The 53,777-nt window shown below is 41.7% G+C and carries 65 protein-coding genes and 2 other annotated features; all 65 genes read left to right on the top strand.

What is annotated here, in order from left to right; genetic code table 11:
- The first annotated feature begins 300 nt into the window (after positions 1-300).
- Entirely contained in the window at positions 301-1,002 is a 702-nt protein-coding gene (locus tag IEX94_RS14485; protein WP_156857297.1) for an MgtC/SapB family protein, read from the top strand.
- Positions 1,003-1,269: 267 nt separating this feature from the next.
- Positions 1,270-1,734, top strand: a complete 465-nt coding sequence (locus tag IEX94_RS14480) for a CtsR family transcriptional regulator (RefSeq protein WP_156857296.1) — start codon at positions 1,270-1,272, stop codon at positions 1,732-1,734.
- Between the two features lie 25 nt (positions 1,735-1,759).
- A complete protein-coding gene (mcsA, locus tag IEX94_RS14475) occupies positions 1,760-2,311 on the top strand; it encodes a protein-arginine kinase activator protein McsA (RefSeq protein ID WP_308425608.1) in 552 nt (183 codons plus the stop codon).
- Positions 2,308-3,369 (top strand): protein-arginine kinase McsB, encoded by a 1,062-nt coding sequence (gene mcsB / locus IEX94_RS14470; protein WP_188858480.1) that lies wholly within the window; start codon positions 2,308-2,310, stop codon positions 3,367-3,369. Before mcsA ends, mcsB begins: the two co-directional genes overlap by 4 nt.
- Before the next feature lie 12 nt (positions 3,370-3,381).
- Positions 3,382-5,811, top strand: coding sequence for an ATP-dependent protease ATP-binding subunit ClpC (gene clpC / locus IEX94_RS14465; protein WP_188858478.1), 2,430 nt, complete (start codon positions 3,382-3,384; stop codon positions 5,809-5,811).
- Between the two features lie 395 nt (positions 5,812-6,206).
- Positions 6,207-7,577 carry a DNA repair protein RadA gene (gene radA / locus IEX94_RS14460; RefSeq protein ID WP_156857300.1) on the top strand — a complete coding sequence of 457 codons (1,371 nt, stop codon included), beginning with the start codon at positions 6,207-6,209 and terminating at the stop codon, positions 7,575-7,577.
- 96 nt (positions 7,578-7,673) lie between these two features.
- Positions 7,674-8,771 carry a PIN/TRAM domain-containing protein gene (locus IEX94_RS14455; protein WP_156857292.1) on the top strand — a complete coding sequence of 366 codons (1,098 nt, stop codon included), beginning with the start codon at positions 7,674-7,676 and terminating at the stop codon, positions 8,769-8,771.
- Positions 8,772-9,026: 255 nt separating this feature from the next.
- A complete protein-coding gene (gltX, locus tag IEX94_RS14450) occupies positions 9,027-10,499 on the top strand; it encodes a glutamate--tRNA ligase (RefSeq protein WP_188858475.1) in 1,473 nt (490 codons plus the stop codon).
- A 55-nt stretch (positions 10,500-10,554) separates the two neighbouring features.
- Positions 10,555-10,770: a binding site (T-box leader), on the top strand.
- Between the two features lie 105 nt (positions 10,771-10,875).
- Positions 10,876-11,538, top strand: coding sequence for a serine O-acetyltransferase (gene cysE / locus IEX94_RS14445; RefSeq protein ID WP_188858473.1), 663 nt, complete (start codon positions 10,876-10,878; stop codon positions 11,536-11,538).
- Entirely contained in the window at positions 11,528-12,928 is a 1,401-nt protein-coding gene (cysS, locus tag IEX94_RS14440; protein WP_188858471.1) for a cysteine--tRNA ligase, read from the top strand. The genes cysE and cysS overlap by 11 nt, the downstream gene beginning before the upstream one ends.
- A gap of 2 nt (positions 12,929-12,930) precedes the next feature.
- Positions 12,931-13,350, top strand: a complete 420-nt coding sequence (locus IEX94_RS14435) for a Mini-ribonuclease 3 (protein WP_156857289.1) — start codon at positions 12,931-12,933, stop codon at positions 13,348-13,350.
- Positions 13,343-14,089, top strand: a complete 747-nt coding sequence (rlmB, locus tag IEX94_RS14430) for a 23S rRNA (guanosine(2251)-2'-O)-methyltransferase RlmB (RefSeq protein WP_188858469.1) — start codon at positions 13,343-13,345, stop codon at positions 14,087-14,089. Before IEX94_RS14435 ends, rlmB begins: the two co-directional genes overlap by 8 nt.
- On the top strand, positions 14,089-14,598 hold the full coding sequence (locus IEX94_RS14425) for an NYN domain-containing protein (protein ID WP_188858467.1): 510 nt from the start codon (positions 14,089-14,091) through the stop codon (positions 14,596-14,598). Before rlmB ends, IEX94_RS14425 begins: the two co-directional genes overlap by 1 nt.
- A 122-nt stretch (positions 14,599-14,720) precedes the next feature.
- Positions 14,721-15,371, top strand: coding sequence for an RNA polymerase sporulation sigma factor SigH (gene sigH, locus IEX94_RS14420; protein WP_156857298.1), 651 nt, complete (start codon positions 14,721-14,723; stop codon positions 15,369-15,371).
- A gap of 79 nt (positions 15,372-15,450) precedes the next feature.
- Positions 15,451-15,600 carry a 50S ribosomal protein L33 gene (gene rpmG, locus IEX94_RS14415; protein ID WP_156857286.1) on the top strand — a complete coding sequence of 50 codons (150 nt, stop codon included), beginning with the start codon at positions 15,451-15,453 and terminating at the stop codon, positions 15,598-15,600.
- A 31-nt stretch (positions 15,601-15,631) separates the two neighbouring features.
- A complete protein-coding gene (secE, locus tag IEX94_RS14410; protein WP_156857285.1) occupies positions 15,632-15,799 on the top strand; it encodes a preprotein translocase subunit SecE in 168 nt (55 codons plus the stop codon).
- Positions 15,800-15,946: 147 nt separating this feature from the next.
- Positions 15,947-16,480, top strand: a complete 534-nt coding sequence (gene nusG, locus IEX94_RS14405; protein ID WP_156857284.1) for a transcription termination/antitermination protein NusG — start codon at positions 15,947-15,949, stop codon at positions 16,478-16,480.
- A gap of 321 nt (positions 16,481-16,801) precedes the next feature.
- Positions 16,802-17,227, top strand: a complete 426-nt coding sequence (rplK, locus tag IEX94_RS14400; RefSeq protein WP_156857283.1) for a 50S ribosomal protein L11 — start codon at positions 16,802-16,804, stop codon at positions 17,225-17,227.
- 391 nt (positions 17,228-17,618) lie between these two features.
- The gene (gene rplA / locus IEX94_RS14395; RefSeq protein WP_156857282.1) at positions 17,619-18,311 is read left to right on the top strand and encodes a 50S ribosomal protein L1; all 693 of its coding nucleotides are present in this window, start codon (positions 17,619-17,621) and stop codon (positions 18,309-18,311) included.
- Between the two features lie 44 nt (positions 18,312-18,355).
- Positions 18,356-18,503, top strand: a sequence feature (ribosomal protein L10 leader region).
- 54 nt (positions 18,504-18,557) lie between these two features.
- Complete coding sequence (gene rplJ, locus IEX94_RS14390; protein ID WP_156857281.1) at positions 18,558-19,061, top strand: 50S ribosomal protein L10; 504 nt, start codon at positions 18,558-18,560, stop codon at positions 19,059-19,061.
- A 45-nt stretch (positions 19,062-19,106) separates the two neighbouring features.
- Positions 19,107-19,472, top strand: a complete 366-nt coding sequence (gene rplL, locus IEX94_RS14385) for a 50S ribosomal protein L7/L12 (protein ID WP_156857280.1) — start codon at positions 19,107-19,109, stop codon at positions 19,470-19,472.
- Positions 19,473-19,628: 156 nt separating this feature from the next.
- A complete protein-coding gene (locus tag IEX94_RS14380) occupies positions 19,629-20,231 on the top strand; it encodes a class I SAM-dependent methyltransferase (RefSeq protein WP_156857279.1) in 603 nt (200 codons plus the stop codon).
- Positions 20,232-20,741: 510 nt separating this feature from the next.
- Positions 20,742-24,278, top strand: coding sequence for a DNA-directed RNA polymerase subunit beta (rpoB, locus tag IEX94_RS14375; protein WP_156857278.1), 3,537 nt, complete (start codon positions 20,742-20,744; stop codon positions 24,276-24,278).
- A gap of 106 nt (positions 24,279-24,384) precedes the next feature.
- Positions 24,385-27,993, top strand: coding sequence for a DNA-directed RNA polymerase subunit beta' (rpoC, locus tag IEX94_RS14370; protein ID WP_188858465.1), 3,609 nt, complete (start codon positions 24,385-24,387; stop codon positions 27,991-27,993).
- Between the two features lie 319 nt (positions 27,994-28,312).
- Positions 28,313-28,729: a 30S ribosomal protein S12 gene (gene rpsL, locus IEX94_RS14365; protein ID WP_156857276.1), complete on the top strand. Its 417-nt coding sequence runs from the start codon at positions 28,313-28,315 to the stop codon at positions 28,727-28,729.
- Between the two features lie 40 nt (positions 28,730-28,769).
- The gene (rpsG, locus tag IEX94_RS14360) at positions 28,770-29,240 is read left to right on the top strand and encodes a 30S ribosomal protein S7 (RefSeq protein ID WP_156857275.1); all 471 of its coding nucleotides are present in this window, start codon (positions 28,770-28,772) and stop codon (positions 29,238-29,240) included.
- 42 nt (positions 29,241-29,282) lie between these two features.
- Positions 29,283-31,361, top strand: a complete 2,079-nt coding sequence (gene fusA / locus IEX94_RS14355; RefSeq protein ID WP_156857274.1) for an elongation factor G — start codon at positions 29,283-29,285, stop codon at positions 31,359-31,361.
- A gap of 124 nt (positions 31,362-31,485) precedes the next feature.
- Complete coding sequence (tuf, locus tag IEX94_RS14350; RefSeq protein WP_156857273.1) at positions 31,486-32,676, top strand: elongation factor Tu; 1,191 nt, start codon at positions 31,486-31,488, stop codon at positions 32,674-32,676.
- Positions 32,677-33,259: 583 nt separating this feature from the next.
- A complete protein-coding gene (rpsJ, locus tag IEX94_RS14345; protein ID WP_188858463.1) occupies positions 33,260-33,568 on the top strand; it encodes a 30S ribosomal protein S10 in 309 nt (102 codons plus the stop codon).
- 27 nt (positions 33,569-33,595) lie between these two features.
- Entirely contained in the window at positions 33,596-34,228 is a 633-nt protein-coding gene (rplC, locus tag IEX94_RS14340) for a 50S ribosomal protein L3 (protein WP_156857271.1), read from the top strand.
- A gap of 25 nt (positions 34,229-34,253) precedes the next feature.
- Positions 34,254-34,877, top strand: coding sequence for a 50S ribosomal protein L4 (gene rplD / locus IEX94_RS14335; protein ID WP_156857270.1), 624 nt, complete (start codon positions 34,254-34,256; stop codon positions 34,875-34,877).
- Positions 34,877-35,164 carry a 50S ribosomal protein L23 gene (rplW, locus tag IEX94_RS14330; RefSeq protein WP_156857269.1) on the top strand — a complete coding sequence of 96 codons (288 nt, stop codon included), beginning with the start codon at positions 34,877-34,879 and terminating at the stop codon, positions 35,162-35,164. Before rplD ends, rplW begins: the two co-directional genes overlap by 1 nt.
- Positions 35,165-35,193: 29 nt before the next feature.
- Complete coding sequence (gene rplB / locus IEX94_RS14325; protein WP_156857268.1) at positions 35,194-36,024, top strand: 50S ribosomal protein L2; 831 nt, start codon at positions 35,194-35,196, stop codon at positions 36,022-36,024.
- Positions 36,025-36,081: 57 nt separating this feature from the next.
- Entirely contained in the window at positions 36,082-36,360 is a 279-nt protein-coding gene (gene rpsS / locus IEX94_RS14320; protein WP_156857267.1) for a 30S ribosomal protein S19, read from the top strand.
- A gap of 21 nt (positions 36,361-36,381) precedes the next feature.
- Positions 36,382-36,723 carry a 50S ribosomal protein L22 gene (gene rplV, locus IEX94_RS14315; RefSeq protein ID WP_156857266.1) on the top strand — a complete coding sequence of 114 codons (342 nt, stop codon included), beginning with the start codon at positions 36,382-36,384 and terminating at the stop codon, positions 36,721-36,723.
- Between the two features lie 3 nt (positions 36,724-36,726).
- Positions 36,727-37,368: a 30S ribosomal protein S3 gene (gene rpsC / locus IEX94_RS14310; RefSeq protein ID WP_156857265.1), complete on the top strand. Its 642-nt coding sequence runs from the start codon at positions 36,727-36,729 to the stop codon at positions 37,366-37,368.
- Between the two features lie 17 nt (positions 37,369-37,385).
- The gene (gene rplP / locus IEX94_RS14305) at positions 37,386-37,820 is read left to right on the top strand and encodes a 50S ribosomal protein L16 (protein WP_156857264.1); all 435 of its coding nucleotides are present in this window, start codon (positions 37,386-37,388) and stop codon (positions 37,818-37,820) included.
- On the top strand, positions 37,810-38,010 hold the full coding sequence (gene rpmC, locus IEX94_RS14300) for a 50S ribosomal protein L29 (RefSeq protein WP_156857263.1): 201 nt from the start codon (positions 37,810-37,812) through the stop codon (positions 38,008-38,010). The genes rplP and rpmC overlap by 11 nt, the downstream gene beginning before the upstream one ends.
- A gap of 26 nt (positions 38,011-38,036) precedes the next feature.
- Positions 38,037-38,300 carry a 30S ribosomal protein S17 gene (gene rpsQ / locus IEX94_RS14295; RefSeq protein WP_156857262.1) on the top strand — a complete coding sequence of 88 codons (264 nt, stop codon included), beginning with the start codon at positions 38,037-38,039 and terminating at the stop codon, positions 38,298-38,300.
- A 43-nt stretch (positions 38,301-38,343) separates the two neighbouring features.
- Positions 38,344-38,712 (top strand): 50S ribosomal protein L14, encoded by a 369-nt coding sequence (rplN, locus tag IEX94_RS14290; protein WP_156857261.1) that lies wholly within the window; start codon positions 38,344-38,346, stop codon positions 38,710-38,712.
- Positions 38,713-38,746: 34 nt separating this feature from the next.
- A complete protein-coding gene (gene rplX / locus IEX94_RS14285; RefSeq protein WP_156857260.1) occupies positions 38,747-39,058 on the top strand; it encodes a 50S ribosomal protein L24 in 312 nt (103 codons plus the stop codon).
- 27 nt (positions 39,059-39,085) lie between these two features.
- The gene (rplE, locus tag IEX94_RS14280) at positions 39,086-39,625 is read left to right on the top strand and encodes a 50S ribosomal protein L5 (RefSeq protein ID WP_156857259.1); all 540 of its coding nucleotides are present in this window, start codon (positions 39,086-39,088) and stop codon (positions 39,623-39,625) included.
- A gap of 26 nt (positions 39,626-39,651) precedes the next feature.
- The gene (locus IEX94_RS14275; RefSeq protein WP_156857258.1) at positions 39,652-39,837 is read left to right on the top strand and encodes a type Z 30S ribosomal protein S14; all 186 of its coding nucleotides are present in this window, start codon (positions 39,652-39,654) and stop codon (positions 39,835-39,837) included.
- A 29-nt stretch (positions 39,838-39,866) separates the two neighbouring features.
- Complete coding sequence (rpsH, locus tag IEX94_RS14270) at positions 39,867-40,265, top strand: 30S ribosomal protein S8 (RefSeq protein ID WP_156857257.1); 399 nt, start codon at positions 39,867-39,869, stop codon at positions 40,263-40,265.
- A gap of 28 nt (positions 40,266-40,293) precedes the next feature.
- Positions 40,294-40,830: a 50S ribosomal protein L6 gene (gene rplF / locus IEX94_RS14265; protein WP_156857256.1), complete on the top strand. Its 537-nt coding sequence runs from the start codon at positions 40,294-40,296 to the stop codon at positions 40,828-40,830.
- Positions 40,831-40,860: 30 nt separating this feature from the next.
- Positions 40,861-41,223 carry a 50S ribosomal protein L18 gene (rplR, locus tag IEX94_RS14260; protein ID WP_156857255.1) on the top strand — a complete coding sequence of 121 codons (363 nt, stop codon included), beginning with the start codon at positions 40,861-40,863 and terminating at the stop codon, positions 41,221-41,223.
- A 24-nt stretch (positions 41,224-41,247) separates the two neighbouring features.
- On the top strand, positions 41,248-41,751 hold the full coding sequence (gene rpsE / locus IEX94_RS14255) for a 30S ribosomal protein S5 (RefSeq protein WP_156857254.1): 504 nt from the start codon (positions 41,248-41,250) through the stop codon (positions 41,749-41,751).
- A gap of 13 nt (positions 41,752-41,764) precedes the next feature.
- Entirely contained in the window at positions 41,765-41,947 is a 183-nt protein-coding gene (gene rpmD, locus IEX94_RS14250) for a 50S ribosomal protein L30 (protein ID WP_156857253.1), read from the top strand.
- Positions 41,948-41,975: 28 nt separating this feature from the next.
- On the top strand, positions 41,976-42,416 hold the full coding sequence (gene rplO, locus IEX94_RS14245) for a 50S ribosomal protein L15 (protein ID WP_156857252.1): 441 nt from the start codon (positions 41,976-41,978) through the stop codon (positions 42,414-42,416).
- Positions 42,416-43,711: a preprotein translocase subunit SecY gene (gene secY, locus IEX94_RS14240; RefSeq protein WP_188858462.1), complete on the top strand. Its 1,296-nt coding sequence runs from the start codon at positions 42,416-42,418 to the stop codon at positions 43,709-43,711. The genes rplO and secY overlap by 1 nt, the downstream gene beginning before the upstream one ends.
- Positions 43,712-43,746: 35 nt before the next feature.
- Positions 43,747-44,397 (top strand): adenylate kinase, encoded by a 651-nt coding sequence (locus IEX94_RS14235; RefSeq protein ID WP_156857250.1) that lies wholly within the window; start codon positions 43,747-43,749, stop codon positions 44,395-44,397.
- Positions 44,398-44,742: 345 nt separating this feature from the next.
- Positions 44,743-44,961, top strand: a complete 219-nt coding sequence (gene infA / locus IEX94_RS14230; protein WP_156857249.1) for a translation initiation factor IF-1 — start codon at positions 44,743-44,745, stop codon at positions 44,959-44,961.
- Between the two features lie 28 nt (positions 44,962-44,989).
- Positions 44,990-45,103, top strand: coding sequence for a 50S ribosomal protein L36 (gene rpmJ, locus IEX94_RS14225; RefSeq protein WP_010095733.1), 114 nt, complete (start codon positions 44,990-44,992; stop codon positions 45,101-45,103).
- A gap of 18 nt (positions 45,104-45,121) precedes the next feature.
- The gene (gene rpsM, locus IEX94_RS14220; RefSeq protein ID WP_156857248.1) at positions 45,122-45,487 is read left to right on the top strand and encodes a 30S ribosomal protein S13; all 366 of its coding nucleotides are present in this window, start codon (positions 45,122-45,124) and stop codon (positions 45,485-45,487) included.
- A gap of 24 nt (positions 45,488-45,511) precedes the next feature.
- Positions 45,512-45,901 carry a 30S ribosomal protein S11 gene (gene rpsK / locus IEX94_RS14215; RefSeq protein WP_156857247.1) on the top strand — a complete coding sequence of 130 codons (390 nt, stop codon included), beginning with the start codon at positions 45,512-45,514 and terminating at the stop codon, positions 45,899-45,901.
- Between the two features lie 250 nt (positions 45,902-46,151).
- Entirely contained in the window at positions 46,152-47,096 is a 945-nt protein-coding gene (locus IEX94_RS14210) for a DNA-directed RNA polymerase subunit alpha (RefSeq protein WP_156857246.1), read from the top strand.
- Between the two features lie 40 nt (positions 47,097-47,136).
- Positions 47,137-47,490, top strand: coding sequence for a 50S ribosomal protein L17 (gene rplQ / locus IEX94_RS14205; RefSeq protein ID WP_156857245.1), 354 nt, complete (start codon positions 47,137-47,139; stop codon positions 47,488-47,490).
- A 1,020-nt stretch (positions 47,491-48,510) separates the two neighbouring features.
- Positions 48,511-49,350 (top strand): energy-coupling factor ABC transporter ATP-binding protein, encoded by an 840-nt coding sequence (locus IEX94_RS14200; protein WP_188858460.1) that lies wholly within the window; start codon positions 48,511-48,513, stop codon positions 49,348-49,350.
- Positions 49,326-50,198, top strand: a complete 873-nt coding sequence (locus IEX94_RS14195) for an energy-coupling factor ABC transporter ATP-binding protein (protein WP_188858458.1) — start codon at positions 49,326-49,328, stop codon at positions 50,196-50,198. The genes IEX94_RS14200 and IEX94_RS14195 overlap by 25 nt, the downstream gene beginning before the upstream one ends.
- Entirely contained in the window at positions 50,191-50,994 is an 804-nt protein-coding gene (locus IEX94_RS14190) for an energy-coupling factor transporter transmembrane component T family protein (protein ID WP_188858456.1), read from the top strand. Before IEX94_RS14195 ends, IEX94_RS14190 begins: the two co-directional genes overlap by 8 nt.
- Positions 50,995-51,004: 10 nt before the next feature.
- Complete coding sequence (gene truA / locus IEX94_RS14185) at positions 51,005-51,748, top strand: tRNA pseudouridine(38-40) synthase TruA (protein ID WP_188858454.1); 744 nt, start codon at positions 51,005-51,007, stop codon at positions 51,746-51,748.
- A gap of 228 nt (positions 51,749-51,976) precedes the next feature.
- Complete coding sequence (gene rplM / locus IEX94_RS14180) at positions 51,977-52,414, top strand: 50S ribosomal protein L13 (protein WP_188858452.1); 438 nt, start codon at positions 51,977-51,979, stop codon at positions 52,412-52,414.
- An 18-nt stretch (positions 52,415-52,432) separates the two neighbouring features.
- Positions 52,433-52,825 carry a 30S ribosomal protein S9 gene (gene rpsI, locus IEX94_RS14175; protein WP_188858451.1) on the top strand — a complete coding sequence of 131 codons (393 nt, stop codon included), beginning with the start codon at positions 52,433-52,435 and terminating at the stop codon, positions 52,823-52,825.
- A 165-nt stretch (positions 52,826-52,990) separates the two neighbouring features.
- A complete protein-coding gene (locus tag IEX94_RS14170; RefSeq protein ID WP_188858450.1) occupies positions 52,991-53,329 on the top strand; it encodes a nucleotidyltransferase domain-containing protein in 339 nt (112 codons plus the stop codon).
- Entirely contained in the window at positions 53,298-53,705 is a 408-nt protein-coding gene (locus IEX94_RS14165; RefSeq protein WP_188858449.1) for a nucleotidyltransferase substrate binding protein, read from the top strand. The genes IEX94_RS14170 and IEX94_RS14165 overlap by 32 nt, the downstream gene beginning before the upstream one ends.
- The last annotated feature ends 72 nt before the right edge of the window (positions 53,706-53,777 follow it).

Here is a 53,777-nt window from a genome sequence, read left to right as displayed (position 1 = left end):
ATGGTAGTTGAGACTTTGTCTCTGCGAGAGTAGGACGTTGCCAGGCATACAAAAAGACAGATTATCATTTTATGATAATCTGTCTTTTTGTATTTTGTGCGCCCCAGCAAGCAATTAATTGCTAGTTGATGGGGGAACGGGTGGAGAAATTCTAAGGTTGAAGCCCTGTGACTGAGTGCGTGCGAGCAACCTAACAGGTCGTAATATAAATTATAACTAACGTTTAATTCTAGTTGTTATTTGGGAAAGGTGTTTCATATAATTGACTAAGGATAATATATAGAAAAGAGGATACGATAGATGGAAGTATTTTTACAGAATATAATAGGGGAGCATTTTTATGTTATCGTAACAAGGTTACTCGTTGCTTTAGTATTATCCGGAATAATTGGCTTTGAACGGGAGTGGAATAATCACTCTGCAGGATTTCGGACTCATATATTAGTGGGTGTCGGTGCAAGCCTGATGATGCTTTTATCAATATTTGGTTTTCTTGAATTTCTGGAGCACTATGATAATGTACGCTTTGATCCGGCCCGTATCCCTTCTTATGTGATTAGCGGGATAGGGTTTCTTGGAGCGGGGACGATTATAGTATATGGAGGAACGATTCGAGGGCTTACTACGGCGGCATCCATATGGGCTGTGGCAGGTATTGGGCTGGTTGTAGGCGCGGGAATGTATGGTCCAGCCATTGTTGCTACGCTGATCATTTTAATTAGTTTAGTTGTGTTGAATAACCTTGAAAGATTGCTTCCTTCCCAGCGGAAGTACACAAGAATTGAAATGGTTGTAGAGCGCAATATAAAAGTTCACCAGCTTGTTGAAGTAGCAGAAGCTTATGATGTGAATATTATTGCAGTGGAAGTGGAGAAAATGGAAAGGGATCTCCGAAAAATTTATTTTAAGATGAGAAATATGGAAGGTACCCAGTTACTTGCATTATTTGAAGAAATATCAGAATTAGAAGGAGTAAATAATATTAGACAATTGGAAAAGTGATGCCGTATAAGTTAAGCGGTAAAGTTAAACAAGGGAGAGACTTTTCCATTTTAACTGGCCCTTTATTATTTTAAACTCAAATTTCCTCTTCTCTCCGTTTATTTTCATGAAAAGTGTCTAGAATAGAATATTGGTTATTACTTTTCAACGGTTACATTTTGGCGTATAATTAATTTATAGTCAAAGATAGTCAAAGTCAATGTCATTCCTTTTGTTCCGGGCATAGCTAGAAATGAGTGATATGTAAGGAGAGGGGAATTCTTAGCAATGAGCAATATTTCAGATATTATTGAAGCATATCTAAAAAAAGTACTACATTCCACAGGAAAAAATGCAATTGAAATTAAGCGGAGTGAAATTGCGGATCAGTTTGAGTGTGTGCCTTCACAGATTAATTATGTGATTAACACAAGATTTACAACGGAAAAAGGGTATATTGTAGAGAGTAAGCGTGGTGGTGGGGGATATATACGGATTATTCGTGTAAAACATGAAGACAAGGCGGAATTGATTGATGGCATTATTAAAATGATTAATCCAAGTATTTCACAGCAGGCAGCAATTCATGTGCTGGAGCGTCTGCGGGAGGAAGAAATCATTACGAATCGAGAAGAAAAGCTGATCTATAGTGCGATTGAGCGGACGACTTTACCATTTCAACTACCGGAACGTGATCAAATTCGAGCACGTATTTTAACGGCGATGCTTAATACTCTAAAATACTATAATTAACTCTATTGTGTTGAGAAGGGGGAAGATGCGTGTGGAATGTCAAGAGTGCCAAAAGCGGCCAGCTACGGTTTACTTTAAACGAGTAATAAATGGGGAGAAAAAAGAAGTCCGTGTGTGCGAAGTTTGTGCTCAGGAAAAAGGTTATATGCAGTCTCAAGATCAAGGCTCTTCTCTCCATGATTTACTTACTGGATTATTTAACTTTGATTCGTATCCATTTGGAGCCCACGTGGCTGATACAAAGCAAACGAAAGAGCTGCAATGCCCGAATTGTAAACTGACCTTTTCCACTTTTAAGGAAATGGGCAAATTCGGTTGTGCAACCTGTTATGAAACTTTTTCGGAAAGCTTAAGCCCGATACTACGACGGGTCCATGCCGGAAATACAACACATGCTGGTAAAATACCAAAGCGAACAGGTGGAAATATACAAAAAAAACGTAAATTAGAGGAATACCGTAACCAGATGAAGAAGTTAATAGAGCAAGAGGCTTTTGAAGAAGCCGCAGTACTCCGAGATAAAATAAAAGCGTTGGAAACGGATGAAGCAGTTAAGAGGGGGGAGAGTGAAGGATGACATTGGAGCACTTTCTAAACGAAGCGATTAGTCCGTGGATGCGAGAGGAGGGTGCTGATAGTGATATCGTGCTGAGCAGCCGGATTCGTTTAGCTCGGAATTTCGCTAATGTTACCTATCCCATCCTAGGCAAAGAAGAGGAATTAAAGAAGGTTCATGATTTCATGAAACAGACATATAATGAATCTTCCTTCCAGGATTACACAGATTTTTACTTTTTATCAACAAAGGATTTATCGGAAATAGAGAACCAGATACTCATAGAGAAGCATCTTATTAGTCCTAGTCTAGCAAGATATCCGCAGTCAGCAGCACTTATTTCTAAAAATGAGCAGGTCTCCATCATGATCAATGAAGAAGATCATTTGAGGATTCAACTTTATTTACCCGGATATCAACTTACTGATGGTCTGAAACAAGCTTCAGAGCTAGATGATTGGATAGAAGAACGGATTGATTATGCGTTTGATGAGAATTTCGGGTATCTAACGAGTTGTCCAACGAACGTGGGTACAGGAATGCGGGCATCCGTGATGATGCACTTGCCGGCCCTTGTTATCACAAAGCAGATGAGCCGTATGATTCCCGCGATTAACCAGTTCGGTTTAGTCGTAAGGGGGATATACGGGGAAGGCAGTGAATCTCTAGGTAATATATTCCAAATATCTAATCAAATTACCCTTGGGAAATCAGAGAAGGACATTATCTTTGACCTGGCAAGTGTTGTCAAGCAACTGATTGAGCAAGAACGACTTGCCCGGAGCTATATTACCGAACAACTTGGAGTCAGTCTGGAAGACCGCATTTTCAGGTCTTACGGAACACTGAAGAACGCCCGAATCATCGAATCAAAGGAAGCTGCTAAATGCATTTCTAACGTGCGTTTAGGTATAGACTTGGGTATTATTGAAAATATATCTAAAAATATATTAAATGAATTAATGATTTTAACGCAGCCAGGATTCTTACAATATTATGCTAATAAACGCTTGACACCACGGGAGCGCGATGTATTTCGTGCTTCGCTCATCAGAGAAAGACTTGAATTAGAGAAATAGGAGGGATGCCAGATGATGTTTGGAAGATTTACAGAAAGGGCGCAAAAGGTACTTGCGCTATCACAGGAAGAGGCAGTTCGTCTCGGACATAATAACATTGGAACAGAGCATATTTTGCTCGGGCTTGTTCGCGAAGGCGAAGGGATTGCCGCTAAAGCGTTGCAATCATTAGGCGTACAAGTGGAAAAAATTCAAGAAGAAGTGGAGAAATTAATCGGAGTCGGTAAACAGCCGATGCAATCAATTCACTATACTCCCCGGGCAAAAAAGGTTGTGGAATTATCACAAGATGAAGCACGTAAGCTTGGTCATTCCTATGTAGGAACGGAACATATTTTACTCGGTCTTATCCGTGAAGGGGAAGGTGTGGCAGCACGTGTCCTCAACAATCTCGGTATAAGCTTAAATAAAGCTCGTCAGCAGGTTTTGAAGCTACTTGGTAGTAATGAGTCTCAAGCTGGCAGAAGAGGGCGTGCAGGGCAACAATCGAATGCAAGTACCCCAACACTAGATTCCCTTGCAAGAGATTTAACTGTAAGTGCAAGAGAAGGTAAAATTGATCCGGTTATTGGTCGTTCTAAGGAAATTGAGCGTGTCATTCAGGTGTTAAGCCGCCGGACGAAGAATAATCCTGTATTAATTGGAGAGCCGGGTGTCGGTAAAACAGCTGTTGCTGAAGGCCTTGCCCAGCAAATTATCGATAATGAAGTACCGGAAACGTTACGTGATAAGCGTGTTATGACGCTTGATATGGGAACGGTCGTTGCAGGGACGAAATACCGTGGGGAATTTGAAGATCGATTAAAAAAAGTGATGGAAGAAATTCGTCAAGCCGGAAATGTTATTCTTTTCATCGATGAATTGCATACATTAATTGGTGCGGGGGGAGCGGAAGGTGCAATTGACGCATCCAATATTTTAAAACCATCCCTTTCCCGTGGAGAAATTCAGTGTATTGGTGCAACGACGCTAGATGAATACCGAAAATACATTGAAAAAGATGCAGCACTTGAACGTCGTTTCCAGCCAATTCAAGTAGATGAGCCATCTGTTGAGGAAACGATTCTCATCTTAAAAGGTCTGCGTGACCGCTATGAGGCCCACCACCGCGTAACGATTACGGATGAAGCGATTGAAGCAAGTGCGAGCCTTTCTGATCGTTATATTACAGACCGCTTTTTACCGGATAAGGCGATTGACTTAATTGATGAGGCCGGTTCAAAAGTTCGTCTTCGTTCCTACACGATTCCACCGAACTTAAAGGAATTAGAACAAAAACTGGCTGACGTAAGGAAGGAAAAAGATGCAGCTGTCCAGAGCCAGGAATTTGAAAAAGCAGCATCTTTACGCGATACTGAACAGCGTTACCGGGAAGAACTCGAGAAGACGAAAAATGAATGGAAAGAGAAGCAAGGTCAAATGGATTCTGAGGTAACTGTTGAAGACATTGCGAGCGTCGTATCGATTTGGACTGGTGTTCCTGTAGCTAAGCTTACGAAGGATGAATCGAAACGTCTTCTTGATATGGAAGAAATACTCCATGAGCGTGTTATTGGTCAAGAAGAAGCGGTGAAAGCTATATCGACTGCAATACGCAGAGCTCGCTCAGGACTGAAAGATCCGAAGCGTCCAATCGGTTCATTCATCTTCTTGGGTCCTACTGGTGTCGGTAAAACAGAGCTGGCAAGAGCCCTTGCTGAAGTGATGTTTGCTGATGAGGATGCGATGATACGCGTGGATATGTCGGAGTATATGGAGAGGCATTCCACTGCTAGATTAGTCGGATCACCTCCGGGGTATGTCGGTTATGAAGAAGGCGGACAGCTAACGGAAAAAGTACGCAGAAAACCTTACTCCGTTGTTCTTTTAGATGAAGTGGAGAAAGCCCACCCGGAAGTGTTCAACATCCTGCTTCAAGTTCTGGAAGATGGACGCTTAACCGACTCCAAAGGAAGAACGGTTGATTTTCGTAACACGGTTATCATTATGACGTCAAATGTCGGTGCAAGTGAACTGCGCCGTAATAAATTTGTCGGCTTCAATATTGCGGATGAAAGCCAGCAGCATGCTGATATGAAGTCGAAGGTCATGGATGCGCTGAAGAAAGCCTTCCGTCCAGAGTTTTTAAACCGGATTGACGAGACAATTGTCTTCCATTCCTTAGAGAAGAAACATATGAAAGATATTGTTGTACTCATGCTGGAAGAGTTAAAAGAACGATTGCAACAACAAGAAATTGAACTATCAATGACAGATAAAGCAATCGAGAAAATTGCTAACGAAGGATTCGATCCGGAATACGGAGCAAGACCATTAAGACGCTCCATTCAGCAAAATATTGAAAATATGTTATCAGAAGAATTACTGAAAGGAACAGTCGAAAAAGGCAAGACCGTGAAAATCGGACTAAATAATAAGGGCGAATTCATCATACTAAAATAAAACAGCACGACTATCATAGAAAAGCTAGAAGAGCCACCTCTTCTAGCTTTTACTACACTCGAACCCGAGTTCCGCAGTTCAAAGCGCACTTAATTATATTTTTTTACAATATAAGAAACTACTAGGTAAATAAGTAGATACAAAATCAATTTTAAACGTACTTCCAGGAGATCCTCATTACACCGAAGACTCCTGCAGGAAGAGAGGCATATCAGCCGCTTGCGGGAAGCGAAGGTGTAAGGGGGCAGCATGAGCTCTGGACCTTCAAGGGAGTTAGTAACATGCATTTATCACCGAATGTGGCATAATTTAGGAAGATAGTTGTGAAATTGAAACTATTATGTAACCTATGAGAATCAATATTCGTATACAATAGAAGAAGGGACCGAATGAGTTTGGCTAAACGCAAGAATACGTTTGTCTGCCAAGACTGCGGCTATGAATCTCCGAAATGGATGGGGAAATGCCCGGGCTGTGGTAACTGGAATACGATGGTTGAAGAAGTCCAGGCTGGAGCTAGCGGCGGCAGGCATGTCACGACCGGTAAGCGGACGGTCAGTAAACCAGAACCGATTACACAACTTGAATCACAGAAAGAACCACGAATTACAACCGAAATGCGAGAATTCAACCGTGTACTAGGCGGTGGGATTGTTCCTGGTTCACTCGTATTGATCGGTGGGGATCCAGGGATTGGGAAATCGACATTGCTGTTGCAAATATCAGCCCAGATCGCTAAGAAAAAAATGCGTGTCCTCTATATATCAGGAGAAGAATCAACGAGACAAACGAAACTTCGAGCAGATCGTCTAGGTGTCCAAGAAGCGGAATTATACGTATTGAGTGAAACCAATTTATACGATATTGGTCAACAGATTGAAAAGCTGAAACCAGAACTTGTCATCGTTGATTCGATTCAAACGATCTACAGAGAAGAAGTAACGAGTGCACCAGGAAGCGTTTCCCAAGTACGGGAGAGCACTGGGGAACTTATGCGGATTGCTAAATCTAATCATATATCAGTTTTTATTGTGGGGCATGTTACGAAGGAAGGCGCTATTGCTGGGCCAAGATTGTTGGAACATATGGTAGATACAGTTTTGTATTTTGAAGGGGAACGACATCATACTTACCGGATTTTACGGAGTGTGAAAAACCGGTTCGGCAGTACACATGAGATGGGAATTTTTGAAATGCGTGAAGAAGGGTTACGTGAAGTCTTGAACGCTTCGGAAATTTTCTTGGAAGAGCGAAAGGCAGGAACAGCAGGTTCTACTGTCGTTGCATCGATGGAAGGGACGCGTCCTATTTTAGTAGAAATTCAAGCTTTAATATCACCTTCCAGCTTTGGAAATCCACGTAGAATGGCAACCGGGATCGATTCGAACCGTGTTCCGCTGCTCATGGCTGTATTGGAAAAAAGGGTCGGCTTCATGCTGCAGAACCAGGATGCTTATTTAAAAGTAGCCGGTGGAGTGAAGTTGGATGAGCCTGCAATTGATTTAGCGATTGCGATTAGTATAGCATCAAGCTTCCGAGACCAGCCGACAGAACCAAAGGATATTTTTATCGGCGAAGTTGGGCTGACTGGAGAAATTAGGAGGGTGTCCCGGATTGAACAACGTGTACAAGAAGCGGCTAAACTCGGCTTCGAGCGCGTTATTTGTCCACAACATAATTTGGATGGTTGGACGGTACCGAAGGATATTCAAGTAGTTGGTGTTTCCACCATTCAGGAAGCATTAGAAATTGGACTTGCAAGGTGATTTTATCGTTTTTAGTGAAGAAATGAGCTTATCTCTCCTATCCGTAGGGTTATAAATGAAAAATAAAGGTAATAATAAACTTAAGGAGGTGAGAAAATGTTGAAGAAGGTTGTTCGTATCTTTTTTATTGTTCTTGGGGGAACGATTGGTTTTCTATACATCCCCATGATTATTGATTTATTGAATATAGATATGAACTTGCTGAAAAACCCATATTTAGGCATGGCCTTAGGTGCAATTATTTTATTTTTACTCTCCTATGTTATTGTGGATCATGTAGTAAACTTTTTTAAATGGATAGAAGATACCCTGATTAAGCTGCCGGCAATGGATTTACTATTTGGTAGCTTAGGAATGATTGTCGGACTCGTCATATCTTATCTCGGTACGATGCCGCTCCAGGATATCAATATCCAAGTAGTCTCCCAGGTACTGCCGATTTTCATCACGATTATCCTTGGTTATTTAGGTTTCCGTGTCGGTTTTCGCCGGCGGGAGGAATTCTCCAGTTTATTGCGGACAGGGAAAAAGGATAAATTGAAAGAAACTACTGATGAAGGTGACGCGGAGCAAAAAGATGAGGTGCCGAAACCGAAAATACTCGATACAAGTGTTATAATAGATGGCAGGATTGCCGATATTTGCAGTACAGGGTTTCTGGAAGGGACATTAGTGATTCCTCAATTTGTATTAGGAGAGCTGCAGCATATTGCTGATTCGTCGGATGCATTGAAACGCAATCGAGGCCGGCGTGGACTCGATGTGCTGAATCGTATTCAAAAGGAATTACCGATTAAAGTAGAAATCTATGAAGGTGATTTTGAAGAGATAGCTGAAGTGGACAGTAAATTAATCAAACTTGCTAAAGTGACGGATGGAATTGTTGTAACGAATGATTTCAACTTGAATAAAGTGTGTGATCTGCAGCGTGTTCCTGTGCTCAATATTAATGATCTTGCAAATGCGGTAAAACCTGTCGTCCTTCCGGGAGAAGAACTGGTCGTCCAAGTAATCAAGGACGGGAAAGAACAGCGACAGGGGATTGCTTATTTGGATGATGGAACGATGATTGTTGTAGAAGAAGGCCGTGACTATATTGGGAAAACAATTGAAGTCATCATTACAAGTGTCCTGCAGACTTCCGCAGGTAGAATGATCTTTGCAAAACCAAAAACACTTGAAAAAGCACTGTAAAAACGGTATAACTTATTAAGGATAATACTTGAAAAGTGATAACATGTATATTGTTATCACTTTTCAAGCATTCACGGTCTGGAATCCCTCTAAACATGAGTATCTAATTAAGAGGAAGATAAGGGGGAAAGTCCGTAAATACGTGATTCTGTTCAACTATCTTTCAATGGGAGTGAAAGACGCCCCCATTTGAGTGAGGTTTACTATATCACTCATGTTACGGTACATATTTTTTAAAAAGAGAGGGGAAACATCATGACGAATGAGGTTCGGGTACGCTATGCACCAAGCCCTACAGGTCATTTGCATATTGGTAATGCAAGAACAGCATTGTTTAACTATCTGTTCACAAAACATTATAACGGGAAATTTATTATTCGAACGGAAGATACTGACGAGAAGCGAAATGTGGAAGGGGGCGAAGAGAGCCAGCTCCGCTATTTGAAATGGTTAGGTATCGAGTGGGATGAAGGACCGGATATTGGCGGAGAGTACGGCCCATACCGTCAGACCGAGCGTCTTGATTTATACGAAAAATATGTAGACGAGCTCTTGGAGCGTGGCCTTGCATATAAATGCTATATGACGGAAGAAGAGTTAGAACAAGAGCGGGAGGAGCAGAGAGCGAAAGGCCAGGTGCCGAAGTATTCTGGTGCTCATCGCAACCTGACGGACGAGCAAATTGCAGCATTTGAAGCGGAAGGCAGACTTCCGAGTATTCGTTTCCGTGTCCCTGAAAATGAAACTTATACATTCCATGATCTTGTACGTGGCAATATCACATTTGAATCTAGTGATTTTGGTGATTGGGTAATCGTGAAAAAGAACGGTATTCCAACCTATAACTTTGCCGTTGCGATAGATGATCATTTAATGAAAATCACTCATGTGCTCCGTGGAGAAGAGCATATTTCTAATACACCGAAGCAAATGATGATTTTTAATGCTTTCGGATGGACTGCTCCAACGTACGGTCATATGACGCTGATCTTAAATGAGAACCGGAAGAAGTTAAGTAAGCGGGATGAACATATACTACAGTTCATAGAGCAATATCATAATCTTGGTTATCTGCCGGAAGCGATGTTCAACTTTATTAGTTTGCTTGGATGGTCTCCTGTTGGCGAAGAAGAGATTTTCGATAAGGACACGTTAATTGATATCTTTGATCCGGATAGATTATCGACTTCTCCTGCAATTTTTGACCAGCAAAAGTTGAAGTGGATGAACGGAGAATACATTAAGAATGTCGATCTTGAAAAAGTAATCGACCTTGCCATGCCGCATTTAATTGCTGCTGGAAAATTACCGGAAAATATGGATGAAGAAAAGCGCAAGTGGGCGGAGAATGTGATTGCACTTTATCAGGAACAATTGGGTTATGGTGAGGAAATTGTCGAATTGACTGAGTTGTTCTTCACAGAGGAAATTAATTATAACGAAGATGCAATTAAAGTTCTTGAAGAAGAACAAGTCCCAGAAGTTCTTCAAAGCTTCAAAAATAAGTTGGACACACTGGAATCCTTTACGGCTGACGAGATTAAAGCCCAGACGAAGGTAACACAGAAAGAAACTGGTTATAAAGGGAAAAAATTATTCATGCCGATTCGTGTCGCAACGACTGGCCAAACCCATGGTCCAGAACTTCCACAAGCAATCGCACTACTTGGTAAAGAAGTTGTCATGATCCGTCTAGACAAAGTCCTCGAGGAAATAACAGCAAATTGATTGCAGAGCTTTCCGGTTCACAAAATTGGAAAACTGTAATATAGTAATAGTAAATATTGGAGCGTTGAAGAGGAAAAGTAGGAATTTCTTCGTTTATCCAGAGAGAATCACCTTGGCTGCGAGTGATTTTAAACGAAACTTCCGAAGTGCCCCTCTGAGTCTATTATGGAAATAAAGTACATAATAGCGGAACTCTACCGTTACCAAGAGCCTAAGTTGGAAGGAAGCAATTCCTTCAAACAGAGTGGAACCGCGCTTAAGCGTCTCTGTCTAATGCAGAGACGCTTTTTTTTATGTTGATTAATTCAATTCACTAACTAGGGTTTAAGCAAGTCATGTAAAATGCTCTTATTCTATAACGAAGGGTGGTTTGACGATGGGTATATTTCAGCGGATGAAAGAAGATATGGATGTTGTCTTTGACCAAGATCCCGCTGCACGAACTTATTTTGAAATTTTTTTAACCTATTCCGGACTCCATGCAATATGGTTACACCGGGTTGCCCATGCGTTTTATAATCGGCGACTGTTCTTCCTGGCCCGTGCCATTTCACAAATCAGCAGATTCCTGACTGGAATCGAAATTCATCCGGGGGCAAAGATTGGTAGACGCCTATTCATTGACCACGGAATGGGAGTAGTAATTGGCGAGACTTGTGAAATCGCTAATAACGTAACGATTTACCAAGGAGTTACTCTTGGGGGGACTGGTAAAGAAAAAGGAAAGCGCCATCCGACGGTAAAGGATAATGCCCTCATATCGACGGGGGCAAAGGTTCTTGGGGATATCACGATTGGAGAAAATGCAAAAATTGGTGGCGGTTCCGTCGTTTTAAAAGATGTTCCTGCCAACTCCACAGTAGTCGGAATTCCTGGTAAAGTGGTCATCCAAGACGGAGTACGCGTAAAAGACTTGGAACATCATAAATTGCCGGACCCGGTTGCTGATCGGATTGAACAGATGCAACAAGAAATCGATACACTACAAGCAGAGATTGAAAAGCTGAAGAAGGGGAGTCATTTCCAACATGTCGATTAAATTATTTAATACGTTAACTCGAGAGAAAGAAGACTTTAAACCAATAGAACCAGGGAAACTTAAGATGTATGTTTGTGGTCCAACCGTTTATAACTATATTCATATCGGGAATGCCCGCCCTGCGATTGTGTTTGATACGGTGCGACGCTATTTTGAATATAAAGGTTATGAAGTTGATTATGTACTAAATTTTACCGATGTCGATGATAAGATCATTCAAGCGGCTGAGGAGAGCGGCGAGGATGTTCGGACACTTGCCGACCGGTTTATCGATGCATATTTAGCCGACGTGCAGGCACTAGGAGTTAAAAAAGCGACACATCATCCGCGTGTAACAGAAACAATGGATGATATTATTGCCTTTATCGAAGGTTTGGTTGATAAAGGCTATGCTTACGAAGTGGAAGGCGATGTGTATTTCAAACCGCGTTCCTTTGAAGGATACGGAAAGCTTTCCCATCAGTCAATTGATGAGCTACGAGTAGGGGCAAGAATTCAAGTTGGGGAAAAGAAGGAAGATCCACTTGACTTCGCGCTTTGGAAACAAGCGAAGGATGGAGAAGTTGCATGGGACTCTCCTTGGGGAGTGGGAAGACCAGGCTGGCATATCGAATGCTCGGCTATGGCGAAGAAATATCTCGGTGAAACGATTGATATCCACGCAGGTGGTCAGGACTTAACTTTCCCGCATCATGAAAATGAAATTGCTCAATCGGAATCGATGAATGATAAACCTTTTGCGAATTACTGGATGCATAATGGTTATATCAATATCGATAATGAAAAGATGTCGAAGTCTCTCGGAAATTTTGTTTTGACGAAAGACTTAATTAAGAAACATGACCCTGAAGCGTTGCGCTTCTTTATGTTGAGTGTTCACTACCGCAACCCGATTAATTTCACGGAAGAATTATTGGGTAGTGCAAAAAACAGTTTAGAACGAATTAAAACGGCTTATCATAATTTGGAACATCGGAAGCAAACAAGCATGAATCTTGTCGATAACAAGGAAGAGTGGCTCAAGAAAATCAAGCAGTTCACCCTTGATTTTGAAAAGGAAATGGATGATGATTTCAATACAGCCAATGCGATTTCCGTATTGTTCGATCTTGCAAAAGAAGCGAATATTTATCTCGACCAAGAGCAGACTCACACGTCCGTACTCGAAGCTTTCCAGGAAACGATTGTCACCCTGCTTGGAATTCTCGGTATTGATCTGGAGGAGGAGCAGGAACTCTTGGACGAAGAGATTGAAACGCTGATTGAAGAGCGGAATGAAGCAAGGAAAAATAAAGATTACCAACGCGCAGATGAAATACGGGATCTACTAAAGAATAGATCAATTATTTTAGAAGATACCGCGCAAGGAGTCCGCTGGAAAAGAGGCTAAGCATGACACTTGAAGCAAAACAAATGAATAGTTTAGCACTTGCTTATATAGGTGATGCTGTTTATGAAGTGTATGTCAGGGAACATTTACTTAAAACGGGTCAGGTCAAGCCCCATCAATTACATCAGAAGGCTGTAAATTTCGTGTCAGCCAAGGGGCAGGCCGCCGTATTGTTTAATTGGTTGGAAACCGGAATGCTTTCTCCGGAAGAAGAGCGCATTGTCGCCAGAGGGAGAAATGCAAAGTCCGGCTCCATTCCTAAGAATAGCAGTGTTCAGACGTATCGCCATAGTACAGGTTTTGAAGCGTTGTTAGGCTATCATTATATCGACCAAAATGAAGACAGACTGTATGAATTGATGCAAGCTGCTGTAACATTCATTACAACAACAATAGAGGAGAGGAAGAACAACAATGAGTGATGAAATAATCATAGGTAAAAACCCCGTCCTCGAGGCACTTTCCTCGGGGCGTTCGGTAAATAAAGTGTTTGTTGCCGAGCATTTGAATCCCAATACCGTAAAGAAAATAAAGCAGCTTGCGAAAGAGGCTGGAACAATCGTTCAGCACGTTCCAAAAGCGAAACTCGATAGTATCTCTAATGGAAATCATCAAGGAATAGTTGCATATGTTGCTTCTTATGATTACGGAAACTTGGAAGACCTTTTCGTGCGAGCAGAACAAAGAGGAGAAGATCCCTTTTTTATTATCTTGGACGAGCTGGAAGACCCGCATAATTTAGGTTCTATTTTACGAACGGCGGACGCTACAGGTGTCCACGGTGTAATTATTCCGAAACGCCGCTCTGTTGGTTTAACAGCAACTGTTGCGAAGACGGCAGCAGGAGCAATCGAACATATTCCGGTCGTCCGGGTAACGAATATTGCGGATACAATCGATGAGCTGAAAGAGAGGCACGTTTGGGTCGTAGGCACAGAAGGGGAAGCAACCGAAGATTACCGCAGACTAGACGGAACCATGCCAATTGCAGTTGTTATTGGCAATGAAGGAAAAGGCATTTCACGACTCGTGCGAAAGAAATGTGATTGGACAGTGCGTATTCCGATGTCTGGTGAAGTTTCCTCCTTAAACGCTTCCGTTGCCTGCAGCTTATTATTATATGAGATTTACAGAAAGCGAACCCCACTAGGTGAGAGCTGATGAATATATTATTAGTAGACGGGTACAATATCATCGGGGATTGGGAGGAACTGCAACATCTACGCGATAAAGATATGGCGGCGGCACGGGACCTCCTTATAGAACGGATGGCTGAGTATCAGGCTTTTACCGGGATGAGGGTCATTGTTGTATTTGATGCCCACGAGGCCCCGGGGCGGGAGAGCAAGCTGAAGCAATTTAAAATAGAAGTTATTTACACAAAAGAAAATGAAACAGCGGACGAACGGATTGAACGTTTAATCAAGAAATTAAAAAATGTAAAAACACAAGTTTATGTAGCAACCAACGACTATACGGAACAACGAACGATTTTCGCTCAAGGAGCATTACGTATCTCGGCCCGTGAGCTAAAAGCTGACCTTCGCGATATGGAGAATGAAATCGATGAGCGCTTGAAGGAGCAAGAGAAGAAGCAGCCACAAACAAAGATTATCCTCGATCAAGAGATTCTGGAGCGTTTTGAAAAAATGAGAAGGGGAGAAAATTGAGAAAATAGATTCTTTTCTCCTTTTTATACTAAAAAAGCTCTTGCTATATTGACGAAACCATTACTCCTGTATATAATAACGTTTACAGCTAGCTTATCATATGTGAACGGGGGTAATTCTTGGTGGAAGTCAAGCAATTGGACATAGAGTATTCAGGCTTACACATGCTTGATGATGAAAAACTTATTCATTTAGTTCATCAAGAAGATAAACATGCGCTAGATTTTCTAATCAACAAATACCGCAACTTTGTCCAAGGTAAGGCACGGACATACTTCTTGATTGGAGCAGATCGTGAAGATATCGTTCAGGAAGGAATGATAGGTCTTTACAAAGCAATTCGTGACTATGATAAAGAGAAGCTTTCCTCTTTCAAGGCCTTTGCAGAGTTATGTATCACCAGGCAAATAATTACCGCAATCAAAACTGCCACAAGGCAAAAGCATACCCCGCTAAACTCCTACGTTTCATTGGACAAGCCTATTTTTGATGAAGAATCAGATCGAACACTAATCGATGTAATTGCAGGTTCTAGATCTGTGGATCCTGAAGAATTATTGGTGAATCAAGAGAAACTAGTAGACATGGAGTTAAAACTTTCAGAATTATTAAGCGGGTTTGAAAAGCAAGTCCTTCATCTCTATCTTGATGGGTGTTCCTATCAGGAGATATCTACGAGTTTAGGACGTCATCTCAAGTCGGTAGATAACGCCCTGCAACGAGTGAAAAAGAAGCTGGAGCAACTGATTAAACAAAACGAAATAAAGAGCTGATAGAAAGAGCCGTTGACAGAGAGATAGGAAACGTGCTACATTATTAGTTGAAAAAATACCCTGTTAGTGGGATGATAAGATGAGTAAGAAGATAACTTTAGCATGTGCTGTTTGTTCAAGTAGAAATTATTCAACAAACAAAAATGTATCCACAACATCTACCAGATTAGAAATGAAGAAGTTTTGCAAGCACTGTGGGGAACATACATTACATCAAGAGACAAAGTAGCGCATGAGGTGGAGCTTGGGGGGTACAAAGAATGTTTAAATTCTTAAAGAATGTTTCAAGGGAAATGAAAAAGGTAAGCTGGCCAACTGGCAAGGAACTAAGAAGTTATACCGTAATTGTATTAACGACTGTTATTTTGATCGCCATCTTCTTTTTCATTGTTGACTTCGGAATTTCACAGCTTTTAGAACTTCTTTGAATAATAATCCGTTAACTATGCTATAATGAAAGTAAATATACATTCAAAAGAAAACCCGCAACCAGTCGGGTTTTTCATGTTGGGATAAAACGGGCGTACCCCAATCATATTACCTAAGGGAGGGAAAGGGCAGACTGTCCTGATTAAATGGAGAAAAATTGGTATGTTGTGCATACGTACTCTGGTTATGAGAATAAAGTAAAGATCAACCTTGAAAAACGAGTGGAAACGATGGGGATGCAAGATAAAATATTCCGCGTCGTCGTACCTGAAGATGAAGAAACAGAAATCAAAAATGGAAAAAAGAAAGTAGTTAAAAAGAAATCATTCCCTGGTTATGTTCTCACGGAAATGGTGATGACGGACGACTCCTGGTATGTTGTACGGAATACACCAGGTGTAACCGGATTTGTCGGCTCGAGTGGTCACGGGACAAAACCAACCCCGCTACTGCCAGATGAAGTGGATGCCGTGCTGAAAAGAATGGGCGTCCAAGTATCTGAAGTACAGGTTGACTTTGCCTTGAAAGAGAATGTCAAGGTAAAAGAAGGGCCGTTCGCGGACTTTGAAGGGACAATTGAAAATATTGACCTGGATAAACAAAAACTAAAAGTTCTAGTCAATATGTTTGGTAGAGAAACACCAATCGAACTAGACTTCACACAGGTTGAGAAATTATAGAACAAAGGCGGAAATGCCTTTACAGTAAGTTTTGCGATTCATATCGCGACGGTTGGGGCTGCGGTTACTCGACCCACCACCGAAGGGCGTTTATACTAGAACGCCCAATTGTCGCAGCAACATACGAACTTTGCCTTCTAGGACGGTAGGTAGTTCGGTGTTTTAGGCTTTTTAAAAGAAAATAAAACTGTCCCTTGCAATTTTATAATATACATGGTAGAATTTCTATGTTATTTATGTACTTCAATGTTGAAGTGCTTGAGTAAGAGTGGGAGGGGAAAACCCTAATACCACATCACGGACTTTAAGGAGGTGTGTCTCGTGGCTAATAAAGTAATCAAATTAGTGAAATTACAAATCCCAGCTGGTAAAGCTACTCCAGCACCACCGGTTGGACCAGCACTTGGTCAAGCGGGTATTAATATCATGGGATTCTGTAAAGAGTTCAATGCACGTACACAAGAACAGGCAGGTTTAATTATCCCTGTAGAAATTACGGTGTTTGAAGACCGTTCATTTACATTTGTTACGAAAACTCCACCGGCAGCAGTTCTGCTTATGAAAGCGGCAGGAATTAACGCTGGATCTGGTGAGCCAAACAAAACAAAAGTGGCTACAGTTAAGCGTGATGAAGTAAAAGAAATCGCAGAAACAAAAATGCAAGACTTGAACGCAGCGGATGTTGAAGCTGCTATGCGTATGGTTGAAGGTACTGCCCGAAGCATGGGTATTACAATCGAAGACTAATTTCGGAACTTAGTTAGCTGTGGTCTCCCTGTGAAATCACAGCTATTTCACAAAAGTGTAAGCGGCTGTTTAGGGGCGTACAGGCTGCGCTCGCAGGAGAGTGAGTGGTTCGGCGTTGTCACATACGTGAGCGTGCGAACATCCCCTATCCGAATAAGATGAAGGAAACTTGGGCGACTAAGTCTCACAAAGACTGTTCGGCAAGTCTTCTTTATTGATTGAAGGAGTGTGCAGTCTATCAGTCCTTAGTCGCTGAAGCTAGACGGATCGAAACTTTGTGCGTGAAAGACAAAGTGAAGGACTTTGCTGACAGAAGGTCGGAAGGAAGTTCTCTATGGCTTTTATACGTGGGAGGTATAACCGCTAATACCACAATAGAGGAGGATATATAATGGCAAAAAGAGGTAAAAAGTATCAAGAAGCAGAAAAGCTAATTGATCGTTCAAAAACATACGAAATCAATGAAGCTATTTCCCTTGTTAAGCAAACTGCAAAAGCGAATTTTGACGAGACAGTGGAAGTGGCATTCCGTTTGGGAGTAGATCCAAAGAAAGCGGACCAACAAATCCGCGGAGCAATGGTTCTACCACATGGAACTGGTAAAACACAACGCGTTCTTGTTTTCGCAAAAGGTGAAAAAGCAAAAGAAGCAGAAGCTGCAGGAGCTGACTATGTAGGTGAAGCAGAATTCATCGAGAAAATCAACGGTGGTTGGTTTGATTTTGATGTAATTGTTGCGACTCCAGACATGATGGCTGAGGTAGGTAAACTTGGTAGAGTGCTTGGACCTCGTGGTCTAATGCCTAACCCGAAAACTGGAACAGTAACATTTGAAGTGGAAAAAGCAGTCAATGATATTAAAGCTGGTCAAGTGGAATATCGTGTTGATAAGCAGTCTAACGTTCATGTTCCGGTCGGTAAAGTTTCTTTCGAGGACAACAAGTTAGTTGAGAACTTGGAAGCAATCATTGACCAGATTGTTAAAGTGAAACCTCAATCTGCAAAAGGTGAATACATGAAGAACGTATCTGTTGCTTCAACAATGGGACCTGGCGTTAAAGTTGACGTTTCTCCATACAAATAAAAAAACATTGACTTGAATCAAGTCGTTTGATATACTGATTACGTTAAAAAGAATACGTTATACCGTAGACAGCAGGTGCGATTTATCGCTTAATTTCCCGCCGAGGTGTTTTATAAATATCGATCCAAGTACGTTTATTTGGGTAGTGATATAAAGCTCTCATGTCTAACTGAGAGCTTTTTTTATAGACTTGATACGGCAAATGCTAGAAGAACGGTATGGTATAAGTAATTAGGAGGTGGAACAATGTCTAACGTATTGGAACAAAAGAAACAGATTGTACAAGAAATTGCAGATAAGTTCAAAGAAAGTCAATCGTCTGTTGTAGTTGACTATCGCGGACTTGACGTTGCGCAAGTTACTGAATTACGTAAACAACTACGTGAAGAAGGTATAGAATTCCACGTTTATAAAAACACGATGACTCGTCGTGCGGTGGAAACTGCGGAATTAGATGGTCTAAATGATGTACTTACTGGACCGAACGCAATTGCATTCGGTAAAGATGATGTCGTAGCACCGGCTCGTATCCTTAACAACTTCGCTAAGGAGAATGAAGAGCTCGAAATCAAAGGTGGCGTTATCGAAGGGGAAGTAGTTACTTTAGAACAGATTAAAGAACTTGCTGACCTACCGAACTACGAAGGTATGGTTTCTATGTTACTCAGCGTGCTACAAGCACCAATCCGCAACCTTGCTTATGCAGTTAAGTCTGTTGCTGATAAAGAAGAGGAAGAACAAGGCGCATAATGCCAGAACGTATAAAAATTACAATTAATTAGGAGGATTTAAATCATGACTAAAGAAGAAATGATTAGTGCGATTAAAGAAATGTCCGTTTTAGAATTAAACGACTTAGTAAAAGCTATTGAGGAAGAGTTTGGCGTAACTGCTGCTGCTCCAGTTGCAGTTGCAGGCGGGGCTGCTGGTGGCGGAGCTGCTGAAGAGCAATCAGAATTTGATGTTGTTCTTACAGGAGCAGGCGCTTCTAAGATTAAAGTTGTTAAAGCAGTTCGTGAAATCACTGGTCTTGGACTTAAAGATGCGAAAGACCTTGTGGATAACGCTCCAAAAGCAATCAAAGAAGGCGTAGCGAAAGAAGAAGCTGAAGAAGTTAAAGGTAAGCTTGAAGAAGCTGGCGCTGAAGTAGAAGTTAAATAAGTTTATTCTAATAAAGAGCTCGTCGTTCATGTCGACGGGCTCTTGTTCATAACATTTTTTCTTCATATATCTATTCCATTACAATCACTTCTAAGGTGCTGGCCGAAAACCTTACCTTACGCACAATAATGATAATTTAGAAGCGTGGTGTTCCGAATGACTGAGCATTACTATTCAAAAAAGCCTCATACAGACAGTTCACCAAAAACCTGGAAAGCTGAATTACGCAATCAAATGTATACTTTCACAAGTGATACGAATGTTTTCTCTAAAAACGGAATTGATTTTGGTTCACGTTTGCTGATTGAGAGCTTTAACGAGCCATCTGTTCGAGGAGACTTATTAGATCTTGGTTGTGGTTATGGACCGATCGGAATTTCTTTAGCAGGAGCTTTTCCTGAAAGAAATATAGTACTCGCCGATGTGAATGAAAGAGCAATCCGGTTAGCGGCAGAAAATGCGGAAGAAAACAATTTAACGAATGTGGAAGTTGTAAACAGTGACCGTTTTTCGGGACTGAAAGAAAGAACATTTGCTGCGGTGATCACGAACCCGCCAATTCGCGCGGGCAAGGATGTCGTCCATGGAATGTTTGCGGGAGCTGAAAGAGCTTTAGTAAAAAACGGTGAATTATGGGTAGTCATCCAAAAGAAACAAGGTGCACCATCTGCACAGAAAAAAATCAACGAACTATTTGGAAACGTAGAAGTCGTTGATAGAAAAAAAGGTTATTATATTCTAAGGGCATTTAAAGTTTGACCTGCCGGCTTCATTATGGTAACATACTATAATGCTAAGATTGGCTCCATTTGTCAAGTCCGAACGTGGATTATATGACTGTAAACGTATATTTTATCTGTGGACGGAGACAATGGATGAAGTATTCTAGAGAGCTTGATTAATATTTCTTCATATAGTTTACCAAAATTTAAACGAGTTGTACAACTGTATTTTATTTTCTTAGAAAAATACAGTGCTAAATGTAGGTGTAAACATATAGAAGAAGTGCATATGCAATAAAACGAAATTGGTTTATGTTTCCATTCTCGTTTTATTTATTTCAAGGTGCGATCGTCCGTAACCCCTCGCTGCAAAGTGGGGAGATTATCAAATCTTTTTAAGCGGAGGATACGGTAGCTGACACCATGATTAATTCAACTAACATTCAGTGGAAGAAGAGCAAAAACTTCCACTGTAATGAAGTTTTATTTTATGAAAAATCCGTAGAAGATTATCTGCGAAAACATAAGATTTTAAGGGGTGAAGCAGTTGACAGGACAACTAGTTCAATATGGCAAGCATCGCCAGCGTAGAAGCTATGCACGTATCAGTGAAGTGTTAGAGCTGCCAAATTTAATCGAAATTCAAACCGCTTCTTATGAATGGTTCATGGAAGAAGGGTTGCGGGAAATGTTCAGAGATATTTCACCGATTGAAGATTTCACCGGAAACCTTTCATTGGAATTTGTAGATTATAGTCTAGGTGAGCCTAACTATCCTGTAGACGAATCAAAGGAAAGAGATGTGACCTATAATGCCCCGCTTCGAGTACGGGTTCGTTTATTAAACAATGAAACCGGAGAAGTGAAGGAACAAGAAGTGTTCATGGGCGACTTCCCATTGATGACTGAGACAGGAACGTTCATCATTAACGGAGCTGAGCGTGTTATCGTCTCACAGCTTGTACGTTCCCCAAGTGTGTATTTCAGTGACAAATTTGATAAGAATGGTAAACGCGGTGTGCAAGCCACTGTTATTCCGAACCGTGGTGCTTGGCTAGAGTTTGAGACAGATGCAAAAGACGTCGCTTTTGTCCGGATTGACCGGACTCGGAAATTACCGATTACAGTGTTATTACGTGCATTAGGATTTGGTACAGATCAGGAAATCCTTGAATTGCTCGGTGATAATGAGTACTTGAGAAACACCCTTGAAAAAGATAATACAGAAACAACTGAAAAAGCATTACTAGAAATTTACGAACGCCTTCGCCCAGGTGAGCCGCCAACAGTTGAAAACGCGAAAAACCTTTTAGTGACACGCTTTTTCGATCCAAAGCGTTATGACCTGGCACATGTAGGTCGTTATAAAATGAATAAAAAACTAAACATCAAAAACCGTCTGTTCAACCAAGTGTTGGCTGAAACAATTGCTGACCCGGAAACTGGAGAAGTTCTTGCGGAAAAAGGCGATCGTCTAGAGCGTAAATTATTAGACAAATTAATCCCGCTTCTTGAAAGAGAAGAAGATAAGCTGGGAGAGAAAACCTTCAGCCCGCATGACGGTGTGTTAGATGAAGATATTGTACTGCAATCGATTCGAATTATTGATCCGACAGACCCGGAAGGTGAACGGGAGTTAACAATCATTGGAAACGGCGGTGTAGATAGAGATATTAAAAACATTACACCAGCAGACATCCTAGCATCGATCAGTTACTTCTTTAACCAATTGCATAATGTAGGCGATGTAGATGACATCGACCATTTAGGGAATCGTCGTTTGCGCTCGGTTGGCGAACTCTTACAAAACCAGTTCCGAATTGGTTTATCTCGTATGGAGCGTGTAGTGCGTGAAAGAATGTCTATTCAAGATACGTCAAGTGTCACGCCGCAACAACTGATTAACATTCGTCCTGTCATTGCATCGATTAAAGAGTTCTTTGGTAGTTCACAGCTATCCCAGTTCATGGACCAAACGAACCCACTAGGGGAGCTAACGCATAAGCGCCGTCTATCTGCGCTTGGACCAGGTGGATTGACTCGTGAACGAGCAGGATTCGAAGTACGTGACGTACACTATTCTCACTACGGCCGTATGTGTCCAATCGAGACACCGGAGGGCCCGAACATTGGTCTAATCAACTCCTTGTCGAGTTATGCAAAAGTGAATAAATTTGGATTTATCGAATCCCCTTATCGTCGCGTTGACCCTGAAACCGGTCAAGTAACAGATCAAATCGATTATCTGACGGCTGATGAGCAGGATAACTATATTGTTGCACAAGCGAACGCTCCATTAGATGAGGATAATCGCTTTGTCAATGAAGAGGTAATTGCTCGTTTCCGTGAAGATAACATCGTCGTATCTCGCGAAAAGATCGATTATATGGATGTGTCGCCAAAGCAGGTTGTTTCTGCAGCGACGGCATGTATCCCATTCCTTGAGAATGATGACTCGAACCGTGCACTAATGGGAGCGAACATGCAGAAACAGGCTGTTCCATTACTTGTTCCGGAATCTCCAATTGTTGGTACGGGCATGGAGTATGTGAACGGTAAAGACTCTGGAGCTGCTGTCATTTGCCGCCATGGTGGAATTGTTGAACGTGTTGAAGCAAAAGAGGTTGTCGTTCGCCGCATTTCTGAAGTCGACGGCAAAGAAGTAGAAGGTGATACAGATACGTACAGAATGGAAAAGTTCCAGCGTACAAACCAAGGAACGTGTTATAACCAACGTCCAATCGTTACAGAGGGAGACCGCGTAACAAGAGGTGAAGTCCTTGCAGATGGACCATCCATGGAACTTGGAGAACTTGCACTTGGTCGTAACGTATTAGTAGGATTCATGACCTGGGAAGGTTATAACTATGAAGATGCGATCATCATGAGCGAGCGACTTGTAAAAGATGACGTATATACATCCATTCATATTGAAGAATTTGAACTAGAAGCTCGGGATACGAAGCTTGGTCCGGAAGAAATTACAAGAGATATTCCAAACGTCGGGGAAGAGGCACTGAAGAACCTTGATGAAGAAGGAATTATCCGAGTCGGGGCTGAAGTGAAAGACGGCGATATTCTGGTAGGTAAAGTAACCCCTAAAGGCGTTACCGAACTTTCTGCTGAAGAGCGTCTACTTCATGCTATCTTTGGAGAAAAGGCACGTGAAGTAAGAGATACATCCCTACGTGTACCACATGGAGGCGGAGGAATTATCCTTGACGTTCGAGTCTTTAACAGGGAAGACGGAGATGAGTTATCACCAGGTGTGAACCAGCTCGTTCGCGTCTACATCGTTCAGAAACGGAAGATCTCTGAAGGAGATAAAATGGCCGGTCGTCACGGTAACAAAGGTGTTATCTCGAAGATTTTACCGGAAGAAGATATGCCGTTCATGCCAGACGGAACACCGATTGATATTATGTTGAACCCGCTTGGAGTGCCATCAAGAATGAACATCGGACAAGTGTTTGAACTTCATCTTGGAATGGCTGCAAGACTACTTGGCCTTCATGTTGCATCACCAGTATTTGACGGGGCAACAGAAGAAGATGTTTACGCCACGATGGAAGAAGCTGGGATGGCACGAGATGCGAAGACCGTCCTTTATGACGGAAGAACAGGTGAACCATTTGATACCCGTGTATCTGTTGGAGTCATGTATATGCTAAAACTAGCACATATGGTCGACGACAAGCTACACGCCCGTTCAACTGGACCATATTCACTTGTTACCCAGCAGCCACTCGGAGGTAAAGCACAATTTGGTGGTCAGCGTTTCGGGGAGATGGAAGTTTGGGCTCTTGAAGCATATGGTGCTGCATACACCCTTCAAGAAATCCTAACCGTTAAATCCGACGACACGGTCGGCCGAGTGAAAACATATGAGTCGATTGTAAAAGGGCATAATGTCCCAGAACCAGGAGTTCCTGAATCATTCAAAGTATTGATAAAAGAACTTCAGAGTTTAGGACTTGATGTGAAAATGCTGAACAGCCAAGAAGATGAAATCGATATGCGTGAGTTGGAAGATGAAGAGGTTCAAGCAGCATCCAAACTCAATTTAGATATTGAAGAAAATTAAGATGTTATGACTATCTAAAATTAAAAAGGAGTGAGAATTGATAATGGGCTATCAATTCTCCTTCTCTTATATAAATACAGCACACTAAATAAGGGAGGATTGCCCCTTGCTAGATGTAAATACGTTTGAATATATGAAAATTGGTTTAGCTTCCCCTGAGAAAATCCGTTCGTGGTCTTTCGGTGAAGTGAAGAAACCAGAAACAATTAACTATCGAACGCTGAAACCGGAAAAAGATGGCCTGTTCTGTGAAAGAATTTTCGGTCCGCAAAAGGACTGGGAATGTCATTGCGGAAAATACAAGCGTGTTAGATACAAAGGTGTCGTATGTGATCGCTGTGGAGTAGAAGTGACAAAAGCAAAAGTACGACGTGAAAGAATGGGGCATATTGAACTTGCTGCACCGGTATCCCACATTTGGTATTTCAAAGGAATTCCAAGCCGGATGGGATTAGTACTTGATATGTCACCACGAGCTTTAGAAGAAGTCATTTACTTTGCTGCTTATATTGTTACAGATTCAGGCAACACACCACTTGAGAAAAAACAACTATTATCCGAGAAAGAATATCGGGCGTATTATGATAAATACGGAAAATCCTTTCGGGCTGAAATGGGTGCGGAAGCAATTCGTAAGCTTCTCCAGGATATTGATTTGGATAAAGAAGTAAAAGCATTGCGTGAAGAACTAAAAACTGCTCAAGGACAACGCAGAACGAGGGCAATCAAGCGTCTTGAAGTCATGGAAGCTTTTCGTCATTCCGGAAATGAACCGGATTGGATGGTTTTAGACGTCCTACCGGTTATTCCTCCAGAAATCCGCCCAATGGTACAACTTGATGGTGGCCGCTTTGCAACATCCGACTTGAACGACTTATACCGTCGTGTAATCAACAGAAACAACCGTCTGAAAAGATTACTAGACCTCGGAGCACCAGGTATTATTGTGCAAAACGAAAAAAGAATGCTTCAAGAAGCGGTGGATGCGCTAATTGATAACGGACGTAGAGGTCGACCGGTTACTGGTCCAGGAAACCGACCATTAAAATCTCTCTCTCATATGCTGAAAGGGAAGCAAGGTCGTTTCCGTCAAAACCTGCTCGGAAAACGTGTGGACTACTCCGGACGTTCGGTTATCGTAGTTGGTCCTAATTTAAAAATGTATCAATGTGGATTACCAAGAGAAATGGCGCTTGAACTATTCAAACCGTTCATTATGAAGGAATTGGTTGATCGAGGACTTGCGCACAACATTAAATCTGCAAAACGTAAAATTGAACGGGTTCATCCGGATGTATGGGATGTACTGGAAGAAGTGATTAAGGAACATCCAGTGCTTTTAAACCGTGCACCTACCCTGCACCGTTTAGGAATCCAGGCATTTGAGCCAACACTCGTAGATGGTCGCGCAATTCACTTGCATCCGCTCGTATGTACAGCTTATAATGCTGACTTTGACGGAGACCAGATGGCTGTTCACGTTCCATTATCCGCTGAAGCTCAGGCGGAAGCGCGCCTTCTCATGCTAGCGGCACAGAATATCCTTAACCCTAAGGATGGTAAGCCTGTCGTTACTCCTTCACAGGATATGGTTTTAGGTAACTATTACCTAACACTAGAACGTGAAGGTGCAATCGGTGAAGGAAGTATTTTCAAAGACACGAGTGAAGCGCTCATGTCTTACTATAATGGAAATGTCCACCTGCATACGAGAGTCGCTGTTCAAGCGGGAAGTTTAAATAACAAGACATTTACAGAAGAGCAGAACAACCAACTATTAATTACAACCGTTGGAAAACTGATCTTCAATGAAATACTACCAGACTCTTTCCCGTATATTAATGAACCAACACGGACAAATCTGGAGCAAAAAACACCAGATAAATTCTTTGTAAAAACGGGAGCAGATGTAACAGAATTAATTAAAAACAGTGAAATTGTTAAGCCGTTTAAGAAAGGTTTCCTTGGCGATATTATCGCTGAAGTCTTTAAACGCTTTAAGATTATTGAAACATCTAAAATGCTTGACCGCATGAAGGACTTAGGTTTCAAATACTCGACAAAAGCTGGTATGACAGTAGGTATCTCAGATATCGTCGTCTTGCCGGGTAAAGAGAAGATTCTGGATGAAGCACAGGAGAAAGTCGATAAGGTACTCAAGCAGTTCCGTCGCGGGCTTGTAACAGAAGAAGAACGCTATGATCGTGTTATTGCAATCTGGACACAGGCGAAGGATTACATTCAGGAGAAACTGATGGAGTCCCTCGATAACCAGAACCCGATTTACATGATGAGTGATTCTGGAGCGAGAGGTAACGCGTCCAACTTCACACAGCTTGCTGGTATGCGTGGACTCATGGCTGACCCGTCTGGTAAGATTATTGAACTTCCAATCAAGTCTAGCTTCCGTGAAGGATTAACAGTTCTTGAATACTTCATCTCGACACACGGTGCTCGTAAAGGACTGGCGGACACGGCGCTTAAGACGGCGGACTCCGGTTACTTGACGAGACGTCTCGTGGACGTTGCGCAAGATGTTATTATCCGTGAAGAAGACTGCGGAACAGACCGTGGACTTGTCGTGAAATCCCTGGAAGATGGATCGGAAGTAATTGAACCACTATTTGACCGTTTGGTAGGACGTACAGCATTCAACGATGTTGTTCATCCGGAAAATAAAACAGTCATTGTTGGGCATAACGAAATGATTAGCGAAGACCAGGCGAAAGAAATCATTAATGCTGGTATCGAAGAAGTCACGATTCGTACTGCGTTCACATGTAATACAAAACATGGCGTTTGTCAGAAATGTTATGGACGAAATCTTGCAACGGGTTCGGATGTGGAAGTTGGAGAAGCGGTTGGTATTATCGCTGCTCAGTCCATCGGTGAACCAGGTACACAGTTAACGATGCGTACATTCCACACTGGTGGGGTTGCAGGAGATGATATTACCCAAGGTTTACCGCGTATTCAAGAATTATTTGAAGCGCGTAATCCAAAAGGGGAAGCCGCAATTACGGAAATCGCAGGTACTGTCCAAGAAATTAAAGAAACGAAAGACAAGTACGAAATTGTGATCCAAAGTCCGGTTGAGCAACGCTCCTATTCTGTGCCATATAACGCCAGAATGAAAGTGTCAGAAGGTGACCAAGTGGAAGCAGGTCAAGAACTGACAGAGGGTTCAGTTGACCCGAAAGAATTACTACGCGTAAAAGGTGTCGAAGGTGTTCAAGATTACCTATTGCGTGAAGTGCAACGGGTATACCGGATGCAAGGTGTTGAAATTGGCGATAAGCACGTCGAAGTAATGGTACGTCAAATGCTTCGTAAAATCCGTGTTATTAACGCAGGAGATACCGACGCTCTGCCAGGCGCCTTGTTAGAATTACATCAGTTCAGGGAAATTAACAAACCAGTACTTCTAAACGGTGGAAATCCTGCGATTGGAAAACCAGTCCTGTTGGGGATTACAAAAGCTTCTCTTGAAACAGATTCCTTCTTATCTGCCGCATCCTTCCAAGAAACAACACGTGTTCTTACAGATGCTGCAATTAAAGGAAAACGTGATGAGCTCCTCGGCCTGAAGGAAAACGTCATTATCGGTAAGCTTGTTCCGGCAGGTACAGGTATGCAACAATACCGCACAATTGAAGCTGGATTAGATCAGCCTGAATTAGAGGAATTCGAAGAGACGGAAGAAACTGTACAATAACCGGTCGAAAGGTTTAAGCTAAATAAGTGAAAAAATCTGGAAGCACCTGAAAATTTACAAAGAAAATATTGACTTTGAAAAGCGTCAATGTTACTATATTCAAGGTGCTTCCGATTCCACTTGTTATTTTTAGAGGATCGAAGCAAACGTTTAAGAAGTTGGTGCTTCACTATAGCAGTAAAGAAAAGTTTTGGTGGATTTTCTACCAATCATTCTTTTTTACCTTAGAATGAACCACCTGGATGTGTGGTGTTACATCTCACTTCTAAATAGCACATTGCAATTATTCATAAATGAAGAGAAAGGAGGAAAATATAAAATGCCTACAATTAACCAATTAATTCGTAAAGGTCGTGTGAGCAAGCCGAAAAAGTATGACTCTCCTGCACTTAACGTAGGATACAACAGCTTTAAAAAGCAGTTCACAAAACTAAACTCCCCGCAAAAACGTGGTGTATGTACTCGTGTTGGTACACTAACTCCTAAGAAGCCGAACTCAGCATTACGTAAATATGCACGTGTTCGTTTATCTAATAATATGGAAGTTACTGCATACATCCCTGGAATTGGTCACAACTTACAAGAACACAGCGTTGTTTTACTTCGCGGTGGACGTGTAAAAGACTTGCCTGGGGTACGTTATCACGTAGTCCGCGGTGCACTTGACACTGCAGGTGTGGAAGGACGTATGCAAGGACGTTCCAAGTACGGTGCGAAAAAACCGAAAGAAAATTAATAATGCTTGAAATCAGATAGAGAAGAAAGGAGGTAGACATATGCCACGTAAAGGACCAGTACCTAAGCGCGATGTCTTACCAGATCCACTTTATAACTCAAAGTTAGTTACTCGCCTCATCAACCAAATTATGGTTGACGGGAAGAGAGGTAAAGCGCAAAAGATACTTTATAAAGCATTCAACCTTGTTCAAGAGCGTACAGGACAAGATCCAATGGAAGTTTTCGAACAAGCAATGAAGAATGTAATGCCTGTACTTGAAGTGCGTGCACGTCGTGTTGGGGGATCTAACTATCAAGTACCGATTGAAGTTCGTCCAGAACGTCGTCAAGCTTTAGGTTTACGTTATCTTGTAAATTACTCCCGTCTGCGCGGTGAGAAAACAATGGAAGATAGACTTGCTAATGAAATAATCGATGCTTCTAACAACACGGGCGCAGCAGTTAGACGCCGTGAAGAAATGCATAAGATGGCAGAAGCGAACAAAGCATTCGCTCACTATCGTTGGTAAGATTAAACTAATAAAAGCACTTAATAGGAAGGAGAAGAATACATGGCTAGAGAGTTCTCCTTGGAAAAGACGCGAAATATTGGGATTATGGCACATATCGATGCTGGTAAAACCACTACAACCGAGCGTATTCTTTTCTATACAGGACGTATTCACAAACTTGGTGAAACGCACGAAGGTGCGTCACAAATGGACTGGATGGAGCAGGAGCAGGAACGTGGAATTACAATCACATCCGCTGCTACAACAGCTCAATGGAAAAACCATCGAATCAATATTATTGATACTCCAGGGCACGTGGACTTCACAGTTGAAGTTGAGCGTTCACTAAGAGTTCTTGATGGTGCGGTGACGGTTCTTGATGCACAATCTGGTGTTGAACCGCAAACGGAACAAGTATGGCGCCAAGCTACAACATATGGTGTACCAAGAATGGTATTCATTAACAAAATGGATAAAACAGGTGCTGATTTCTTATATGCAACTAAAACGTTGGTAGACCGTTTAGGTGCGAATGCACATCCAGTTCAAATGCCAATTGGTGCAGAGGACGAATTTAATGGAATCATTGACTTAATCAAAATGGAAGCTCACTTCTATAAAGATGATTTAGGTACAGTCGATGAAGCAACCGAAATCCCTGCTGAGTTAAAAGACCAGGCTGAAGAGCTTCGTGCAGAATTAATCGAAGCTGTTGCTGAAACAGACGAAGATTTAATGATGAAATATCTTGAAGGTGAAGAGATCACAGAAGATGAATTGAAAAAAGCAATTCGTCAAGCTACTCTATCCGTAGATTTCTACCCGGTATTCTGTGGTTCTGCATTCAAGAACAAAGGTGTACAATTACTTCTTGATGGTGTAATTGACTACCTTCCAGCTCCAACAGATGTTGCTGCAATCGAAGGTATCGTTCCAGGATCAGAAGAAGAAGTTACACGTGAATCAGATGACAATGCACCATTTGCTGCGTTGGCATTTAAAGTAATGACTGACCCGTTCGTTGGTAAATTGACATTCTTCCGTGTTTACTCTGGGATGTTAGAGTCCGGTTCCTACGTGAAAAACACAGTGAAAGACAAACGTGAACGTGTTGGTCGTATCCTTCAGATGCACGCTAACTCCCGTGAGGAAATTTCTGTTGCTTACGCTGGAGAAATTGCCGCAGCAGTTGGACTAAAAGACACTGCAACTGGGGATACGCTTTGCGATGAAAAAAACCCAGTTATCTTAGAGTCTATGGAATTCCCTGAGCCGGTAATCCAGGTAGCAATTGAGCCGAAGACGAAAGCAGACCAAGATAAGATGGGGACAGCGCTAGCGAAACTTGCTGAAGAGGATCCGACATTCAAGACGGAAACAAACTCGGAAACTGGTCAAACGATCATCTCGGGAATGGGTGAACTTCACCTTGACGTTATTGTTGACCGTTTGAAACGTGAGTTCAAAGTAGAGGCTAACGTTGGTGCACCACAAGTTGCTTACCGTGAAACATTCCGTACACCTGCGGAAGTAGAAGGTAAATTCATTCGTCAATCTGGTGGACGTGGACAATACGGACACGTTTGGATTAAGTTTGAGCCGAATGATGAAGGTGCTGGATTTGAATTCAAAAACGCTATTGTTGGTGGGGTTGTTCCTCGTGAGTATATCCCATCTGTTGAGCAAGGTATCGAAGAAGCACTTGAAACTGGTGTATTAGCTGGATATCCATTAATCGATGTGAAGGCAACACTATATGATGGTAGCTATCACGATGTTGACTCTAACGAAATGGCGTTTAAGATTGCAGCTTCAATGGCATTAAAAGCAGCGAAGAACAAATGTAATCCAGTTCTGCTTGAGCCGATGATGTATGTTGAAATTGTTATTCCAGAGGAATACATGGGAGACATCATGGGTGACGTAACTTCCCGTCGTGGACGTATTGAAGGAATGGAAGCTCGCGATAACGCACAGCTTGTTAAAGCGTACGTGCCACTCTCTGAAATGTTTGGTTACGCAACAGCTCTACGTTCTAATACTCAAGGTCGGGGTACGTATACAATGACATTCGATCATTATGAAGAAGTACCGAAGAGCATCTCTCAAGAAATTATTGAGAAAAACGCTGGACAATAATTGATTTTTTTACGGAACTAACGTATAACAATTAGTGAGGACTAGAGAATAATCTATCTTAATTATTCCTTAGTTAGCATAAAAAATATAATTACTTTTATTTAATTAAAGGAGGAACTATAAAATGGCTAAAGAAAAATTCGACCGCTCCAAACAGCACGTTAACGTTGGAACTCTTGGACACGTTGACCATGGTAAAACTACACTAACTGCTGCAATTACAACTGTAATGGCAAAAGTAAACGGTGATGGTGACGCAAGAGGTTACGACCAAATCGACAACGCACCAGAAGAAAAAGAACGTGGTATTACAATCGCTACTTCTCACGTAGAATACGAAACTGAAACTCGTCACTACGCACACGTTGACTGCCCAGGACACGCAGACTACGTTAAGAACATGATCACAGGTGCTGCACAAATGGACGGTGCTATTCTAGTAGTATCTGCTGCTGATGGCCCAATGCCACAAACTCGTGAGCACATCCTACTTTCTCGTAACGTTGGAGTGCCTGCATTCGTAGTATTCCTAAACAAAGTTGACATGGTTGACGACGAAGAATTACTTGAATTAGTAGAAATGGAAGTTCGTGACCTATTAACAGAATACGACTTCCCAGGTGACGATGTACCAGTTATCGCTGGTTCTGCTCTTAAAGCACTTGAAGGTGTTGCAGAGTACGAAGAGAAAATCGTTGAACTAATGAAAGCTGTTGACGAATATGTTCCAACTCCAGAACGCGACACAGACAAACCATTCATGATGCCTGTAGAGGACGTATTCTCTATTACAGGTCGTGGTACAGTAGCAACTGGCCGTGTTGAGCGTGGAGAAGTTAAAGTTGGAGATGAAGTTGAAATCATCGGTCTTAACGAAGCTCCAAGTAAAACAACTGTTACAGGTGTTGAAATGTTCCGTAAGCTTCTTGATTATGCAGAAGCAGGAGACAACATCGGTGCATTGCTTCGTGGGGTAGCTCGTGAAGACATTAGCCGTGGTCAGGTTCTTGCTAAGCCAGGATCAATTACACCACATACAAACTTCAAAGCTGAAGTTTATGTTCTATCAAAAGAAGAAGGTGGACGTCATACTCCATTCTTCGGTAACTACCGCCCACAGTTCTACTTCCGTACAACAGACGTAACTGGCGTTGTTCAACTACCAGAAGGCGTTGAAATGGTAATGCCTGGTGACAACGTTGAAATGAGCGTAGAACTTATTTCACCAATCGCGATTGAAGACGGAACTCGTTTCTCTATCCGTGAAGGTGGACGTACAGTAGGTTCTGGCGTAGTTACAGAAATCACTAAATAAGTCTAAACCTATAAAAAAACAGGCAACTAGATTAGTTGCCTGTTTTTTTATGTAGGTAAATCAGCAAGATGCATTTCTTTTCAGGGTCTGCAGTCCCGATGCCTCTCGCTTTTTTTTCGCGGGCGTTCTGTGGCAACGTCTGCATTAGCATGTCCTGTGCGCTGAGGATCATCAGCTGCCCGCAGAAAGCGAAAGTGTATGAGAGCGGTGGAGCTTGATAGAAGCGACTATCTTAGAGAAATATGCTTTAAACCGTTTATATTTCTCTAAAAAGAAGGGTTATTATCATCTATATGCTCGCAATTTTAAAAAATATGCATTTCCCTTGAAAAAACTTGCGAAAAACCTTGATAAAGTCTTGCAATTCAACGGAAACCTGCGTATAATATGTAGATGTGCAATCGAATCGTGAGTAATAAAAAGGATTGCTTTGACAGACATTTATGTGTATAATGTTAATGTTGGTCAAAAAAAGGCGATGAAGTGAAAGGTTGTTGGCACACCCGGCCGCTTTGCCATGGCGCTGTGCTGAGAAATTTTCATGGAGTATGTCTATATTAATATGGGCGAAGGAGGGAAAATAATGGCAAAAGAGAAAATCAGAATTCGTTTGAAAGCTTATGATCACAGTATCTTAGATCAGTCAGCAGTGAAGATTGTTGAAACGGCAAAACGTTCGGGAGCAAACGTGTCCGGACCGATTCCATTACCGACAGAGAGAAACGTATTTACCGTATTACGTGCGGTTCATAAATATAAGGATTCTCGTGAGCAATTCGAAATGCGTACTCATAAGCGTTTGATCGATATTGTGAACCCAACACCAAAAACAGTAGACTCATTGATGAGATTAGATCTACCATCTGGTGTTGATATTGAAATTAAATTATAATTTAAGTTTTTATAGGAGGTGTAACGGATGACGAAAGGAATCTTAGGTCGTAAAATCGGCATGACTCAGTTATTCTCTGAAGCTGGTGAATTAATCCCTGTAACAGTTATTCAAGCTGAGCCAAACGTCGTATTACAAAAAAGAACAGAAGAGAATGACGGATATACTGCCATTCAATTAGGTTTTGCAGACAAGAAAGAATCACGTGCGAGTAAAGCGGAAAAAGGTCATGCTGAAAAAGCGAGTACCAATCCTAAGCGCTACGTTCGTGAAATCCGTACTGCTAATATCGATGACTATGAAGTAGGTCAGGAAATTAGCGTTAGTACTTTTGAAGCCGGAGAAAAGATTGATGTAACAGGAACTTCTAAAGGTAAAGGATTCCAAGGTAACATTAAGCGCCACAATCAAGCTCGTGGTCTAATGAGTCACGGATCCCGCTACCACAGAGGTCCAGGTGCAATGGCTATGGCGGCAGACCCATCAAGAGTATTCAAAGGTAAAAAATTGCCAGGACAAATGGGTCGCGAACAAGTGACAATTCAAAACCTTGAAGTAGTAAGTGTGGATGAAGAAAGAAACCTACTACTAGTTAAAGGAAATGTTCCAGGCGCGAAAAAATCTTACGTTAAAATTACAAGTTCAATAAAAGGAAATTAATCATTAGAAGAAGGGAGGATTTGTCATGCCAAAAGTAACATTGTTTAAACAAGATGGAAGTAATGCAGGAGAAGTAGAATTAAACGAAGCAGTTTTCGGCATTGAACCTAACGAACACGTGTTACACGAAGCAGTTGTTATGCAACGCGCATCAGTTCGCCAAGGTACACACGCTGTTAAAAACCGTTCTGCAGTAAGCGGTGGTGGTCGTAAACCGTGGCGTCAAAAAGGAACTGGACGTGCGCGTCAAGGATCCATTCGTTCACCACAATGGGTTGGCGGTGGCGTAGTATTCGGACCTACACCACGCAGCTACAGCTACAAGCTGCCAAAGAAAGTTCGTCGCTTAGCTCTTAAATCCGCTTTAGCTTCTAAAGTAAAAGAAGAAGGCATCTTTGTTTTAGAGTCACTTGCAATTGAGACACCAAAAACAAAAGAAGTCATTAATTTACTAGATGCATTAAAAGTAGATGACAAAGCATTAATCGTGACTGCTGATAGAGAAGAAACTATCGTTCGTTCAGCAAACAACCTTCAAGCAGTTAAAGTACTTACTGTAGAAGAATTGAATGTTCTCGATTTAATAACGTATGACAAGTTAGTTATTACGAAGGAAGCGGTCGAAAAAGCAGGGGAGGTGCTTGCATAATGAGAGATCCACGTGATATTATAAAGCGCCCTGTCATTACAGAACACAGTGCTGATTTAATGGCAGATAAGAAATATACTTTTGAAGTAGACCCTAAAGCGAACAAGACAGAAATTAAAGACGCAGTAGAACTTATCTTCGGCGTTAAAGTAGAGAAAGTAAATACGCTTAACCTTAAAGGTAAACTTAAGAGAATGGGCCAATATAGCGGGTACCGTTCAGATCGCAAAAAAGCTATCGTAGAGCTTTCGGAAGACAGTAAAGAACTGGACTTCTTTGAAGGCTAAAAATCATTTAGGTGAAGGAGGGAAAAAAGATGGCGATTAAGAAGTTTAAACCAACTTCAAATGGTAGACGTAATATGTCTGTATCATCATTCACAGAAATCACTACGGATACCCCAGAAAAAACCTTGTTAGCTCCACTCAACAAACGAGCTGGACGTAACAACCAAGGAAGAATTACTGTTCGTCATCAAGGCGGCGGTCACAAGCGTCAATACCGTCTTATCGATTTCAAACGTGACAAAGATGGAATACCAGGACGCGTTGCTACAGTTGAATACGACCCGAACCGCACAGCAAACATTGCATTAGTTCATTATGCAGATGGAGAAAAACGTTATATCCTAGCTCCAAAAGGAATTCAAGTAGGTCAAGTAGTTGAATCAGGTGCTGAGGCTGATATTAAAACAGGTAACGCTCTCCCGCTTGAAAATATTCCGGTAGGAACGATTATCCATAACGTAGAATTAAAACCAGGTCGTGGCGGTCAATTAGCTCGTTCAGCTGGTGCAGAAGCACAAATCTTAGGTCGCGAAGGTAAATACACACTCGTTCGTTTGGCATCAGGAGAAGTTCGTTTAGTGTTAAGCACATGCCGTGCAACAATTGGTCAGGTTGGAAACATTGAACATGAACTAATCCGTGTTGGTAAAGCAGGACGTTCTCGTTGGTTAGGCAAGCGCCCAGCAGTTCGCGGATCTGTTATGAACCCGAATGATCACCCGCACGGTGGAGGAGAAGGTCGTTCACCAATCGGTATGCCGTCACCATTATCACCATGGGGCAAACCAACACTTGGTTACAAGACACGCAAACGCAACAAGCCGTCTAATAAGTATATCGTTCGTAAACGTAAAAAATAAATGAATAGGACGGGAGACGAATAACCCCGTCTCTAAGCTCTGGAAGGAGGTTTATCCATGGGTCGTAGTTTGAAAAAAGGACCTTTCGCAGATGACCATCTATTGAAAAAGGTGGATGAAATGAACGAGAGTGACAAGAAACAACTGATTAGAACTTGGTCTCGCCGTTCTACAATCTTCCCATCCTTTGTTGGTCACACAATTGCAGTATATGATGGACGCAAACATGTTCCGGTCTATATAACAGAAGATATGGTTGGACATAAATTAGGTGAATTCGCGCCAACTCGTTCATTCAGAGGACACTCTGGTGACGATAAGAAAACAAATCGCTAATTTGAGAGGAGGCTACTTCGCATGCAAGCAAAAGCTGTTGCAAAAACGGTTCGTATCGCTCCTCGTAAGGTACGTTTAGTCGTTGATTTAATTCGAGGAAAAGATGTTGGTGAAGCAATCGCAATCTTAAAGAACACACCTCGCAGTGCTTCCCCAGTCGTAGAGAAAGTGTTGAACTCTGCAGTCGCAAACGCAGAACACAACTACGAAATGGATACAGACAACCTAGTTGTTTCCGAAGCATATGTAAATGAAGGTGTTACATTGAAACGTTTCCGTCCACGTGCTCAAGGACGTGCAAGTCAAATTAATAAACGCACAAGCCACATTACAGTTGTGGTAACTGAAAAGAAGGAGGGGTAGTTAGTGGGTCAAAAAGTAAATCCAACGGGTCTTCGCGTAGGAATCATTAAAGACTGGGAGTCAAGATGGTACGCTGATAAAGACTATGCAGACTTACTACATGAGGATATTAAAATTAGAGAATTCCTTGATAACCGCTTAAAGATTGCTGCTGTTTCTTCTGTCGAGATTGAACGTGCAGCAAACCGAGTGAACATTACGATTCACACTGGTAAGCCAGGAATGGTAATTGGTAAGGGCGGTTCAGAAGTTGAAGCTCTACGTAAAGAATTAAATAAATTAACTGGTAAGAGAGTTCACATCAACATTGTGGAAATTAAAAAGGTTGATCTTGATGCGAAACTAGTTGCTGAGAGCATCGCGCGTCAATTAGAAAACCGTATCTCATTCCGTCGTGCGCAGAAGCAAGCTATTCAACGTACAATGCGTGCTGGTGCACAAGGAATTAAAACTCAAGTATCTGGACGTCTCGGCGGTGCGGACATCGCTCGTGCAGAACATTACAGTGAAGGAACAGTACCACTACACACATTACGTGCTGATATTGATTATGCTCACGCTGAAGCTGATACAACGTACGGTAAGCTTGGCGTTAAAGTGTGGATCTATCGTGGGGAAGTCCTTCCAACTAAAAAAGAAAACTAAGGAAGGGGGCACTTTGTATGTTAATGCCTAAACGTGTAAAATATCGTAAACAACACCGTGGTAAAATGAGAGGCCAAGCAAAAGGCGGTACAGCAGTCTCATTTGGAGAATACGGTCTACAAGCTACAGAAGCTAGCTGGATTACAAGTCGTCAGATTGAAGCTGCCCGTATTGCAATGACACGTTACATGAAACGTGGCGGAAAAGTATGGATTAAAATTTTCCCGGATAAACCTTATACATCAAAACCATTAGAAGTACGTATGGGTTCCGGTAAAGGTGCTCCAGAAGGCTGGGTAGCAGTAGTAAAACCAGGGAAAATTTTGTTTGAAATCGCAGGAGTGAATGAAGAAGTAGCACGCGAAGCTTTACGTCTTGCTTCTCACAAATTGCCGATTAAAACGAAATTTGTAAAACGTGAAGAAATTGGTGGTGAAAGCAATGAAGGCTAAAGAAATAAGAGAATTAACCACTGCCGAAATTGATGAAAAGGTAAAATCACTAAAAGAAGAATTATTTAATTTACGCTTCCAGCTTGCTACAGGTCAGTTGGAAAACACTGCACGTATTCGTGAAGTACGTAAATCAATTGCTCGTTTAAAAACCGTTGCACGTCAACGTGAATTAACCGCAAATAACTGACTTGAAGAGAGGAGGTTTAATCAAGTATGTCTGAACGTAACAATCGTAAAGTATACACAGGCCGCGTTGTTTCTGACAAAATGGACAAAACCATTACTGTATTAGTTGAAACGTATAAAGTTCATAAATTATATGGTAAACGTGTAAAGTATTCCAAAAAGCTCAAAGTACATGATGAAAACAACCAAGCGAAGACTGGTGACATCGTGCGCATTATGGAGACACGTCCACTCTCAGCTACAAAACGTTTCCGCCTAGTGGAAATCATAGAAGAAGCGATCATTATCTAATTTAAGTTGATTCGGAACAGATCCGAAGGGAGGTAACAGTGTTATGATACAACAAGAAAGTCGTTTGAAAGTTGCAGATAACTCTGGTGCTCGTGAACTACAGACAATTAAAGTTTTAGGCGGATCAGGCCGTAAGACTGCGAATATTGGTGATGTAGTAGTTTGCTCAGTGAAAAAAGCAACACCAGGAGGCGTTGTCAAAAAAGGTGACGTCGTTAAAGCAGTTATCGTTCGCTCTAAATCTGGTGCGCGTCGTATAGATGGTTCATATATTCGTTTTGATGAAAATGCTGCAGTAATTGTCCGTGATGACCAAAGCCCAAGAGGTACTCGTATCTTCGGCCCGGTTGCACGTGAATTACGTGATGCTAAATTCATGAAAATCGTATCTCTTGCTCCAGAAGTATTATAAGTGAATCTTTCGTTACTAAGGAGGTGCGTCAAGCATGCATGTAAAAAAAGGTGATAAAGTAAAAGTATTATCCGGAAAAGACCGCGGCAAAGAAGGTACAATTCTTGAAGTGTATCCAAAGAAAGACCGTGTACTTGTCGAAGGAGTTAACATGGTACAGAAACACGCGAAACCTTCTCAAGAAAACCCACAAGGCGGTATTCTAAACCAAGAAGCTGCAATTCACGTGTCCAACGTACTACCAATTGACCCTAAATCCGGTGAGCCAACTCGTGTTGGTTATGAAGTTCGTGACGGAAAGAAAGTAAGAATCGCTAAGAAATCCGGAGAAGCGTTAGATAAATAAGTTTCTAGTTGAAAGGAGGGCGCCAAGATGAACCAATTAAAAGAAAAGTTTCAAGATGAAGTTACACCATCTTTAATGAATAAATTTAACTATAAATCTGTTATGCAAGTACCAAAAATCGAAAAGATCGTAATCAACATGGGTGTTGGTGACGCGGTACAAAACTCAAAAGCATTGGATAGTGCTGTCGAAGAACTATCATTAATCTCTGGTCAGAAACCACTAATCACTCGTGCGAAGAAATCAATTGCTGGTTTCCGTCTACGTGAAGGAATGCCGATCGGCGCAAAGGTAACCCTTCGTGGTGAGCGCATGTATGAGTTCCTACAAAAGCTAATTGCAGTATCACTTCCACGTGTACGTGACTTCCGTGGTATTTCCAAAAATGCTTTTGATGGACGTGGAAACTACACACTAGGTGTGAAAGAACAACTCATTTTCCCGGAGATTAACTACGATAAGGTAAATAAAGTACGCGGACTGGATATCGTTATTGTAACAACAGCTGATACAGACGAAGAAGCTCGTGAACTATTATCTGAGTTAGGCATGCCTTTCCAAAAATAAGTTCCAAGCAATAAGGAGGGAAAATAGTGGCTAAAAAATCAATGATTGCAAAACAAAAACGTAAACAGAAGTATAAAGTTCAAGAGTATACACGCTGTGAGCGTTGTGGCCGTCCACATTCTGTAATTCGTAAATTTAAACTTTGCCGTATTTGTTTCCGCGAACTTGCCTATAAAGGTCAAATTCCTGGTGTCAAAAAAGCAAGCTGGTAAACCCCAATTTGGGAAGGAGGTAATGATGAATGGTAATGACAGATCCAATCGCAGATATGCTTACTCGCATTCGAAATGCGGTTACAGTAAAACATGAAAAATTGGAGCTTCCTGCTTCAAAGATCAAAAGAGAAATCGCTGATATCCTGAAACGTGAAGGTTTCGTTAAGGACTATGAATATATTGAAGACAACAAACAAGGTGTACTGCGTATTTTCCTGAAATACGGTGCGAACGAAGAGAAAGTAATTACAGGAATCAAACGTATCAGTAAACCAGGTTTACGTGTCTACGCGAAAGCTGATGAAGTACCACGAGTGTTGAACGGATTAGGTATTGCAATCGTGTCTACTTCACAAGGTGTACTATCGGATAAAGAAGCCCGCAGCCAACAAATCGGTGGCGAAGTGCTTGCATACGTCTGGTAATATTTTTTAACCCAAGGAGGTGCAGAAAATGTCTCGTATAGGATTAAAGCCGATTGAAATCCCAGAAGGGGTAGAAGTGAAGCTCGATGGTAACAAGGTATCCGTTAAAGGACCTAAAGGAGAGCTTTCAAAAGAAATTCATCAAGATATTGTTGTGAAATTGGAAGATAACGTCTTAACATTAGAACGTTCAAGCGACCTTAAAGAACACCGCTCCCTACACGGAACGAGCCGTACGATGATTGCGAACATGGTTGAAGGTGTGACAAAAGGATTCGAAAAATCACTTGAAATCACTGGTGTTGGTTACCGTGCACAAATGCAGGGCAATAAACTAGTAGTTAACGCAGGTTATTCCCATCCGGTAGAAATCGACGCTATTGATGGAATTGAAATTGAGGTTCCTAAAAACACAGAATTAACCGTAAAAGGTATCGATAAAGAATTAGTTGGAGCAGTTGCAGCGAACATTCGTGCAATCCGTCCGCCAGAGCCATACAAAGGCAAAGGAATTCGTTATGTTGGCGAATACGTACGCCGTAAAGAAGGTAAGACTGCTAAGTAAGATTAGTTAGGTGAGAAAGGAGTGACCTTGATGATCACAAAACCAGCTAGAAATGAAATGCGGAAAAAGAGACATGCACGTGTACGCAGAGACGTAATTGGTACTGCTGAACGTCCACGTCTGAACGTATTCCGCTCTAATAAACATATCTATGCACAGTTAATCGATGACGAAAATCGTGTTACAGTTTCCAGCGCATCTACTGTTGATAAAGAATTGAATATCTCAGAAGGTGGTAACATAGAAGCTGCGAAACAGGTAGGAGAGGCTGTTGCAAAACGCGCAATTGAAAAAGGTGTCAAAACTGTAGTATTCGACCGTGGAGGCTATTTATATCATGGACGCGTTAAAGCATTAGCTGAGGCTGCTAGAGAAGCAGGTCTCGAATTTTAATCGACAAAGGAGGTTACCATTTTAATGAATAATCAAATCGATGCGAACAAATTAGATTTAGAAGAACGTGTTGTATCCATCAACCGCGTTTCTAAAGTTGTTAAAGGTGGACGCCGCATGCGTTTTGCTGCATTGGTTGTAGTTGGCGACAAGAACGGCCATGTCGGTTTCGGTACTGGTAAAGCTCAAGAAGTACCAGAAGCAATCAAGAAAGCAGTAGACAACGCGAAGAAGAACTTAATTCGTGTACCATTTGTAGGTACTACAATCCCACACGAAATTATTGGACGTTTTGGTTCTGGTAACGTAATGATGAAACCAGCTACTGAAGGTACTGGAGTTATCTCCGGTGGACCAGCCCGTGCGGTTTTAGAGCTTGCAGGTGTAGGGGATATTCTTACAAAGTCACACGGAGCAAGTACTCCAATTAATGTGATCCGTGCAACAATCAATGGGTTAGAAAATCTGAAAACAGCAGAAGAAGTAGCGAAACTACGTGGAAAGTCTGTTGAAGAACTGTTAGGATAAGGAGGGAAACAATATGTCTAACAAATTAGAAATCACCCTCAAACGCAGTGTTATTGGCGGTACTGAAGTACAACGCAGAACTGTTGAAGCACTCGGTTTAAAGAAAATCCGTCAAACAGTGGTACTTGAAGACACACCAGTAACCCGTGGTATGATTAATAGAGTATCCCACTTATTAGACGTGAATGAAGCGTAAGAAATACTAGAGATAAGGAGGTGCTCCGATGAAACTTCATGAATTAAAAGCAAACGAAGGTACTCGTAAAGAAAGAAACCGTGTTGGACGCGGAATGTCTTCCGGGAACGGTAAAACTTCCGGCCGTGGACAGAAAGGGCAAAAAGCTCGTTCCGGCGGTCGTACACGTCCAGGATTTGAGGGTGGACAAACACCTTTATTCCAACGTTTACCTAAACGCGGCTTTACGAATATTAACCGTAAAGATTATACAATTGTAAACTTAGATAAATTAAATCAATTTGAAGAAGGCACTGAAGTTACACCAGAGCTATTACTTGAAGATGGTGTCGTGAGTAAGTTAAATGCAGGTATCAAAGTACTTGGTAATGGCACGATTGATAAGAAGCTCACAGTAAAAGCTCATAAGTTTTCTCAAGCTGCAAAAGAAGCGATTGAGGCTGCGGGCGGTAAAACTGAGGTGATCTAATGTTTCGCACAATCTCCAATTTCTGGCGTGTCGCTGACATTAGACGGAAAATACTATTCACGCTAGCCATGCTTGTTATTTTCCGTCTTGGCACATTTATTCCTGTACCATTCACAGATAGGACAGCACTTGGTTTTATGACAGAGCAACAAAACGTATTCGGATTTCTTAATACGTTCGGTGGAGGGGCATTACAGAACTTCTCCATATTCGCTATGGGGATTATGCCTTATATCACGGCATCCATCATAATGCAGCTTTTGCAAATGGATGTTGTCCCGAAATTTACAGAGTGGAAGAAACAAGGAGAAATGGGCCGTAAGAAAATTGCTCAAGTCACGCGCTATGGTACAATTGGGCTTGCGTTTATTCAAGGAATAGTCATGTCAATTGGGTTTAATGCAATGGCAGGCGGCTTACTAATCCAAGATCCGGGCTTTGGGAAATTCTTGATAATAGCTGTGACATTAACAGCAGGAACAGCCTTCCTTATGTGGTTAGGTGAACAAATTACTGCTCATGGAGTAGGGAATGGAATTTCCATTATCATCTTTGCAGGAATTGTTGCTGCTGTACCAAATGGAGTTAATCAACTATTCAGCCAGTATTTCGTAAATGCCGGGGATGAACTATTCATCAACATTATTATCGTAGCCATTATTGTACTTGTTATTATCGCAGTAACTGTTGGTGTAATCTACGTCAACCAGGCACTGAGAAAAATTCCAGTACAATACGCAAAACGCCTCGTTAACCGTTCACCGGTTGGAGGGCAATCCACTCATCTACCGATTAAAGTAAATGCTGCCGGGGTAATTCCGGTCATCTTTGCAGTTGCTTTCATGGTAGCTCCAACGACAATCGCTGGTTTTTATGAGGGAAATTCTTTTGCAGATACGATTATGATGATCTTTGATTATACACAACCGATCGGAATGGTTATCTATACAGCGTTAATTATCGCGTTCACCTATTTCTATACATTTGTTCAGGTGAATCCGGAACAAATGGCAGAGAATCTGCAGAAACAAGGTGGGTATATTCCGGGTATCCGTCCAGGACACAACACGGAAAACTATTTATCGCGCGTATTGAAACGCCTAACATTTGTAGGAGCGCTTTTCTTGGCTGCTGTTTCCATACTGCCTATTATATTAGGAAGTCTTGCGAACTTACCACAATCCGTACAAATCGGCGGAACAAGCTTACTAATTGTTGTAGGGGTTGCATTAACAACTATGAAGCAACTTGAAGGCCAGCTAGTGAAACGTCACTACAAAGGTTTTATCAAGTAATTTCCTGCCGACATTGAAGAAGCGAGGGGAAACGATTGAATTTGATTTTAATGGGTCTACCTGGTGCCGGTAAAGGTACTCAGGCAGAGAAAATAAATGAAAAATATAACATCCCTCATATTTCTACAGGGGATATGTTCCGAGCAGCAATTAAAGAAGGTACAGACCTGGGAAAAAAAGCTAAAGAATATATGGATCAAGGAGCACTTGTTCCAGATGAAGTAACGACTGGAATCGTGAGAGAACGTCTAATGAAAGACGACTGTAAAGACGGCTTTCTTCTGGATGGATTTCCAAGAACGATTGCTCAGGCGGAAAGCTTGGAAAAGATTCTCTCCGAATTAAATGAAACCATTGATTTCGTGTTACACGTAGATGTTCCAGCAGAAAACTTAGTGGAGCGTTTATCTGGCAGGCGGATTTGTCCAACTTGTGGAACAGCTTATCATGTGAAATTCAATCCTCCAAAAGAGGAAGGGATTTGTGATAAAGATGGTTCAGCATTAATCCAGCGTGATGATGACAAACCAGAAACGGTGAAGAATCGCTTAGCTGTAAACCTCGAACAAATGCAACCATTACTCGATTTCTATGAGAATAAAGGCTATCTTGCTCGAGTAAATGGAGATCAAGACATTGAGATTGTTTTCCAGGAAGTTCAGGAAATACTGGATAACAAAGCGTAACAGAGGATGACCGGATTAGGTGCAATTCTGGCCTTCTGACGTTATAATGAAGGGCGTAGTAACTTACAGATAGCTATAACTTTAAAAGCTCATCTGAAAGCTTAAAACGTAACGTACACAGATCCCGGAAACTGCGGGTTAAAAAGGTACATTAATATTAGCGGATGGAGTAAATCGAAGCAGATGCAGCTTGAGGTAACTAATTATTACTAGGGCTCGACAGCTTTTCTCCACATATCCCAATAGCCTTCTAGAAACTGATCATGTCACAATTGGGAAATTGCGATTTACCATCCTGACGAGTACTTGGGCTTGTGACTGATTTAAAGGAAGGAGATCAAACGAATGGCAAAAGATGATGTTATTGAAGTAGAAGGTACTGTAACGGAAACACTGCCGAACGCAATGTTTCATGTCGAACTCGAAAACGGTCATACTGTTTTAGCGCATGTATCTGGAAAGATTCGTATGCACTATATCCGAATTTTACCAGGTGACAAGGTTACAGTTGAACTTTCTCCGTATGATTTAACAAGAGGTCGAATTACGTACCGTTATAAATAATGCTCCGATCTTAAAGGAGGTAATAAGGATGAAAGTAAGAGCATCTGTAAAACCAATTTGCGAAAAATGTAAAGTAATTAAGCGAAAAGGTAAAGTAATGGTGATTTGCGAAAATCCAAAACACAAACAAAAACAAGGTTAATATAGGAGGTGCATGATCTTGGCACGTATTTCAGGTATTGATATTCCACGTGATAAACGAGTCGTTATTTCATTAACGTACATCTTTGGAATTGGTAAAACGACTGCAAAACAAATCCTTAAAGAGGCAAACGTTTCTGAAGATACTCGTGTACGCGATCTAACAGAAGACGAACTCGGACGTATTCGCCGAGCAGTAGAGTCTGTTACGATTGAAGGGGACCTACGTCGTGAAGTATCCCTCAACATTAAGCGTCTGATTGAAATTGGATCTTACAGAGGTGTACGTCACCGTCGCGGTTTACCGGTTCGTGGACAAAAGACAAAGAACAACTCTCGTACGCGTAAAGGCCCACGTAAAACAATGGCTAACAAGAAACAGTAATAATTGAAAGGAGGCACATTTTAGATGGCTCGTAATACAAACACACGCAAACGCCGTGTCAGAAAACAAGTAGAAACTGGTATTGCACATATCCGTTCTACATTTAACAACACAATTGTAACGATTACTGATGAAAAAGGAAATGCTGTATCTTGGAGCTCTGCAGGTGCACTAGGTTTCAAAGGTTCACGTAAATCCACTCCTTTTGCAGCTCAAATGGCAGCTGAAACTGCAGCTAAAACAGCAGTTGAAAATGGTATGAAAAGTCTCGAAGTAACCGTTAAAGGACCAGGAGCAGGACGTGAAGCAGCAATTCGTTCCCTTCAGGCAGCAGGCCTAGAAGTAACGGCAATTGTTGACGTAACACCGGTTCCTCATAATGGTTGTCGCCCACCAAAACGTCGTCGTGTATAATTCACTGTAGTTCGGTTATTTAAGGGCTGATTCGTTAGCTTTTTGGATAACATCGTATAGATTTTGTCACCCTGTCTATACTGGGTTATAATGGTAAAATTATACTCTGCACGTTTTATTAACGATAGATAGGTATGTACAAAGGAAAGACAGGTAGTGCAAGATTGCACGGGCTGCCTACTTGAGGAATTTCGGTTAGACGATCTGTGTCTAACCGGGGTTTTGACGTTTTTAAGGAGGGTTTTATTGAATGATTGAAATTGAGAAACCAAAGATTGAAACGGTTGAAATTAGTGATGATGCTACATTTGGAAAATTCGTAGTTGAACCTCTTGAGCGTGGATATGGTGCCACTCTTGGAAACTCCTTGCGTCGTATTTTGCTGTCCTCACTTCCGGGTGCTGCTATTACTTCAGTTCAGATTGACGGAGCATTGCATGAATTTTCCACGGTTGATGGCGTGGTTGAGGATGTAACAACGATCATTTTGAATTTAAAAAAGCTCGCACTTAAAATCTACTCTGATGAACCAAAAACATTAGAATTAGATATCCAGGGTAAAGCTAATGTGACTGCTGCAGATTTAACTTATGACAGTGATGTCGAAGTAATGAATCCAGATCTTCACATTGCAACGGTTAACGGTAAAGGTCGCTTGTATATGAAGATGACTGCTGAACGCGGTCGCGGCTATCGCCCGGCTGAGGAAAATAAACATGAAGAACAACCAATTGGAGTCATTCCGGTAGATTCGATTTTCACACCAGTAGAACGTGTAACCTACCAAGTGGAAAATACACGTGTTGGGCAAGTTGTAGACTTTGATAAATTAACATTCGAAGTTTCAACAGATGGAAGTATCCGCCCGGAAGAAGCTATTTCTTTGGGTGCAAAGATTATTTCTGAACATCTGAACATCTTTATCGGACTGACAGATGAAGCTCAGAATGTCGAAATCATGGTTGAAAAAGAAGAAGACCAAAAAGAAAAAGTAATGGAAATGACGATTGAAGAACTTGATCTTTCTGTAAGATCATATAACTGCTTGAAGCGTGCTGGGATCAATACTGTTCAGGAACTAACAACGAAGACTGAAGAGGACATGATGAAAGTACGTAACTTAGGTCGTAAATCATTAGATGAAGTAAAGCAAAAGCTTGCTGATCTTAGTTTAGGTTTACGAAATGACGATTAAAGCAGTCACCTTGAGATTTTGGAAAAAGGAGGGATAGTCCATGACTAGAAAGTTAGGACGTACCACAGATCATCGTATGGCACTACTTCGTAACCTTGCATCTGATTTAATTATTCATGAACGCCTGGAAGTAACAGAAGCAAAAGCGAAAGAGCTTAGATCTGTAGTGGATAAAATGATTACACTCGGAAAACGTGGCGATCTTCATGCACGTCGCCAGGCAGCAGCTTTTCTTTACAATAAAGAAACTGCAGAAGACAACTCAGTAATTCAAAAGCTTTTCGATGATGTTGCAAAACGTTATGAAGACAGACAAGGCGGCTATACGCGCGTACTTAAACTAGGTGAGCGCCAAGGTGATGGAGCGCCCATGGCAATCATTGAATTAGTTTAATCAAAAAACGGCAAGGGCAGGACGATATCTCTCCACAGAGGTGAATCCAAGCCCTTTTTTGTTTTATACTCAACTTCATCAAGAATTCCCAGTCAATGAAGTCTGTGACATTTTCATTCAGCGTAAGTGCAACGTTCATCTGGAGGTCCGCAGTCCAGACACCCCTCGCTTTCCGCGGGCGGCTGGTGAGCCTCCTCGTGGGCAAGCCCACTGTGGGGTCTCACCAAGCCTGTCCTCCCGCAGGAGTCTCGAGGTGTCTGGACTGCTCCCAGGAAAGGCCTGATCCGGAGCACTATTTATTATGCTAGGAATAGAACACTCATCATGATGGGATAGTATCTCCAAAAATAATAACGCTCTCTACCAGTTCAGTTGCCCAGAAGACGGTGACTCCTACGGGAATAGCACGAGTCCGAAGACCCCGCAGGAAGTGCTTTTCTTCCGAGGAGGCTGAGGCCGTGCCCGTGGAAAGCATCCGTTCTCTGGGCAACTGAACGGCAATCAGGACGCTATAAAAGGAAACGAGCAAAACACTTACGCTGAATGAAAGTATTCAATGGTTTTTAAATTTTGCTATTGCTGCTGTTTCTGGCTGCGAAGGTTTTAAAGATAGGGTTTGTTATCAATGCCCGTATGAAGCTTGTATCATGTTGGTAGGGTGTTGAGGACGCTCCTCAACGACCGACTGGATTCTGTTTTTGGAGTATCGGTCGTTGATGAGGCTTTTCAACTCCCTAATGGCTGTTATTTTATGTGTCTTCGTTGTTGATAGATCTTCTCAGTGCTCAAATAGCTTCTGTTTCTTCTGTTTGGGTAGCTGATAGGATTGCTTGAAATAGATGCGAACTATTATCCTTATAATAAATTTAAATCGGGATTACAATTAGCAGAGAAGAGTGGAGTACCTTTCTTCGTGAAAATCTTTGACAGGGGATTTAGATACTGATTCTCCGTCTAGATTGAGATATACTAATACATAGAATAGAAAGGTCCGCATTTGGAGCGGAGGAGGCTGATAAGATGAGGAAGGCATTGATTGAGTTTCGGAATGTGTCGTTTCGTTATGAGGAGAACTCACCTTGGGTTTTGAAAAACTTATCTTTTACAATTTATGAAAATGAATTTGTTGCGATTATCGGACATAACGGTTCAGGTAAATCAACCATCGCAAAACTAGTGAATGGCCTACTATTTCCCCAACAAGGGGAGATTTTAATAAATGGTATTACCGTGAATGAAGAAACGATTTGGGCTATCAGGCGGGAAATTGGGATGGTATTCCAAAATCCGGATAACCAGTTTGTTGGTGCAACGGTACAGGATGATGTAGCGTTCGGAATGGAAAACCGGGGTATTCCTCGGGAAGAGATGATTAAAAGAATTGAAGAAACACTTCAAGCTGTTCGGATGTCGGATTATCGTCTTACGGAACCGCATCGACTTTCTGGTGGCCAGAAACAACGGATCGCCATTGCGAGTGTATTGGCGATTTCACCTAAAGTGCTGATCTTAGATGAGGCGACGGCCATGCTTGATCCAAAAGGAAGAAAAGAAATCATGGATACTGTTTCGGAGTTGAGTGAACAACGCGGACTCTCGCTTATTACGATTACCCATGATCTTGCAGAAGTTGTCCAGGCGGAACGGGTTATTGTCATGAATCAGGGTGAGATATGGGCAGAAGCGACGCCGAGAGAGATTTTTTCAAAGCGTAAAGAGCTGAGAGAAATCGGGCTTGATGTCCCATTTGTCGCCATATTGGCAGAGGAATTAAAACAAGTCGATGTAAAACTTACGAAAGAACCATTAAATCAAGAGGAACTACTGGAGGAACTATGGACATTACATTCAAGAACGTGACATATATCTATCAACGTAATTCACCCTTTGAGCATAAAGCGGTCGATGACTTGTCGTTCCATATTCCATCTGGCTCATTTGTAGCAATCATTGGCCATACGGGTTCAGGTAAGTCGACCTTAATCCAGCATCTGAATGGACTATCTGCTCCAAGTGAAGGGGAAGTGCACATCGGTGATTTCAAGCTGACCAACGAGGAAAAGCCGAAAAACATGAAAGAACTGCGGAGTCGGGTCGGGGTGGTGTTCCAGTACCCGGAACACCAGCTATTTGAAGAGACCGTCGCAAAGGATATTGCTTTTGGACCGGAGAACTTTGGCGTCCAGCAAGAAGAAATTGAGAAACGGACGAGGCACGTTATCCGTCAGGTGCATTTACCGGAAGAGCTGCTGGAACGTTCCCCCTTTGATTTGAGTGGAGGACAGAAACGACGAGTTGCAATAGCTGGCGTATTGGCAATTCAGCCGGAAGTGCTCGTGCTTGATGAACCGACTGCAGGTCTTGATCCTCGGGGCCAGAAAGAAATTATGGACATGTTTTATGAATTGCATAAGCAGGAAGGCCTGACAACGATTCTCGTCACTCACAGTATGGAGGATGCCTTAAAGTATGCGGATCATATCCTGATTTTAAACAAGGGAAAGAAGTTTATGGAAGGAACCCCCGTTGATGTGTTCAGTCAAAGGGAAGCACTCCAGAGTGTCCAGCTGGACGTTCCGGAAGTCGTGGAGTTCCTGATCAAGTTCGAGAAAAAGATCGGCAAACCGATTCCATTCCATAATCAGTCGATGAAAGAACTTGCAGAAGAGATCCAGCAAGTTGTAAAAGGAGTGGATCTTCATGAATAACTCCTTAATCATCGGTCAATATGTTCCAGGGAATTCACTCATTCATCGTTTAGATCCCCGAACGAAAATTACAATTATCTTTTTCTTTGTCTTTATCGTCTTTTTTGCCAATAATGTGCCGAGTTATGGGGTTTTAATCGTATTTGCTTTAACTGCGATGTTTACGAGTAAGGTACCAATTCGTTTTATTATGAAGGGTCTGATGCCGGTTTGGTTTCTGATCGTTTTCACCTTTATTCTCCATTTGTTTGTCACGAAAGAGGGAACAGTCGTTTTTGAATTGGGTATTTTCAAGTTTTATTCGGGAGGAATTATTCAAGGGTTCGCTATCTCCATCCGTTTCTTCCTCCTGATCCTTGTTACTTCCCTATTAACATTAACGACAACGCCGATTGAGATTACGGACGGAATTGAGGATATGCTGCATCCATTGAAGCGATTTAAATTCCCTGTACATGAACTCGCGTTGATGATGTCGATTTCTTTACGCTTCATTCCGACACTGATGCAGGAAACGGATAAAATATCAAAAGCGCAAGCCTCTCGTGGGGTTGATTTCCGCACGGGACCGTTAAAAGAGCGGGTGAAAGCAATTGTCCCGTTACTTGTGCCCTTGTTCATCAGTGCTTTTAAACGGGCCGAGGAGCTGGCGATGGCAATGGAAGCCCGGGGCTACCAGGGTGGGGATAATCGGACGAAATTAAGAGAATTAAAAATTACAAAGCTCGATATAATGGGTTATATCGTTTTTATCCTCGTGGTAGCTATTCTATTTGTAACAAGAATGTATGGGTGAGGGTTGCAAGATGAGACGAATAAAATGCACGCTGGCCTATGATGGCTCGGGATTCTTCGGTTTTCAAATCCAACCGGATAAGCGAACGGTGGCAGGTGAACTGGAGAAAAGCTTACAGAAAATGCATAAGGGACAAACCATTCGCATCCATGGTTCAGGTCGTACGGATACTGGTGTTCATGCAAAGGGGCAAGTCATCCATTTTGATTCCCCGCTCCAGTTGCCTGCGGAAAATTGGAAAAAAGCCTTAAACGCACTGCTCCCGGAAGACATTTATATAACGAAGGTAGAAAACGTCACAGATGCCTTCCACGCGCGTTTTGACGCTATAGCTAAGGAATACCATTACTTCGTGCGAACGGCGCCAGAATGGGACGTATTTAGCCGGAATTATACCTATCACTTCCCGCACGCACTCGACGTCGACAAAATCAAGGAAGCATGCACCTATTTCGAGGGAACGCATGATTTTACTACATTTTCTTCGGTGAAAACAAGTGTCAAAGGAAACAAAGTCCGAACGCTATATACTGTAACTTGTGAAACGAAGGAGTCTGGTCTTCGCTTCATATTTCATGGGGATGGTTTCCTGTATAATATGGTTCGTATAATTACCGGCTTCCTTCTCGATGTTGGTCAAGGAAAATGGGAACCAGAGGAAATACCAGGTTTAATCGCGGCAAAAGACCGCAGTAAAATAGGAAAAACAATCGGTCCAGAAGGTTTATATTTAATGCGGGTAATTTATGAATAGATTAGTAATAATTTTATCCCGGTGCAATCGTTCGTAAATTTTCTGCTGAATGAGTTTCACTTGATAGAAAAACCAAGAGAAACCTTGACAAACCTACCCATTATGTTATATTATGATTTATGGCATTTTATTTCTAAACCATGATTAGCCCCGGAATCTAATTATGTTTTAAGAAACTTAAAATACAAAATATGAAACGGATTTTATATATATGGAGGGAAATCTATCATGCGCACAACATTCATGGCAAATGAAGCGAACATTGAACGCAAATGGCTTGTTGTTGATGCAGAAGGCAAACGTCTAGGCCGTCTTGCGAGTGAAGTTGCTACTATCCTTCGTGGAAAGCATAAACCAACTTATACTCCGCATGCAGATACAGGAGACTATGTCATCGTCATCAATGCAGAGAAAATCGAATTAACTGGGAACAAAGAGAACGACAAAATGTATTACCGTCATTCCAATCATCCAGGTGGACTGAAAGGGCGTAATGCAGCAGACTTACGTGCTAAGCACCCTGAACGTATGATCGAGCTTGCAGTAAAAGGTATGCTGCCAAAAGGTCCATTAGGAAGCAAAATGGGTAAAAAATTACATGTTGTTGCAGGTCCAGAGCATAAATATCAAGCACAAAAACCAGAAGTATACGAGCTTCGTGGGTAATCAAAGGAGGTAAATTCATTGGCACAAGTACAATACTACGGCACAGGACGTCGTAAAAAATCAACTGCACGTGTACGTTTAGTACCAGGTTCAGGTAATATCACAATCAATGGTCGTGAAGCAAGCGAATATTTCCCATATGAAACACAACTTCTTATTCTAAACCAGCCACTAGTTGCAACAGAAACAGAAGGAACATATGACATTCTAGTTAATGTTCACGGTGGTGGATTCACTGGTCAAGCTGGTGCAATCCGTCATGGAATTTCTCGTGCGCTATTACAAGCCGATCCAGAATATCGTGCTTCATTAAAACGTGAAGGTTACTTGACTCGTGACCCTAGAATGAAAGAACGTAAAAAATACGGTCTTAAATCTGCACGTCGCGCGCCACAGTTCTCAAAACGTTAAGACTTTATTATATCAAAAATACGCCTGTTTGGATTTTTCCAAATAGGCGTTTTTTATAATATGTACGTTAAGGTCTTTGAAGAATATTCATCTTAAAATCTTTACATACTGATTCTAATCATCCATTTGGTTATGCAAAAGGTAGTGGAAAGGTAGGGTGAGAATATGGTTTGTAATTGGAATGAAACTGGAATTTCTAAAAGATTCCTTGATGAATTGCAAGCATATTGTAGGGAAAACGAGTCTGTTGAAAAGGTAATTCTTTTTGGATCACGGGCAAGAGGGGATCACCGAAATACGTCGGATATTGATTTGGCATTGGTTACAAATGACCTTTCTCACAGTAAGCAAAATTTAATTGAAGAAGACATTTATAATATGTCCACACCATTAAGAATAGATATTCTTTTTCTAGATCGCTTGTCCAAAGAGAAGCTAATTTCAAATATCTGGAATGAAGGAGTGATTATATATGAAAAAGGAAAGGCTTTACGAGAGGCTTGATACTTATAAACGTGCAAGCGAGCGACTGACTGAAGCGACAAAACTACAAATTGATCATGCTATTGTATATGACGGGGTTATTCAGCGTTTTGAATTTACATTTGAATTGAGCTGGAAGCTTATGAAAGCATTTTTAGAATATGCAGGGCTTGAGGAATTGAAAAGTCCCCGAGCAACGATTCGTGAGGCATATGCCTATGGGCTAATTCACGATGGGGATGAATGGATTGATATGATGACTGATCGGAATAAAACATCCCATATTTATGATGAAGGAGAAGCAAGAACGATTTACATTAAAATAAAAATGGTTTATGAAGAGCTTCTTCGGGGGTTAATAGATAACATAGAGCAAGAGTTAAGAAGAGTTCAGTAGGAAAGTCCATTTTCATTCGCTGAGTGTTCGCAGCCACGCATAATGTCGTATGAATAGCCAGTGGCACTGGCG

Origin of the sequence: Oceanobacillus indicireducens (genome assembly GCF_014647195.1) — a bacterium.
GTDB lineage: Bacteria > Bacillota > Bacilli > Bacillales > Amphibacillaceae > Oceanobacillus > Oceanobacillus indicireducens.
Note: the sequence above shows the minus strand (reverse complement) of the source record. Positions and strands in the feature narration are given on the sequence as shown.

Coding starts and splice junctions, on each gene's coding strand:
- IEX94_RS14485 (WP_156857297.1), top strand. CDS start 301: ATGGAAGTATTTTTACAGAATATAATAGGGGAGCATTTTTATGTTATC.
- IEX94_RS14480 (WP_156857296.1), top strand. CDS start 1,270: ATGAGCAATATTTCAGATATTATTGAAGCATATCTAAAAAAAGTACTA.
- mcsA (WP_308425608.1), top strand. CDS start 1,760: ATGCGTGTGGAATGTCAAGAGTGCCAAAAGCGGCCAGCTACGGTTTAC.
- mcsB (WP_188858480.1), top strand. CDS start 2,308: ATGACATTGGAGCACTTTCTAAACGAAGCGATTAGTCCGTGGATGCGA.
- clpC (WP_188858478.1), top strand. CDS start 3,382: ATGATGTTTGGAAGATTTACAGAAAGGGCGCAAAAGGTACTTGCGCTA.
- IEX94_RS14455 (WP_156857292.1), top strand. CDS start 7,674: ATGTTGAAGAAGGTTGTTCGTATCTTTTTTATTGTTCTTGGGGGAACG.
- gltX (WP_188858475.1), top strand. CDS start 9,027: ATGACGAATGAGGTTCGGGTACGCTATGCACCAAGCCCTACAGGTCAT.
- cysE (WP_188858473.1), top strand. CDS start 10,876: ATGGGTATATTTCAGCGGATGAAAGAAGATATGGATGTTGTCTTTGAC.
- cysS (WP_188858471.1), top strand. CDS start 11,528: ATGTCGATTAAATTATTTAATACGTTAACTCGAGAGAAAGAAGACTTT.
- IEX94_RS14435 (WP_156857289.1), top strand. CDS start 12,931: ATGACACTTGAAGCAAAACAAATGAATAGTTTAGCACTTGCTTATATA.
- rlmB (WP_188858469.1), top strand. CDS start 13,343: ATGAGTGATGAAATAATCATAGGTAAAAACCCCGTCCTCGAGGCACTT.
- IEX94_RS14425 (WP_188858467.1), top strand. CDS start 14,089: ATGAATATATTATTAGTAGACGGGTACAATATCATCGGGGATTGGGAG.
- rpmG (WP_156857286.1), top strand. CDS start 15,451: ATGAGTAAGAAGATAACTTTAGCATGTGCTGTTTGTTCAAGTAGAAAT.
- secE (WP_156857285.1), top strand. CDS start 15,632: ATGTTTAAATTCTTAAAGAATGTTTCAAGGGAAATGAAAAAGGTAAGC.
- nusG (WP_156857284.1), top strand. CDS start 15,947: ATGGAGAAAAATTGGTATGTTGTGCATACGTACTCTGGTTATGAGAAT.
- rplA (WP_156857282.1), top strand. CDS start 17,619: ATGGCAAAAAGAGGTAAAAAGTATCAAGAAGCAGAAAAGCTAATTGAT.
- rplJ (WP_156857281.1), top strand. CDS start 18,558: ATGTCTAACGTATTGGAACAAAAGAAACAGATTGTACAAGAAATTGCA.
- rplL (WP_156857280.1), top strand. CDS start 19,107: ATGACTAAAGAAGAAATGATTAGTGCGATTAAAGAAATGTCCGTTTTA.
- IEX94_RS14380 (WP_156857279.1), top strand. CDS start 19,629: ATGACTGAGCATTACTATTCAAAAAAGCCTCATACAGACAGTTCACCA.
- rpsL (WP_156857276.1), top strand. CDS start 28,313: ATGCCTACAATTAACCAATTAATTCGTAAAGGTCGTGTGAGCAAGCCG.
- rpsG (WP_156857275.1), top strand. CDS start 28,770: ATGCCACGTAAAGGACCAGTACCTAAGCGCGATGTCTTACCAGATCCA.
- fusA (WP_156857274.1), top strand. CDS start 29,283: ATGGCTAGAGAGTTCTCCTTGGAAAAGACGCGAAATATTGGGATTATG.
- tuf (WP_156857273.1), top strand. CDS start 31,486: ATGGCTAAAGAAAAATTCGACCGCTCCAAACAGCACGTTAACGTTGGA.
- rpsJ (WP_188858463.1), top strand. CDS start 33,260: ATGGCAAAAGAGAAAATCAGAATTCGTTTGAAAGCTTATGATCACAGT.
- rplC (WP_156857271.1), top strand. CDS start 33,596: ATGACGAAAGGAATCTTAGGTCGTAAAATCGGCATGACTCAGTTATTC.
- rplD (WP_156857270.1), top strand. CDS start 34,254: ATGCCAAAAGTAACATTGTTTAAACAAGATGGAAGTAATGCAGGAGAA.
- rplW (WP_156857269.1), top strand. CDS start 34,877: ATGAGAGATCCACGTGATATTATAAAGCGCCCTGTCATTACAGAACAC.
- rplB (WP_156857268.1), top strand. CDS start 35,194: ATGGCGATTAAGAAGTTTAAACCAACTTCAAATGGTAGACGTAATATG.
- rpsS (WP_156857267.1), top strand. CDS start 36,082: ATGGGTCGTAGTTTGAAAAAAGGACCTTTCGCAGATGACCATCTATTG.
- rplV (WP_156857266.1), top strand. CDS start 36,382: ATGCAAGCAAAAGCTGTTGCAAAAACGGTTCGTATCGCTCCTCGTAAG.
- rplP (WP_156857264.1), top strand. CDS start 37,386: ATGTTAATGCCTAAACGTGTAAAATATCGTAAACAACACCGTGGTAAA.
- rpmC (WP_156857263.1), top strand. CDS start 37,810: ATGAAGGCTAAAGAAATAAGAGAATTAACCACTGCCGAAATTGATGAA.
- rpsQ (WP_156857262.1), top strand. CDS start 38,037: ATGTCTGAACGTAACAATCGTAAAGTATACACAGGCCGCGTTGTTTCT.
- rplN (WP_156857261.1), top strand. CDS start 38,344: ATGATACAACAAGAAAGTCGTTTGAAAGTTGCAGATAACTCTGGTGCT.
- rplX (WP_156857260.1), top strand. CDS start 38,747: ATGCATGTAAAAAAAGGTGATAAAGTAAAAGTATTATCCGGAAAAGAC.
- rplE (WP_156857259.1), top strand. CDS start 39,086: ATGAACCAATTAAAAGAAAAGTTTCAAGATGAAGTTACACCATCTTTA.
- rpsH (WP_156857257.1), top strand. CDS start 39,867: ATGGTAATGACAGATCCAATCGCAGATATGCTTACTCGCATTCGAAAT.
- rplF (WP_156857256.1), top strand. CDS start 40,294: ATGTCTCGTATAGGATTAAAGCCGATTGAAATCCCAGAAGGGGTAGAA.
- rplR (WP_156857255.1), top strand. CDS start 40,861: ATGATCACAAAACCAGCTAGAAATGAAATGCGGAAAAAGAGACATGCA.
- rpsE (WP_156857254.1), top strand. CDS start 41,248: ATGAATAATCAAATCGATGCGAACAAATTAGATTTAGAAGAACGTGTT.
- rpmD (WP_156857253.1), top strand. CDS start 41,765: ATGTCTAACAAATTAGAAATCACCCTCAAACGCAGTGTTATTGGCGGT.
- rplO (WP_156857252.1), top strand. CDS start 41,976: ATGAAACTTCATGAATTAAAAGCAAACGAAGGTACTCGTAAAGAAAGA.
- secY (WP_188858462.1), top strand. CDS start 42,416: ATGTTTCGCACAATCTCCAATTTCTGGCGTGTCGCTGACATTAGACGG.
- infA (WP_156857249.1), top strand. CDS start 44,743: ATGGCAAAAGATGATGTTATTGAAGTAGAAGGTACTGTAACGGAAACA.
- rpmJ (WP_010095733.1), top strand. CDS start 44,990: ATGAAAGTAAGAGCATCTGTAAAACCAATTTGCGAAAAATGTAAAGTA.
- rpsK (WP_156857247.1), top strand. CDS start 45,512: ATGGCTCGTAATACAAACACACGCAAACGCCGTGTCAGAAAACAAGTA.
- IEX94_RS14210 (WP_156857246.1), top strand. CDS start 46,152: ATGATTGAAATTGAGAAACCAAAGATTGAAACGGTTGAAATTAGTGAT.
- rplQ (WP_156857245.1), top strand. CDS start 47,137: ATGACTAGAAAGTTAGGACGTACCACAGATCATCGTATGGCACTACTT.
- IEX94_RS14200 (WP_188858460.1), top strand. CDS start 48,511: ATGAGGAAGGCATTGATTGAGTTTCGGAATGTGTCGTTTCGTTATGAG.
- IEX94_RS14195 (WP_188858458.1), top strand. CDS start 49,326: ATGGACATTACATTCAAGAACGTGACATATATCTATCAACGTAATTCA.
- IEX94_RS14190 (WP_188858456.1), top strand. CDS start 50,191: ATGAATAACTCCTTAATCATCGGTCAATATGTTCCAGGGAATTCACTC.
- truA (WP_188858454.1), top strand. CDS start 51,005: ATGAGACGAATAAAATGCACGCTGGCCTATGATGGCTCGGGATTCTTC.
- rplM (WP_188858452.1), top strand. CDS start 51,977: ATGCGCACAACATTCATGGCAAATGAAGCGAACATTGAACGCAAATGG.
- IEX94_RS14170 (WP_188858450.1), top strand. CDS start 52,991: ATGGTTTGTAATTGGAATGAAACTGGAATTTCTAAAAGATTCCTTGAT.
- IEX94_RS14165 (WP_188858449.1), top strand. CDS start 53,298: ATGAAAAAGGAAAGGCTTTACGAGAGGCTTGATACTTATAAACGTGCA.